The organism is Aeromonas sp. YN13HZO-058 (genome assembly GCF_001921245.1).
In the GTDB taxonomy this organism is placed as follows: Bacteria; Pseudomonadota; Gammaproteobacteria; order Enterobacterales; family Aeromonadaceae; genus Aeromonas; species Aeromonas allosaccharophila.
Window position 1 is genome coordinate 57672 of record NZ_MQSY01000052.1, and the last position, 56276, is coordinate 113947.

54 protein-coding genes, 2 pseudogenes and 1 riboswitch (2 of these 57 cut by a window edge) are annotated in these 56276 nt (G+C 59.9%); of the genes and pseudogenes, 22 read left to right on the forward strand and 34 right to left on the reverse strand.

The genetic code is table 11. The features are described 5' to 3' along the window. Together BSP75_RS12395 and BSP75_RS12400 are read right to left on the reverse strand one after the other, a co-directional pair. Positions 1-698 carry the beginning of an efflux RND transporter permease subunit gene (locus BSP75_RS12395; protein ID WP_075113393.1) on the reverse strand. The gene continues 2419 nt to the left of window position 1, outside the view, so only the first 698 of its 3117 coding nucleotides appear in the window; it begins with the start codon at positions 696-698; its stop codon lies beyond the left edge, outside the window. Beyond that, the gene (locus tag BSP75_RS12400; protein ID WP_075113394.1) at positions 698-1747 is read right to left on the reverse strand and encodes an efflux RND transporter periplasmic adaptor subunit; all 1050 of its coding nucleotides are present in this window, start codon (positions 1745-1747) and stop codon (positions 698-700) included. Before BSP75_RS12400 ends, BSP75_RS12395 begins: the two co-directional genes overlap by 1 nt. Positions 1748-1944: 197 nt before the next feature. Here BSP75_RS12400 and BSP75_RS12405 point away from each other — a divergent pair, with 197 nt between their 5' ends. Together BSP75_RS12405 and BSP75_RS12410 are read left to right on the forward strand one after the other, a co-directional pair. Next, entirely contained in the window at positions 1945-3495 is a 1551-nt protein-coding gene (locus BSP75_RS12405; RefSeq protein WP_075113395.1) for a sensor domain-containing diguanylate cyclase, read from the forward strand. Between the two features lie 34 nt (positions 3496-3529). After that, on the forward strand, positions 3530-4399 hold the full coding sequence (locus BSP75_RS12410) for a patatin-like phospholipase family protein (RefSeq protein WP_075113396.1): 870 nt from the start codon (positions 3530-3532) through the stop codon (positions 4397-4399). A 72-nt stretch (positions 4400-4471) separates the two neighbouring features. On the opposite strand, the gene BSP75_RS12415 is transcribed toward BSP75_RS12410, so the two are convergent. Beyond that, complete coding sequence (locus BSP75_RS12415) at positions 4472-5833, reverse strand: sodium-dependent transporter (RefSeq protein WP_042656137.1); 1362 nt, start codon at positions 5831-5833, stop codon at positions 4472-4474. Between the two features lie 200 nt (positions 5834-6033). Continuing rightward, positions 6034-6300 (reverse strand): helix-turn-helix transcriptional regulator, encoded by a 267-nt coding sequence (locus BSP75_RS12420; protein WP_040094449.1) that lies wholly within the window; start codon positions 6298-6300, stop codon positions 6034-6036. A gap of 257 nt (positions 6301-6557) precedes the next feature. On the opposite strand from BSP75_RS12420, the gene BSP75_RS12425 reads away from it, so the two are divergent. The 4 genes from BSP75_RS12425 (at position 6558) to BSP75_RS12440 (ending at position 11057) form a co-directional block, all read left to right on the forward strand. Next, positions 6558-7154 (forward strand): hypothetical protein, encoded by a 597-nt coding sequence (locus tag BSP75_RS12425; protein ID WP_075113397.1) that lies wholly within the window; start codon positions 6558-6560, stop codon positions 7152-7154. A 308-nt stretch (positions 7155-7462) separates the two neighbouring features. Beyond that, positions 7463-8485: a porin OmpA gene (locus BSP75_RS12430; protein WP_042656135.1), complete on the forward strand. Its 1023-nt coding sequence runs from the start codon at positions 7463-7465 to the stop codon at positions 8483-8485. A 307-nt stretch (positions 8486-8792) separates the two neighbouring features. After that, entirely contained in the window at positions 8793-9791 is a 999-nt protein-coding gene (gene ompA / locus BSP75_RS12435) for a porin OmpA (RefSeq protein ID WP_075113398.1), read from the forward strand. Positions 9792-10019: 228 nt separating this feature from the next. Next, a complete protein-coding gene (locus tag BSP75_RS12440; protein ID WP_075113399.1) occupies positions 10020-11057 on the forward strand; it encodes an OmpA family protein in 1038 nt (345 codons plus the stop codon). Between the two features lie 93 nt (positions 11058-11150). Here the strand turns inward: BSP75_RS12440 and BSP75_RS12445 are convergent, their stop codons facing one another. Both BSP75_RS12445 and BSP75_RS12450 read right to left on the reverse strand, forming a co-directional pair. Next, positions 11151-12845 carry an NAD-dependent malic enzyme gene (locus tag BSP75_RS12445; protein WP_075113400.1) on the reverse strand — a complete coding sequence of 565 codons (1695 nt, stop codon included), beginning with the start codon at positions 12843-12845 and terminating at the stop codon, positions 11151-11153. A gap of 69 nt (positions 12846-12914) precedes the next feature. After that, entirely contained in the window at positions 12915-13772 is an 858-nt protein-coding gene (locus BSP75_RS12450) for an AraC family transcriptional regulator (RefSeq protein ID WP_075113401.1), read from the reverse strand. Positions 13773-13892: 120 nt separating this feature from the next. Here BSP75_RS12450 and BSP75_RS12455 point away from each other — a divergent pair, with 120 nt between their 5' ends. Both BSP75_RS12455 and BSP75_RS12460 read left to right on the forward strand, forming a co-directional pair. Further along, a complete protein-coding gene (locus tag BSP75_RS12455) occupies positions 13893-15272 on the forward strand; it encodes an MATE family efflux transporter (RefSeq protein WP_075113402.1) in 1380 nt (459 codons plus the stop codon). A gap of 123 nt (positions 15273-15395) precedes the next feature. Continuing rightward, positions 15396-15644 carry a YciN family protein gene (locus BSP75_RS12460; RefSeq protein ID WP_075113403.1) on the forward strand — a complete coding sequence of 83 codons (249 nt, stop codon included), beginning with the start codon at positions 15396-15398 and terminating at the stop codon, positions 15642-15644. 33 nt (positions 15645-15677) lie between these two features. On the opposite strand, the gene BSP75_RS12465 is transcribed toward BSP75_RS12460, so the two are convergent. Then, complete coding sequence (locus BSP75_RS12465) at positions 15678-16799, reverse strand: diguanylate cyclase (RefSeq protein ID WP_083617164.1); 1122 nt, start codon at positions 16797-16799, stop codon at positions 15678-15680. A 235-nt stretch (positions 16800-17034) separates the two neighbouring features. On the opposite strand from BSP75_RS12465, the gene BSP75_RS12470 reads away from it, so the two are divergent. Both BSP75_RS12470 and BSP75_RS12475 read left to right on the forward strand, forming a co-directional pair. Further along, positions 17035-18432 (forward strand): nucleobase:cation symporter-2 family protein, encoded by a 1398-nt coding sequence (locus tag BSP75_RS12470; protein WP_075113404.1) that lies wholly within the window; start codon positions 17035-17037, stop codon positions 18430-18432. A gap of 102 nt (positions 18433-18534) precedes the next feature. After that, positions 18535-19251, forward strand: coding sequence for a protein ligase (locus tag BSP75_RS12475; RefSeq protein ID WP_075113405.1), 717 nt, complete (start codon positions 18535-18537; stop codon positions 19249-19251). Between the two features lie 119 nt (positions 19252-19370). Here the strand turns inward: BSP75_RS12475 and BSP75_RS12480 are convergent, their stop codons facing one another. Further along, entirely contained in the window at positions 19371-20747 is a 1377-nt protein-coding gene (locus BSP75_RS12480) for a sodium:alanine symporter family protein (protein ID WP_075113406.1), read from the reverse strand. A gap of 250 nt (positions 20748-20997) precedes the next feature. Then, a riboswitch (glycine riboswitch) is annotated at positions 20998-21113 on the reverse strand. 506 nt (positions 21114-21619) lie between these two features. Between BSP75_RS12480 and BSP75_RS12485 the strand changes: the two genes are divergently transcribed. Continuing rightward, positions 21620-22786 carry a type III PLP-dependent enzyme gene (locus tag BSP75_RS12485; protein ID WP_058052784.1) on the forward strand — a complete coding sequence of 389 codons (1167 nt, stop codon included), beginning with the start codon at positions 21620-21622 and terminating at the stop codon, positions 22784-22786. Positions 22787-22861: 75 nt separating this feature from the next. Here the strand turns inward: BSP75_RS12485 and BSP75_RS12490 are convergent, their stop codons facing one another. Then, positions 22862-23830: a calcium/sodium antiporter gene (locus BSP75_RS12490; protein ID WP_075113407.1), complete on the reverse strand. Its 969-nt coding sequence runs from the start codon at positions 23828-23830 to the stop codon at positions 22862-22864. Between the two features lie 126 nt (positions 23831-23956). Next, on the reverse strand, positions 23957-24430 hold the full coding sequence (locus tag BSP75_RS12495; RefSeq protein WP_075113408.1) for a peroxiredoxin: 474 nt from the start codon (positions 24428-24430) through the stop codon (positions 23957-23959). A 156-nt stretch (positions 24431-24586) separates the two neighbouring features. Between BSP75_RS12495 and BSP75_RS12500 the strand changes: the two genes are divergently transcribed. Next, a complete protein-coding gene (locus BSP75_RS12500) occupies positions 24587-25513 on the forward strand; it encodes a phenylacetate--CoA ligase (RefSeq protein WP_075113409.1) in 927 nt (308 codons plus the stop codon). A gap of 91 nt (positions 25514-25604) precedes the next feature. On the opposite strand, the gene yfcD is transcribed toward BSP75_RS12500, so the two are convergent. Then, positions 25605-26087 (reverse strand): NUDIX hydrolase YfcD, encoded by a 483-nt coding sequence (gene yfcD / locus BSP75_RS12505; RefSeq protein ID WP_075113410.1) that lies wholly within the window; start codon positions 26085-26087, stop codon positions 25605-25607. A gap of 204 nt (positions 26088-26291) precedes the next feature. Here yfcD and BSP75_RS12510 point away from each other — a divergent pair, with 204 nt between their 5' ends. Then, positions 26292-26510 (forward strand): DUF1107 family protein, encoded by a 219-nt coding sequence (locus BSP75_RS12510; RefSeq protein ID WP_075113411.1) that lies wholly within the window; start codon positions 26292-26294, stop codon positions 26508-26510. A 52-nt stretch (positions 26511-26562) separates the two neighbouring features. On the opposite strand, the gene BSP75_RS12515 is transcribed toward BSP75_RS12510, so the two are convergent. The 12 genes and pseudogenes from BSP75_RS12515 to BSP75_RS12570 form a co-directional block, all read right to left on the reverse strand. Then, complete coding sequence (locus BSP75_RS12515; protein ID WP_005343911.1) at positions 26563-26877, reverse strand: DUF2845 domain-containing protein; 315 nt, start codon at positions 26875-26877, stop codon at positions 26563-26565. A 189-nt stretch (positions 26878-27066) separates the two neighbouring features. Then, positions 27067-27678: an FKBP-type peptidyl-prolyl cis-trans isomerase gene (locus BSP75_RS12520; protein ID WP_042058897.1), complete on the reverse strand. Its 612-nt coding sequence runs from the start codon at positions 27676-27678 to the stop codon at positions 27067-27069. 150 nt (positions 27679-27828) lie between these two features. Continuing rightward, positions 27829-27936, reverse strand: a pseudogene (locus BSP75_RS12525) (copper homeostasis protein CutC); the annotation flags it as partial. Positions 27937-27956: 20 nt separating this feature from the next. Then, a complete protein-coding gene (locus BSP75_RS12530; RefSeq protein WP_075113412.1) occupies positions 27957-28682 on the reverse strand; it encodes a copper homeostasis protein CutC in 726 nt (241 codons plus the stop codon). A 41-nt stretch (positions 28683-28723) separates the two neighbouring features. Continuing rightward, the gene (locus tag BSP75_RS12535) at positions 28724-29626 is read right to left on the reverse strand and encodes an ROK family protein (protein WP_058052778.1); all 903 of its coding nucleotides are present in this window, start codon (positions 29624-29626) and stop codon (positions 28724-28726) included. Between the two features lie 107 nt (positions 29627-29733). Then, complete coding sequence (locus tag BSP75_RS12540) at positions 29734-30240, reverse strand: GNAT family N-acetyltransferase (protein WP_042658014.1); 507 nt, start codon at positions 30238-30240, stop codon at positions 29734-29736. Further along, positions 30228-31034 (reverse strand): M48 family metallopeptidase, encoded by an 807-nt coding sequence (locus tag BSP75_RS12545; protein WP_075113413.1) that lies wholly within the window; start codon positions 31032-31034, stop codon positions 30228-30230. The genes BSP75_RS12540 and BSP75_RS12545 overlap by 13 nt, the downstream gene beginning before the upstream one ends. Positions 31035-31214: 180 nt before the next feature. Then, the gene (locus BSP75_RS12550) at positions 31215-32189 is read right to left on the reverse strand and encodes a phosphate ABC transporter substrate-binding protein PstS family protein (RefSeq protein ID WP_075113414.1); all 975 of its coding nucleotides are present in this window, start codon (positions 32187-32189) and stop codon (positions 31215-31217) included. A 342-nt stretch (positions 32190-32531) separates the two neighbouring features. Beyond that, positions 32532-33827, reverse strand: coding sequence for a phosphate regulon sensor histidine kinase PhoR (gene phoR / locus BSP75_RS12555; protein WP_075113415.1), 1296 nt, complete (start codon positions 33825-33827; stop codon positions 32532-32534). Positions 33828-33835: 8 nt separating this feature from the next. Then, positions 33836-34525: a phosphate regulon transcriptional regulator PhoB gene (gene phoB, locus BSP75_RS12560; RefSeq protein ID WP_005338414.1), complete on the reverse strand. Its 690-nt coding sequence runs from the start codon at positions 34523-34525 to the stop codon at positions 33836-33838. Positions 34526-34626: 101 nt separating this feature from the next. After that, complete coding sequence (locus BSP75_RS12565; protein ID WP_042058514.1) at positions 34627-35037, reverse strand: VOC family protein; 411 nt, start codon at positions 35035-35037, stop codon at positions 34627-34629. Positions 35038-35099: 62 nt separating this feature from the next. Then, on the reverse strand, positions 35100-35897 hold the full coding sequence (locus BSP75_RS12570; RefSeq protein WP_075113416.1) for a helix-turn-helix transcriptional regulator: 798 nt from the start codon (positions 35895-35897) through the stop codon (positions 35100-35102). Positions 35898-35996: 99 nt separating this feature from the next. Between BSP75_RS12570 and BSP75_RS12575 the strand changes: the two genes are divergently transcribed. Then, positions 35997-36896 carry a DMT family transporter gene (locus tag BSP75_RS12575; RefSeq protein ID WP_075113417.1) on the forward strand — a complete coding sequence of 300 codons (900 nt, stop codon included), beginning with the start codon at positions 35997-35999 and terminating at the stop codon, positions 36894-36896. 81 nt (positions 36897-36977) lie between these two features. On the opposite strand, the gene BSP75_RS12580 is transcribed toward BSP75_RS12575, so the two are convergent. The 5 genes from BSP75_RS12580 to BSP75_RS21825 all read right to left on the reverse strand — a co-directional run bounded on the left by BSP75_RS12580 (position 36978) and on the right by BSP75_RS21825 (position 42841). After that, the gene (locus BSP75_RS12580; RefSeq protein ID WP_075113418.1) at positions 36978-37673 is read right to left on the reverse strand and encodes a response regulator; all 696 of its coding nucleotides are present in this window, start codon (positions 37671-37673) and stop codon (positions 36978-36980) included. A 3-nt stretch (positions 37674-37676) separates the two neighbouring features. After that, complete coding sequence (locus BSP75_RS12585) at positions 37677-39245, reverse strand: sensor histidine kinase (RefSeq protein WP_075113419.1); 1569 nt, start codon at positions 39243-39245, stop codon at positions 37677-37679. Positions 39246-39262: 17 nt separating this feature from the next. Further along, positions 39263-40813: an NAD-dependent malic enzyme gene (locus BSP75_RS12590; protein WP_075113420.1), complete on the reverse strand. Its 1551-nt coding sequence runs from the start codon at positions 40811-40813 to the stop codon at positions 39263-39265. 24 nt (positions 40814-40837) lie between these two features. Beyond that, a complete protein-coding gene (locus BSP75_RS12595) occupies positions 40838-42154 on the reverse strand; it encodes a 2-hydroxycarboxylate transporter family protein (RefSeq protein WP_075113421.1) in 1317 nt (438 codons plus the stop codon). 516 nt (positions 42155-42670) lie between these two features. Next, a complete protein-coding gene (locus tag BSP75_RS21825; RefSeq protein ID WP_171971593.1) occupies positions 42671-42841 on the reverse strand; it encodes a hypothetical protein in 171 nt (56 codons plus the stop codon). A gap of 299 nt (positions 42842-43140) precedes the next feature. Here BSP75_RS21825 and BSP75_RS12600 point away from each other — a divergent pair, with 299 nt between their 5' ends. The 5 genes from BSP75_RS12600 to BSP75_RS12620 all read left to right on the forward strand — a co-directional run bounded on the left by BSP75_RS12600 (position 43141) and on the right by BSP75_RS12620 (position 47226). Next, positions 43141-43653: a MarR family transcriptional regulator gene (locus BSP75_RS12600; RefSeq protein ID WP_042058528.1), complete on the forward strand. Its 513-nt coding sequence runs from the start codon at positions 43141-43143 to the stop codon at positions 43651-43653. Between the two features lies 1 nt (position 43654). Further along, on the forward strand, positions 43655-44710 hold the full coding sequence (locus BSP75_RS12605) for an HlyD family secretion protein (RefSeq protein WP_042058530.1): 1056 nt from the start codon (positions 43655-43657) through the stop codon (positions 44708-44710). Next, complete coding sequence (locus tag BSP75_RS12610) at positions 44700-45803, forward strand: DUF2955 domain-containing protein (protein ID WP_232100245.1); 1104 nt, start codon at positions 44700-44702, stop codon at positions 45801-45803. The genes BSP75_RS12605 and BSP75_RS12610 overlap by 11 nt, the downstream gene beginning before the upstream one ends. A 163-nt stretch (positions 45804-45966) precedes the next feature. Further along, positions 45967-46725 (forward strand): transporter substrate-binding domain-containing protein, encoded by a 759-nt coding sequence (locus BSP75_RS12615; RefSeq protein ID WP_075113422.1) that lies wholly within the window; start codon positions 45967-45969, stop codon positions 46723-46725. 144 nt (positions 46726-46869) lie between these two features. Further along, positions 46870-47226, forward strand: coding sequence for an MliC family protein (locus tag BSP75_RS12620; protein ID WP_058052764.1), 357 nt, complete (start codon positions 46870-46872; stop codon positions 47224-47226). A gap of 56 nt (positions 47227-47282) precedes the next feature. On the opposite strand, the gene BSP75_RS12625 is transcribed toward BSP75_RS12620, so the two are convergent. Then, positions 47283-47675, reverse strand: coding sequence for a TonB family protein (locus BSP75_RS12625; protein ID WP_005358848.1), 393 nt, complete (start codon positions 47673-47675; stop codon positions 47283-47285). Positions 47676-47915: 240 nt separating this feature from the next. Between BSP75_RS12625 and BSP75_RS21290 the strand changes: the two are divergent. Next, positions 47916-48560 (forward strand): annotated as a pseudogene (locus BSP75_RS21290) (transposase); the annotation flags it as partial. Between the two features lie 304 nt (positions 48561-48864). Here the strand turns inward: BSP75_RS21290 and BSP75_RS12640 are convergent. Further along, positions 48865-50490 carry a HAMP domain-containing methyl-accepting chemotaxis protein gene (locus BSP75_RS12640; RefSeq protein WP_075113424.1) on the reverse strand — a complete coding sequence of 542 codons (1626 nt, stop codon included), beginning with the start codon at positions 50488-50490 and terminating at the stop codon, positions 48865-48867. A 128-nt stretch (positions 50491-50618) separates the two neighbouring features. Between BSP75_RS12640 and BSP75_RS12645 the strand changes: the two genes are divergently transcribed. After that, positions 50619-51173 (forward strand): YqgE/AlgH family protein, encoded by a 555-nt coding sequence (locus BSP75_RS12645; RefSeq protein WP_042058476.1) that lies wholly within the window; start codon positions 50619-50621, stop codon positions 51171-51173. A gap of 41 nt (positions 51174-51214) precedes the next feature. Then, positions 51215-51637 carry a Holliday junction resolvase RuvX gene (gene ruvX, locus BSP75_RS12650; protein WP_005343821.1) on the forward strand — a complete coding sequence of 141 codons (423 nt, stop codon included), beginning with the start codon at positions 51215-51217 and terminating at the stop codon, positions 51635-51637. A 57-nt stretch (positions 51638-51694) separates the two neighbouring features. Here ruvX and dtpB read toward each other — a convergent pair whose 3' ends face one another. The 4 genes from dtpB to BSP75_RS12670 all read right to left on the reverse strand — a co-directional run. Continuing rightward, positions 51695-53200 carry a dipeptide/tripeptide permease DtpB gene (gene dtpB, locus BSP75_RS12655; protein WP_075113425.1) on the reverse strand — a complete coding sequence of 502 codons (1506 nt, stop codon included), beginning with the start codon at positions 53198-53200 and terminating at the stop codon, positions 51695-51697. A 679-nt stretch (positions 53201-53879) separates the two neighbouring features. Continuing rightward, the gene (yidZ, locus tag BSP75_RS12660) at positions 53880-54854 is read right to left on the reverse strand and encodes an HTH-type transcriptional regulator YidZ (RefSeq protein WP_075113426.1); all 975 of its coding nucleotides are present in this window, start codon (positions 54852-54854) and stop codon (positions 53880-53882) included. Between the two features lie 350 nt (positions 54855-55204). After that, positions 55205-56233 (reverse strand): hypothetical protein, encoded by a 1029-nt coding sequence (locus BSP75_RS12665; RefSeq protein WP_148140709.1) that lies wholly within the window; start codon positions 56231-56233, stop codon positions 55205-55207. A gap of 17 nt (positions 56234-56250) precedes the next feature. After that, positions 56251-56276, reverse strand: partial view of a Bor family protein gene (locus BSP75_RS12670; protein ID WP_075113428.1) — the end only. It continues 301 nt past the right edge of the window; 26 of the gene's 327 nt are visible here — the last part of the coding sequence; its start codon lies off the right edge, out of view; the stop codon is at positions 56251-56253.

The following is a 56276-nucleotide window of genomic DNA, read 5'->3' on the forward strand; positions in this document are numbered from 1 at the left end:
AGCCGGGCGATCTGCACCGCCATGGTCATGGAGTTGTTGCGGATCTCCCCCCCCGGCAGCTCGATGTTCTCCCGCTTGAGGGCATCTTCCACATCGCTCACCGTGATGCCACGGGCCGCCATGTCGGCGGGGCGCAGCCGCACATACATCACCTGGGTCAGATCGCCGGAGAGCGCCACTTCGCTCACCCCGTCCACCAGACTCAGGGGGTCGACCAGCACACGGTTGGCGTAGTCGGTCATGGCGGTGCGATCCATCTGGCTGCTGCTGAAGTTGAGCCAGATCGCCACATCGCCGTTGCCGCTGTCCTTGGTCACCAGCGGCTCGTCCACATCATCGGGCAGCCGTGGCCGCGCGCGCGAGATAGCATCGCGCACATCGGAGATCCCCTCCACCATGTTCCAGCCGAGCTTGAACTCGACGGTGATCATCGAGCGTCCCTTGCGGGTCATGGAGTTGATGTTCTTGATGCCGCTGATGCCGGATAGCTGATCCTCGATGGGCTTGGTGACCTGACTCTCCATCACCGAAGGAGCCGCCCCCTCATAGGTGGTGCTGATGGAGACCGAGGGGATCTGCACATCGGGCATCTCCCGCACCGTCAATTTGCTGAAGGCGACCAGACCAAACACGGTGAGCAGGGCGCTGAGCACCACTGCCACCAGCGGGCGGCGTACTGAGATATCGGAGAGCCACATCAGCCATTCACCTCGGCCAGATCGCGCACCTGCACCCCATCACGCAGATTGACCAGCCCCTCGACCACGATGCGATCGCCGACTTTGAGCCCCTCGGTGACCCAGACGGTCTCCCCTTCGGTCTCGCCGAGCACCACAGGCACCCGCTTGACCCGGCCATCGGCCTCGAGGCGATAGACGAAGCGCTGCTCACCGGCATACTCCACCGACTGGGCGGGGATCAGGGTGAGCTGCTGGGCGGGCAGCGCCAACTCCACATTGAGCAACATGCCCGGGCGCAACTGGCCGTTGCCATTGGGGATTATCACCCGCGCCTTGATGTTCTGGGTATCGTTGGAGACGCGGCTATCGAGGGTGGTCAGGGTGCCGTTGAATTGCTGATCCGGCCAGGCAGTACTGGTAGCGGTGACCGCCATGCCCGGTCGCAGCAGGGAGAGGTAACGCTCGGGCACCGCCAGATCGAGGCGCAGCTTGTCGAGTTCATCGAGATGCAGCAAGGTATCGCCGCTGTTGACCAGCGCCCCTTCGCTCAAGTCAATCAGGCTCACGGTACCGGCAAAGGGTGCCTGCAAGGTGCGTAGGGAGAGCTCGTAACGGGCCGCATCGAGGCGCGCCTGCACCTGGGCCACGGTGGCCTCCTGCCCTTCCAGCTCGGATTGGGTCACAGCGCCACGGGCCACCAGCTTGCGCATATCCCCCAGCTTGCGGTTCTCGTCGCGCAGACTGGCGCTCTGCTCGGCCAGCTCCGCCTGTTGTTTGCCCGCATCCAGCGCGATCAGGGTCTCCCCCTTCGTCACGCTCTGACCCGACTGCACCGCAATCTTGACGATGCGACCGGTCACTTCGGGGCTGATGATGACGGAGCGATTGGCTGCCAGCTTGCCCACCAGCTTGAGGGTCGGCTCGGCCAGACTCTGCTTGACGGTTTGAGTGCGGATATTGACCTGTCTGGTCGGTGCTTTGGCGGCGGGTTCGCTGTGACGCAGCGCCCAGACGCCGGCAACCACGATTAGAAGAAGGCCCAAGCCGAGCCAGATACGCATTTTCATCGAACGATCCATGAAGAGTGAGGAAGAAAAACCTGATTGGGGCCATTTTAGCCCCAGACTATGCCGTGACTATGTATAAATGTGACAAAACGTAACAGGAAGGGGGCAAGATCACTCCATTGGGCACGGTTCGATTCTTTTCCCACCCTCTTCGCTTACACTCACGACACTCTCTTTTCCATGTCCGATCGTTGCCTATGCCCAATGTGTCAGCCACCCCTTTTCTCACCCGCCTGACCTGGCTGCTGTTTGCTCTGGTCATCCTGCTGGTTGGTCTGACCCTGCGGCAAAGCCTGAAACAGATAGAACGCCTCTACCAAAGCGATACCCTCAACAGCGCCATCTACCTGCGGGATCAGTTCAAGCAGATTGAGGTCTTTCTGGAGGCGATGCGCGGTCAGGCCGAGGAGCGACTGCGCAGCGACCCCCAGTCGGTGCTGACCCGCCAACTCTATGGCCACATCGAGGCTCTGCCGGATGGACTGGCGCTGGACACGCTCCCCGCAAACCTGCCCGCAGGGCTGGCAGGCAACCTCACCGGTACGGGGCCACTGCCGCCACCGGGCAGCGAGCGGGAGGCGCGCATGCATCTGGCCCTGAGCCTATCCCCCCTGCTGGCCACCGCCAGCGAACACCTGGCCAAGGAGATCGCCTGGGTCTACTTCATCGGGGTGGACAACTTTATCTACCTCTACCCCTGGCAGCCCTCCAGCCGGTTTCGCTTCTACCCCGCCCTTTACCAGAAGTACTTCTGGCAAGATGCGCTGACGACCCGCACGCCGGACAAGGGAACGGTTCTCTCCCGCCCTTACGAAGACTTTCTCGGACTCGGCACCATGATCACCATGTCGCAACCCCTCTACAAGGACGGCACCCTGGTGGGGATGATCAGCATGGATGTGCTGCTCGCCCGCCTGCAACAGCAGCTCAATCAGCTGACGCCGGCGTTGGGGGAGTATCTGCTGCTCAATCAGTATCATCAGGTGCTGGCCAGCAGTGCGCGCCAACCGGTGATCCCGCAGGACCCCGCGCCCACCGGTGAGTACCGCTGGCGACAGGGGCGATTGCAACTGACGATGGCGATCCCCGATACCCCCTTGCGACTGGTACACAGCGTCACCCTGCTACCGCTGGCGTGGGCCATGCTCTGCCAATCCGCACCGACCCTGCTCGCCATCCTCTTTATGCTGCTGGCGGCCCTCTCCAACCTGAGGTCCCACCGTCTCAACCTGCGACTCAACTACCTCTCCTGTCACGATGCCCTCACCGGTGCCTTCAATCGCCACTATCTGGAGCGCCTGGAGCAGGGGGGCGAGCTGGCGCGACTGCAAGCCGGGATCCTGATGTTCGATGCGGATCACTTCAAACGGGTCAACGACACCTTCGGCCATGCCGTTGGCGATATGGTGCTGATCCGGCTGGTGCAGCTCTGCCAGCAGCAGATCGGTCCGTCGGACAAATTGATCCGCTGGGGTGGCGAGGAGTTTCTGCTGCTGATTGGCCACAGTGATGCCTCCCGACTCGGCGAGCTGGCAGAGCAAATCCGACTCGCCGTAGCCGATCATCACTGGGCCGCCATCGAGCCCGGGCTGGTGGTCACCATCAGCCTCGGCTACCACCCCCACGAGGCGGGCATCCCGCTCCATGAGGCTGTGCGCCGTGCCGATGTGGCGCTCTATCAGGCCAAAGCCAACGGGCGCAACCGCAGCGAAAGATGGCAGGGTGACGCATCCGGACTTGCGGAGTAAGCTGGTCGCTCCAACCCCTTTTTGGAGGAACGTCGTGCCACGTAAACCCCGCGTAGGGCTCGCTCTCGGGAGCGGTGCCGCCAGAGGATGGGCCCATATCGGCGTCATCCGCGCCCTTGAACGACTGGGCATCAAGCCCGACCTCATCGCCGGCTGCTCCATCGGCAGCTTTGTTGGCGCCGCCTATGCCGCCGGTGAGCTGGACCGCCTGGAGTCATGGGTGCGCGGCTTTACCCGCCTGCAGGTGGTCAGCCTGCTCGACCCGGCCCTCTCCGGCGGTCTGTTTCGTGGCGAGAAGGTGTTTGGCCTCGCCGCCAACCACCTGGGCAATCCTGAGCTGGAGAGCCTGCCCATCCCCTTCGCCTGTGTCGCCACCGAACTCGATACCGGCCGCGAAATCTGGCTGCAACAGGGGCCGCTGCGCCAGTCGGTACGCGCCTCCTGTGGCATGCCGGGGATCCTCACGCCGACCCGGGTCAACGACCGCTGGCTGGTCGATGGCGCCGTGGTCAATCCGGTGCCCATCTCGCTGGCCCGCGCCATGGGGGCAGAGGTGGTGATCGCCGTCAACCTCAACACCGACTTGCACCAACCCTGGACCGACGAGCCGGATCAACCTGGCAGCATGGGCCTGCTCAGCCAGTGGCTCAATCGCGGTGAATCCGCGCCAGCCACCCCGGGTCTGTGGAGCGTGATGAGTGGCTCCATCAACATCATGCAGGAGCGCATTACCCGCGCCCGGATGGCGGGCGATCCGCCGGAAATCCAGCTCTGCCCGCGCCTTGGCAGCTTCTCCATCATGGATTTTCATCGCGCCAGCGACGCCATCAACGAGGGGGAAGCCTGCGTCGAGCGCAACCTCGATCAACTCAAGGATGAACTGTCTCGTCTTGGCTTGTTGTAACTCCGCCATCTTTGCCGACACCAACAAAAAGAGCGCTTTGCGGCGCTCTTTTGCTATGACAAAACCCTCGGCTTAGAACAGCCCCAGCCCCTTGAGCATCACGATCAGGATCAGCAGCGGTGAGACATAGCGGATGATGAAGAACAGTGGCTTGAGAATGGGCAGAACCAGCTCGCCGCCATTGGTCAGGGCATCGCGCATCTTCTCCTCGCCCCATACCCAGCCCACAAACAGGCAGAGGAAGATACCGCCGAGCGGCATCAGGATGTTGGAGGAGAGGTAGTCGAACAGATCGAAGAAGGTCTTGCCCGCAATCTGCACATCCGCCATGGCGCTGTTGGAGAGCGCGCAGGTGGAACCGACCGCACCCAGCACCAGCAGGTTGATCAGGGTCGCCTTGGGGCGGCTCATCTTGAAGCGCTCGGAGAGCACCGAGACCGGCACTTCCAGAATGGAGAGCATGGCGCCGGTGGCCGCGATGGCCGACAGCACGAAGAAGAGCACCATGAAAACATGGCCAAACGGGATGCTGGCAAACACCGCCGGAATGGTGATGAACAGCAGCGACGGGCCGGCTGTCGGCTCGAACCCGAAGGCAAACACCGCCGGGAAGATGGCGATACCGGCCAGCATGGAGACGAACAGGTCGGCGCACATCACCCGAAACGCGGTGAGCGGAATGTTCTGGTCATCACGGAAGTAGCTGCCGTAGGTCATCATGCAACCCATGCCGATGGAGAGCTTGAAGAAGGCCAGCCCCATGGCGGTCAGCACCACGGCGCCGGTGATCTTGGAGAAATCTGGCGAGAAGAGGAAGGAGAGACCTTCGCTCGCCCCCGGCAACGTCAGACTGCGGATACCGATCACCAGCAGCAGGATAAAGAGCACCGGCATCAGCTTCTTGGTGACCGCTTCGATCCCCTTGGAAACCCCCATCAGCAGGATGCCGCCCATCAGGGCCAGCACCAGCCACTGCCACAGCAGGCTCTGCAGCGGGTTGCTGATCAGCGCGCCAAACGCAGCGCCGGTGACCTCGGGATCGGTGGAGAGAATGGAGCCATCGATCGCCTTGAAGATATAGGCAAACACCCAGGCCGCGACTTCCGAGTAGAAAGACATGATCAGGAAGGCCGCCAGCACCCCCATCACCGCAATCAGCCACCAGGGTTGCCCTTTCGGAGCGAGATTGCTCAGGGTGGTCACCGCATCGGTTTTGCTTTTGCGGCCCAGCATGATCTCGGAAATCATAACCGGCAAACCGACCAGCAGGGTGGCGATCACATAGACCAGCAGAAAGCCGGCACCACCGTTTTCACCGGTCAGGTAGGGGAATTTCCAGATATTGCCGAGGCCGACGGCTGAACCAAGGGTGGCGGCAAGGACGCCGAACTTACTGGTAAAGCCGTCGCGGGCCTTGGGGGGTGTTTGACTCATGCTTGTCTCACTTATTTCGCATCATGCGAGATGAACCGGATTTTGAGGGTCGGAATTTTCTGAGGTTTATGGTGGTTTGCCAAGATGTTTTGAGCAAAAGCCCTATATAGAGCACAGATAAGAAAAAAGCGGCAACCAGGGCTCTGATTTGCAGGCAAAAAAATACCGCCCGAAGGCGGCATTTCTATTCATATCGATGATCACACCTTGGCGAGATCATCCGGTCCAATCTGGCCGATTTCAGCGACTTTTTTGTCTGCCAGCAGCCAGAGGGTGAACTTGTGCAGATCCGGGTGGTGCGCCAGGGCAACCAAGAAGGCGCCCCCAACTTCACGATAGCCCAGCTCGTAGTTTTTCAGTGTGGTGGGAGGAACACCGAGCAAATCTGCAAACTTCGGACGGCTTAAACCGACCGCTTCACGGATCTGACGGATCTTCTTGCCAACAGTGACGATATTTGAATTCATAATGTTCCATACTCCGTTCGGCGGATTTACTCCGCCTTTATTTTTCGCGACGACTCGTAGTCAAGTGTATCAGTTTTGTACGGACTCGTTATGGTCGAGCCTCTATCTTTATGAGCGCCTTTCGGCGACAACCCTTACTTTCATCGGGGATGGTAATCGCTCAGCCGTCTCAGGTAAACAGTCTCGAAAAGAAACCTTTATTGTTGCCGCCAGAATAACTCGTATAATTCGCCCGCTACCCAATAAGAGGAATAAGTATGGCGTTTCCCGGCATTATCTCTCGCCTGCACCCCGTTTCCAGCCCTGCAGAACTGGCGCAACAGCGCCTGCAAGGTGAACAATATCGCGCCGAAGCATTCTGGCTTCCGGCATCGATGCACAGCCATGCCAGCGAGATCCTGGCCGCCCTGCCGGACAGCTGCAGCCTGTTTCTTGAACAGGAAGCTGCGGGCCTGGCCCTGCGCAGCCACGACGGCACCCTGCATAACAATGAACAGCTTATCACGGTAAATGGTCAGGCTATTGCTCTGGCAACTACCCCGGGTGATGGTGGTCTGGTACCCGAATCCGGCTTGTGCAAGATGGCTGACTGGCTGGACGCCGGACACCGCCATTTCATCTGTTCAGCTGCGGTTCAGCCTGTGGCGCGGGCCATCCTCAATATCTGGCCACTTGACCCCTATTTGGCCCGACATTTCTTGATGACATTTACCCCCCTGTTGGAGCATGCAACCGAGGCAGATTACCTCGCGGTCTTTGCTGCCAGAGCAAATCCTGCCAACCCGCATTCCGACTGGGTTCAGGCCTATATGAAACTTGAAAAGAAACTGCACAGGGCCTATCTGGATCACTAATTAATCTGGATAAACAGCCATTTAACGACACGACACAATTTGCCATAAGGCTCATTTGTGAGCTTGATCATGTTTTAAAATCGGCATAGAGTGCGCCTCGTCATCGGAATGACATCAGTTGCCTGGCAGTGGTTTCTCACGCATTGCGTGCCATGCCAGCGCACTCGACACACCAGGAGAGTGTGCAACCCGGTTTTGCCGGGTCATCTGCCAGACTCGACGCCAGCCGTACGGCGGAGCCTGCAGCTTACATAAATTAAAAAGTGTGAAGCACGTGAATAACGTGCGATCTCAACGAGGATTTTTTTATGATGAAAATGGCTCCTTCCATGATCGCCATCGCCATGGCTGCTCTGGGTGCTACCGCTGCTCACGCCGCTGACGACATCTACTTCGGTGCCGGTGTCGGTGCTGCTCACTTCAACGGTCTGAACAAGATAGAAAGCACCAACGTAGGTCAAGAAGATGCAGCTGCAGCCAACGCCTTCGTTGGTTACAACTTCACCGAAAACTTCGGTACCGAATTCGGTTACCAGTATGCCGGTCGTGGTAACACCGACGGCAACCGTTACGAAAACCAGGGTGCCACCCTGTCCGGTATCGCTCGTCTGCCGGTTGGCAACGACTTCTCCCTGTTCGCTGAAGGCGGCGCCTACTGGGCTCACACCGACGGTCTGGGTGTAAGCGACACTAAAGTTTCCCCGCTGGCCGGTGCCGGTGTGACTTACAAAGTAAGTGACGCGCTGGATCTGCAAGCTCGCTACCGCTACATGTGGGACGTGGCTGACCTGCACGCCGACAACGGTGACCGTTACAAGTCCAACCAGAGCGTTGCTACTCTGGAAGCGGTATACCACCCGTTCCGTACTTCCTACGTAGCTCCGGTAGCTGCTCCGGTTGTTGAAGAAGCCCCTGCTCCTGCTCCGCAAGTGGTAGAGAAGAACTTCGCCCTGAACTCAGATGTGCTGTTTGCCTTCGGCAAAGACACCCTGAAGCCGGAAGGCGTTGCAGCCCTGAACGGTCTGTATCAGCAAATCGTTGAATTCCAGCCGAAAGATGGCAACGCTGTTGTTGTTGGTTACACCGACCGTATCGGTTCCGACGCTTACAACCAGAAGCTGTCTGAAGCCCGTGCCCGTACCGTTGCCAACTTCCTGGTGAGCAAAGGTATGGCTGCCAGCAAGGTTGCCATCGAAGGTCGTGGCGAAGCCAACCCGGTTACCGGCACCAAGTGCAACGGCGTAACCGCTAAAGCTCAACTGATCTCCTGCCTGGCTCCGGATCGTCGCGTAGAAGTTCGCGTATCTGGCGTACAAGAAGTTCAGCAATAATCTGACCTCGTTCAGATAGTGCGAAAAAAAGGGATGCTGCGGCATCCCTTTTTGTTTGTTTCATTCTCGCTTGCATCCCTCAGTTCCCCCTCCCTGCGCTTGCCTGCCCCGCCCCGAAAGCATAAAGTAGTTGCGCCTGTAAGGTATTGGATAAGCACTAAAAAGCGCTTCTTGTCCGGTCTGTTGTCCATGACGCCACTGCATCATGAGAGTCCAAAGCCTTCGCTATCCACTTTGCTGGCGATTTTTCGCAGCAATAAAAACAAGTGCATTGCCCGACCCGGGCTAATACAACGAGGATAAACCGATGAAACTCAAAATGGCTCCTACCCTGATTGCACTGGCGCTGGCCGCCGCTGGCACCACAGCACAAGCCGCCGATGACTGGTACACCGGTATCGGTGCTGGCTGGGCCTATGCCCACAATCTGGATGATTTTGGCAAAGACACTGACAAAGACGCCACCGCACTGAGTCTGTTCGGCGGTTACAACTTCAACGACTACTACTCAGCCGAACTGGGCTACCTCTACGCCGGTAAAGCGGGCGTTGACGGCAGCGATTTCAAGACCCAGGGTGCAACCCTCTCCGGTATCGCCCGTCTGCCGCTGGGCGACATCTTCTCGGTGTTTGCTGAAGGTGGTGCCTACTTCAATCACGTCAACGGCAATGGCAACAGCGACAACGGCACCGCGCCGCTGGCCGGTCTGGGCCTGACCGCCAAGATCTCCGACCTGATCGATGTGCAAGCCCGCTACCGCTATCTCTGGAATCTGGGTGACGAGCAGAAAACCTGGGAGAGCGACATGAGCGTCGCGACCCTGGAGCTGGTGATGCACCCGAACCGCACCTCTTATGTTGCCCCGGTTGCCGCCCCTGCCCCTGAGCCGGTTCCCGAGCCGGTACTGGTCGACAAGAACTTCGCCCTGAGCTCTGACGTGCTGTTTGCCTTTGGCAAATCCACCCTCAAGCCAGAAGGTGTCGCAGCGCTCAACACCCTGTATCAGCAGATCGTTGATGTTCAGCCGAAAGATGGCAGCGCCGTGGTCGTCGGTTACACCGACCGTATCGGTTCTGATGCCTACAACCAGAAACTCTCCGAAGCACGCGCTCGTACCGTGGCGGACTTCCTGGTTGGCAAAGGTCTGCCGGCAGGAAAAGTTGCCATCGAAGGTCGCGGTGAAGCCAATCCGGTCACCGGTACCCAGTGCAACAGCGTCAAGGGCAAGGCTCAGCTGATCTCCTGCCTGGCCCCGGATCGTCGCGTCGAAGTACGTGTCATCGGCGTGCAGCAAGTCACACAGTAATCCTGCAGTCCGACATAACAAGGAGGCCACCTGGCCTCCTTTTTTTGGCTCTTTTGTCACTCACCGCAAACCACCTTCCTCCTTCCCGCATCGTTTCAGTGACATGGGTTCACTTATTGCCACTATCCATACCTCCCGGGTGGTTAAAAACAGCCCGTCACCTATAAATAAGTGTGGGGTTTTACTAACAAAAATCCCCACTACACCAAACATCGACGAGGATACGCGATGAACATAAGAGTAAAACCTGTGTGGATTGCACTGGCATTGGCGAGCACAGGCGCACAAGCGGTACCGGTTCACGACTGGTATGCCGGGGTCGGCGGTGGCTGGGCCATTGCGCACGATTTGAATGACTTCAGTCAGGATGTCAGCAAGGATGCGACTGCGCTCTCCCTGTTTGGCGGCTACAACTTCACAGAAAATCTGGGAGCCGAGATTGGCTATCTCTCCACCGGAGACTGGGATATCAGCGGCCATGACTTCAACAGCAAGGGGGCAACCCTGTCAGTGATTGGCCGCTTGCCGCTCAGCGAGATGTTCTCGGTCTTTGCCGAGGGCGGTGGCTATATCTATCACGTCGAATCAGTCAACGGCGGGGACGACAACCTGGCACCGCTGGCAGGCCTGGGCCTGACGGCGCGGCTCCATGACTGGGTCGATCTGCAGGCGCGCTACCGCTACATAGTGCGCGTTGGCGATGATCCGGATAACGGCAAAGCCAACAGCGGTACCCAGCGCTGGGTCAGCGACGTCAGCACCGCCACCCTGGAGCTGGTGATCCACCCCAATCGCAGCCAACCCGCAGCAGCGGCCCCCACCCCGGCACCGGTCGTGGTCCCCCCGCCACCCGTTGAACCGGAAGTGGTCGATCAGACCTTCAACCTCAGTTCCGATGTGTTGTTCGCCTTTGGCAAAGCAGATCTCAAGCAGGAGGGGATGAGCGCGCTGGACGATCTCTACCAGCAGATCGTCGACGTGCAACCCAAGGATGGCAGTGCCGTCGTGATGGGTTATACCGACCGTATCGGCTCGGATGCCAACAACCAGACGCTGTCCGAGGCGCGGGCAAAAACAGTCGCCGACTTCCTGATCGGCAAGGGGCTGCCTGCCGACAAGGTGAGCATTCAGGGCAATGGCGAGAGCAACCCGGTCACCGGCAACCAGTGTGATGCCATCAAGGCCAAAGCCGCACTGATCGACTGCCTTGGACCTGATCGCCGGGTAGAAGTGCGCGTCACCGGCGTACAGGGCGCCAGCGAGTAGTTCATCTTGAGGCGATAACCATGTCAGACGTGCAGTAAAAAGGGATGCTTGCGCATCCCTTTTGCTTTGCTGTGGTATTCACGCCCCGTCCAATCAGAACGAGGTACGGCGGTAGCGGCGATATTCCGGATGCCAGAAGTTGGCCTCGATCGCCTGCTCAATCACCTCGTCCGGGGTCTGTACCGCCTTGCCCTGCAGCATGGCGGTCTTGGCCACCATCTTGGCGATGTAGCGGGAAACCTGATGGATATCCGCCAGATCCGGCAGCAATGAGCCCTCTTCCCCTTTCACCAGCGGTGAACATTCCGCCAGCGCGCGGCTGGCTGACATCAGCATGGCGTCGGTCACCCGGGTGGCGCCGGAGGCGATAACGCCAAGGCCAATCCCCGGGAAGATGAAGGAGTTGTTGCACTGGGCGATGACATAACGCTTGCCCTTGTGCTCCACCGGCGCAAACGGACTGCCAGTGGCCACCAGCGCCTGACCGTCGGTCCAGCGGATGAGGTCAGCCGGCGTCGCCTCGACCCGGGAGGTGGGGTTGGAGAGCGGGAAGATGATAGGGCGGGCACAGTGCTTGTGCATGGTCTTGACCACCTCTTCGGTGAACAGACCCGGCTGGCCGGAGACCCCGATCAGGATGTCCGGACGACCGTGCTCCATCACCTCCAGCAGGGATATATTGTCCCCCACCGGCCAGTCTTTGATCCGCTCCACCGGCTGGGAGAGACGGCGCTGGAAGTCGAGCTGGTTGGGGATCTTGTCGGTGATAAGACCGAAACGGTCCACCATAAAGACCCGGCCACGAGCCTGTGCATCGGTCAGCCCTTCGGCCTTCATCTGCGCCACGATCTGCTCGGCAATGCCGCAGCCCGCGCTGCCCGCGCCGAGGAAGGCGACTCGCTTCTCGGAAAGTTTGGCGCCGGAGGCCTTGCAGGCGGCGATCAGGCTGCCCAGGGTCACCGCCGCAGTGCCCTGAATATCGTCGTTGAAGCAGCAGAGCTCATTCTTGTAGCGGTTAAGCAGCGGCATGGCGTTGTTCTGGGCGAAATCTTCGAACTGCAGCAGGATGTCTGGCCAGCGGCGCTTGACCGCCTGAATGAAGGCATCGACGAACTCCGCATACTCTTCACCGGAGATACGCGGATTGCGCCAGCCCATGTAGAAGGGGTCATTCAGCAGTTGCTGGTTGTTGGTGCCGACATCCAGTACCACCGGCAGGCAGTAAGCCGGCGAGATGCCGCCACAGGCGGTATAGAGCGACAGCTTGCCGATGGGAATGCCCATGCCGCCGATCCCCTGATCGCCCAGACCCAGGATCCGCTCGCCATCGGTCACCACGATCACCTTGACGTTCTGCTTGGTGGCGTTTTGCAGCATGTCATCGATCCTGTCCTTGTCCGGATAGGAGATAAACAGGCCACGAGCGCGGCGATAGATGTTGGAAAACTCTTCACACGCCTTGCCCACGGTCGGGGTATAGATGACCGGCAGCATCTCGGTCAGGTGGTTGTGCAGCAGACGGTAGAACAGTGTCTCGTTGGTATCCTGGATGTTGCGCAGATAGATGTGCTTGTCCATGTCGTTGCCAAACGCCATGAACTGGCGATAGGCGCGCTCGGCCTGCTCTTCGATGGTCTCGATATTCTGGGGCAGCAAGCCTTCGAGGTTGAAGTTGCTGCGCTCTTCGCTGGTGAAGGCGCTGCCCTTGTTGAGCAAGGGGGTCTCCAGCAGGGCGGGACCGGCGTAGGGAATGTAGAGGGGACGTTTCGGGTTATTATCTTCAAACATGGATCTTGGTACCTAAACGGTTAGCTAGACGCAGGAACCCGCCGATCCTAGGGGCTTGTGTCATTAATTTCAAAGAGTTTGCATATCCGTTGCAAAAGGTTTGCGACCGAGTCGACGAAATGCCCCCGGGGTCTGACCAGTCAGACGACGAAAGCGGTTGGCAAAGTTGGCGCCATCGCTGTAACCGACCCGGGCCGCCAGCTCGCCAAGTGGCCAGTTGGTATAGAGCAGCAGCTGGCGCGCCTTGTTCATTCTGAGCTCGGTTACCTTGGCCATGGGCCCCATGCCAAACGCCTGCTGACAGAGCCGGTGCAGATGGGGCACGGAGCAGGCCATCTGTTCGGCCAGCAGGGCGACACTCCAGGGTTCGTCCAGGCGCGCCTCCACCCGGCGAAACAGCGCCTGCAATCTGAGTTCAGGGGTGCCGCGCACCTCCCCTTGCAGGGTGCGCTCCAGCAGCGCCAGCAACAGGCTGAGCAGTTGGGGCTGCAGCGGGGAGCGAACCCCCTCCCCCTGCATCAGGCTGAGCAGGTGGTAGAGCTGATCGCCACCATCCCCTTGCCAGATACGGTGACCGAGGCGGTGCAGATGCTGCCAGCGCGGCACATCATCGAGCAAAATCCAGCTGATCTGCCAGCGCTCACCAATCAGCTTGAGACCGCCGGGCACGGCGGCGGGCAGGAAAATCAGCGACCCGGCCGGAATGGCTTGCTCCCCCTCGTCGGTGAGCAGCGCTCCCCCTTCGTCATGACTCACCATCAGGATGTGAAACTCGGGGCGATTGCGGCGGATCAGGTAGTGATCGCGGATCTTGGAAAGCCCGCTAAGGAAGATCCCCGCCTCACCGAGCAGGGGCAGCCCTTCACGTCCCAGCATCTGCTCTTCACAGGCTGGTGCTATCTCCAGACACTCGCTGGCAAATGGCATAACACCTCAACAGGATAGTTTTGCACAAGAAAACCGAGAGGCACTCACAGTGATGACGCCCCGACATGCCCCTATCATACCCATGACAAACCTTGCTTTTCTCAAACCCGGTTAACACTAATGAATTATTGGCAAGCGATTTTAAAACAAACCACCGATCGCGAGTTCATGACCCGACTGTGGCGGCTGGCCCTGCCTGTCTCGCTGCAGTCCATGATGTTCTCCCTGCTCGGCCTCATCGATATCATGATGGTGAGCCAGCTTGGCACCACGGCAGTGGCGGCGGTCGGCTTGGGTAACCGGGTCTTCTTTTTCAATCTGCTGGTGATAGCGGGCCTCGCGGGCGGGGTCTCGGTATTGGCAGCACAGTACTTCGGGCGCGGCGAGATGGCCGGGGTTCGCCGCTCCCTGGCACTGGCAATAGTGGGCGCCCTGCTGGTCACCCTGCCCTTTGCCTTCATCTATGTGTTATCACCGGGTAGCGTGCTGGGTTTTGCCAGCGAGGATCCGGCACTGCGCGCCCTCGCCGACCAGTTTTTGATGATCACCGGCGCCACCATCCTCTGCACCGCCATCGTGGTGCCGCTGGAGTCAGCCCTGCGCTCGGTCGGCAATGCCGCCGCACCAACCCGCATCGGCATTATCGCCATCATCGCCAACGTCATCCTCAACTACGCCCTCATCTTCGGTCACTTCGGCTGCGAGGCGATGGGCGTAGCCGGCTCGGCCTGGGGCACCACCATTTCACGGCTGTTGCAAACGACCCTGCTGCTGATCTACGTGAGACGCTACGAGGCGCGCCTGATCCCGCGAAAAAATGACTGGCTGGCCGCCTTCAAACGCAAGGAGGTGGTGCGCTTTACCCTGATCGCCCTGCCACTGCTGTTCCATGACGGGCTCTGGGCCTTCGGCATGCTGATTTACGGCTTTCTCTACGCCCATCTGGGCACCGATTCGCTGGCCATCATGACCACCCTCGGCACCCTGGAGAGCATCCTCATCTCCCTCTTCTTCGGGCTGGCGGTGGCCTGCTCGACCCTGCTCGGTCACCGACTCGGGGCCGAGGAGTACGAGGTAGCCTGGCAACACTCCCAGCTGTTTCTGCTGCTGGCACCGATTGGCGCACTGCTGGTGGGGATTGCGGTCTGGCTGCTGCAAGCCAACCTGCTGCAATGGGTCGGCAACCTGCCCCCCGAGCTGATGACAGAGGCGGGACAGGTGCTCGGCATCATGTGTCTGGGGATGCTGCTCAAGGTGTTCAACATGGTGGGGATCATCGGGGTGCTGCGCTCCGGCGGCGATGTGAACTACAGCATCTTCATCGATATCGTCGGCATGTGGTGCATCGGCATCCCGCTCGCCTGGGTGGCCGTTACTGTGCTCGGCTGGCCCCTCTCCTGGGTGGTGGCGGTGGTGCTGCTGGAGGAGTTCAGCAAGATGCTGCTGGTGCAGCGCCGCATTCGCCAGCGCCGCTGGCTGAAGAATCTGGTGATCGGATAAACAGCCACAAATCGGGGTCATATCAATGACAGAAAAACCCTGTTTGCAGTATGCTGGGCGCCTCTTCAATCAGAGGCAGGGATCCACGGTTTCCCTGTCCAGTAGTCGTTTAAGGAGACGAGCATGCAACCACAAAAAGAGCTGATCACCGAGACTGCCCTGCTTGAGATGGCCAACAAGATCATCAAGAGCCACGAAGACTTCATCCACGGTATGCGCGCCGATTCGGTGGAGCAGAAGGGGGATATTCTGGTGTTCAAGGGGGAGTTTTTCCTGGCCGAAGATGGCACCCCGACCGGCAAGACCATGGCGGTCTTCAACATGTTCAAGTTGCTGGCCCAGCAGCTCTCCGGCAAGTACAAGCTGGCCTGATTTCACCAGCACCTTGCCAACACGATGCCGCCCTCAGGCGGCATCTGTTTTTGCGCTGTTCTGCCCCTCGACCACCACGCAGTTGCGTCCCGCCATCTTGGCCTGATAGAGACACTCGTCGGCGCGGTTGATCAGAATATCGATGGTGTCTCCGGCACGGGCCATGGCAATGCCGATACTCACCGTCACCTCCAGCAGTTCATCCGAGGTGGGGCTCTTCACCAGCCGCGCCTCGACCGCAATGCGCAGCCGTTCCGCCACCCGGCTCACCTGCACCGGATCACCGCAGTTGTGCATCAGGATGGCAAACTCTTCGCCGCCATAACGCCCCAGCACCATGTCAGGCTCCAGCTGCTCGCCCAGGGTGGTAGCCACCTCCTTGAGCACCGCATCCCCCGCCAGATGGCCGTAAATATCGTTGATCCGCTTGAAGCGATCGAGATCCAGCAACATCACCGCAAAGGGCTTCTTTTTGGCTTTCAGCTTCTCTCTGGCCTGCTCCAGCTGCTTCATCAGCAAGCGGCGGTTCATCATGCCGGTCAGCTCGTCGGTAGTGGATTCCCGATAGAGCCGCAGCAGCATGTTGAGCTGGCCGCACTGCACCCAGCAGCTGGCCATGGTAAACATGCCGAGCACCCACACCTGATTCAGGGTGGCCTGACTCCAGATGGTCTGGCCCACCAACAGCCAGTGGCCCAGCAGCATGGTCACCAGCACCACACCCGCCAGTTGCAAACCGAGGGAGAGGGGGATGGGGAAGATGGCAAACAGGGTGATCAGCAGATAGGGAAAGGCCACGTAACCCGCCTGCAGCTCCTGCTCTGCGCCAAAGCTGTGCAGGCAGAAGAGGGAGAAGAGCATCATCACGGCCATCAGGTAGCCAAGGGCCAGCTTCATCCGTTCCCGTTTGAAATGAATAAGATAAGAGAGCGGAATGAGCGGCGACAACGCCAGGGTGCAGAAGATCCTGGCCAGGAACAGCTGCTCGAAATGGATGGCGGGCAAGGTGACCCAATCCACCACCGCCCAGGCCGGCAAACCGATCATCAACAGACAGGTAAGCAGGCGCAAACGCACCGTCATAAATCCCATGCGGGTACGAGTAAAGTCTTCGGAGTGAACCTTGGCACTCCAGAACTCCGCCAATTTCAGCACCAGAATCTCCACACAACTACAGAGGGCTCATTCTACACCGAGGCGGGGGGGGGCAAGGGGAAATTAAACCGTGAGACAGGTCACACAAACCGACAGATGATAATCGCCGCGCGCAAACGTTTCAACCCATCAAAAAATAAACCTTTTTTCGCATAATTAGCGCTGGTCAGCGCCATTTCAATCACTACAATAGCGCCCAATTTTCTCCCCCCTCCCCACACAATTCGAGGTACTTATGGAACAGGCTGCTGCCACACGCATCACCCCGGAGGCACATCCCCCCAGGCGAGCCCATAGCGAACTGGTCTACGGCATAGACGATGTACCGCCCCTGCCCCAGACCCTGTTCGCCGCCTTGCAGCATATGCTCGCCATGTTTGTCGCCATCATTACCCCGCCCCTGATTATCGCCAATGCCCTCGGCCTCCCTGCCGCCGACACCCGTTATATCGTATCCATGTCGCTGGTCATGTCCGGCATCGCCTCCTTCATCCAGACCCGCCGCTTCGGCCCCATCGGCTCCGGCCTGCTCTCGGTACAGGGCACCAGCTTCAACTTCCTCGGCCCCATCATCGCCTCCGGTCTCGCCCTCAAACAGGCGGCCATGCCCACCGAGGATCTGCTGGGCACCCTGTTCGGCACCATGCTGGCCGCCGCTCTGACCATAGTTGTGATGAGCCGCTTCCTCCATCTGGTGAAACGGATCATCACCCCGCTGGTGACCGGTATCGTGGTACTGCTGATCGGCCTGACCCTGATCAAGGTGGGGCTGATCAGCATGGGCGGCGGCTATGCGGCCCTCTCTGATGGCAGCTTCGCCAGCCACACCAACCTCTTCCTCTCACTGCTGGTGCTCGGCCTTATCGTGTTGCTGCAGCGCAGTCGTAACCCCTGGCTGCGCCTCTCCGCCATCATGATCGCCATGCTGGCGGGCTATGCCGTGGCGCTGCTGCTGGGCAAAGTAAGCGCCCCCACCTTCGATGGCCCGCTGCTGATGGTGCCCATTCCGCTCCACTACGGGCTCGGCTTTGACTGGCAGCTGTTCGTGCCGCTCGCCATCATCTTCGTGGTGACGGCGCTCGAAGCGATCGGCGACATGACCGCCACCTCTGATATCTCCGGCGAGCCGCTGGAAGGGTCTGTCTATATGGCGCGGATCAAGGGCGGCGTGCTGGCCGATGGCGCCAACTCCATGCTGGCGGCGGTCTTCTCCACCTTCCCCATGTCCACCTTCGCCCAGAATAACGGCGTTATTCAGCTGACCGGAGTGGCCAGCCGCCATGTCGGCCTCTTTATCGCCGCCATGCTGGCGCTGCTCGGCCTGTTCCCGGCGGTCGCCAGTCTGGTACAGCAGATCCCCGAACCCGTGCTGGGCGGCGCCACCATCGTGATGTTCGGCACCATCGCCGCCGCCGGGGTGCGCATCATCGCCCGCGAGGAGCTGGATCGCCGCGCCCTGATGATCCTGGCGGTATCGCTCGCCATGGGACTGGGGGTCGCACAGGTGCCGGAGGTACTGCAACACCTGCCGGAGCTGGCCAGAAGCGTGCTCTCCTACGGCGTCGCCACCGGTGGCATCACCGCCATCGTGATGAACCTGCTGCTACCAAAGCGCGAAGTGCATCACTCCTGAGACATCGCCCACCGCTAGCAAACCCAAGCCCCGCACTGCGGGGCTTTACCTTGCCAGTCGCCACAGGTAGTGTGCTGGGCAGCCTTTTTTGAGGATGCCGCCATGCCCTACCGCCTGCTCTCCCCCCTCCCCGATACCGCTTCACCCGCACAGATCCTGGCACAAGAGCAGCACTGGCTGCGCGACTGTGCCCATGACGGCCAGCCCCGCGCTCACCTCTGGCAGGCGCCCCAATGCCTGATTGTCACCCGCAAGGATACCCGCCTCCCCCATTACGAAGCCGCCTGCCAGCAACTTGCCGCTGAAGGTTGGCCGGTGCATGTGCGCGACAGCGGCGGCACCGCCGTGCCCCACGGTGCGGGCATTCTCAACCTCTCCTTGCTATTGCCCCGCACCACCACAGATCTGGCCCACTACTACCGGCTGCTGGGCGAGCCGCTGCTGAGCCTGTTGGCGGAATACGGTCTTGAGGGAAGCTATGACTTCGTGCCCGGCTCTTTTTGCGATGGTCAGTACAATCTGGTGATTGGGGGACGCAAGATCACCGGCACCGCCCAGCGCTGGCTGGCGCCGGGGCAGGATCACCAGGGCGCGGTGCTGGCGCAAGCCATGCTGCTGGTAGCGGGTGATGTGGATGAGGGAACCAGGATGGCGAGCCGCTTCTACGAACTGGCGGGCGGCGAACTGCGCTTTATGACGGGAACCTCCACCACACTGGCAAGCTGCATCGATTGGCGCGGTGGCGACGAGGCGTTGGTGGACAAGGTGCGAGCACGTCTGGAGAGCCTGCTGAGCGAGGGGCAGTCCCCCTCACCCTGACCCTCTCCCGGAGGGAGAGGGAACACGCCCGCCCATGGAAATAGCGCCGCGCACAAAAAAGCCACGACCCGAGTCGTGGCTTGTTCTTTTCAAGTGGAGCGTGAAACGGGCGGAGGCGTTCAGGCCGTCTGCGGCTCGGGCTCTGACTCCGTATCGCAGTCGCGGCCAAAGTAGGCGCGGGTCTCGGCGATCACCACATGGCGCAGGCCAATCAGGCCGATGAGGTTGGGCACCGCCATCAGACCGTTGACGATATCCGCCAGCAACCAAATCATATCCAGATGGAGGAAGGCGCCGCTCGCCACCAGAGCCAGATAGATGAGGCGGTAGGGCTTGATCGCCTTCACCCCGAACAGGTACTCGGTGCAGCGCTCGCCATAGTAGTTCCAGCCAAGGATGGTGGTAAAGGCGAAGAACAGCAGGCCAATGCTCACCAGATACTGGCCAATATGGGCATCCAGTCCTTGCGCAAAGGCGGCACTGGTCATGGCTGCACCGCTCAAGTCGCCACCCCACACCCCGGTCACCACCAGGGTCAGGCCGGTCATGGTGCAGATGATGATGGTGTCGATGAAGGTGCCGGTCATGGAGACCAGCCCCTGCTCCACGCAGGAATCGGTCTTGGCCGCCGCCGCCGCGATGGGCGCAGAGCCCAGCCCCGACTCGTTGGAGAAGACCCCGCGTGCCACCCCGGACTGAATGGCCAGCATGATGCTGGCGCCGACAAAGCCGCCGGTCGCCGCATGGCCGCTAAAGGCACTCTCGATCACCAGCATGACGGCATCGGGCAGAGCGCTGGCGTTGTTCACCAGCACGCCGAGACAGGCGACGATGTAGAAGATGGCCATGAAGGGCACTACCTTGCTCGACACGCTGGAGATGGACTGGATCCCCCCCAGGGTCACCAGCGCCACGATCAGGGTCAGCACCACGGCGGTCGCTTCACGGGGCACCGAGAAGGAGAGGCTCATGGCGTCAGAGATGGCATTGACCTGCGGGAAGGTACCGATGCCGAAGAAGGCCACGCCGATACCAAACAGGGCAAACAGCTTGGCGAGCGGTTTGGAACCGAGCCCCTTCTCCAGATAGTACATGGGGCCACCAGCCATCTGGCCGTTGGCATCCTGCTCGCGGTATTTGACCGCCAGCAGGCACTCGGCGTACTTGGTGGCCATGCCGAACAGCGCCGCCATCCACATCCAGAACAGGGCACCGGGACCGCCCAGCTTGATGGCAGTGGCAACCCCGACGATGTTGCCGGTACCAATGGTGGCAGAGAGGGCGGTGCAGAGGGCACCGAAGCTGGAGACATCCCCCTGCTTGCCATGGCCCTGATCGCGACCAAAGACCAGACGCAGAGCGAGCGGCAAGCGCACGACCTGAAGCAGACCCAGACGCAGGGTGAGATAGATACCGGTCCCGACCAGCAGGATCAGCAGGGGCGGACCCCAGATAAAACTATCGATGGCGGTTAACGCCGATTGAATTGATGACATGCATCCTCCTTAAAAAACAAAGATTAAGGAGGAGAAGGATGATCTTCCCATAGGTGTCGCGATCGGCCAGAGGCGATCGGATGCAGGCCAAGAACGTGTTCACACTCTTACTGCGAGGCCGTGATCAAGGCTCATGCGCTGCTCGGAAGCCTCATGTATTTACATACACTCCGGTTCCTGCGCTGCACTTTACCTTGCTGACGACCTCTCGTTACAGATCGTGAACAGTTCCAAGCTCAGGTACAACCATCCCATCCCCTCTGTCCTTTTGCCTGAGAGTTTCCGGCGCCAGCCTGCCCTTACGGGTAGTCATGGTGCCTTGCTCCTTCGGCGCCCGATTTAACGGGTCTCTCCAGAGTATCGTCCAGTAGCAGTCCACACCGGTTGCCCGGTACCTGAAAGATTCACTTCTTCGGTGGATGGTCCCCCATCGCTCTCCTGCTACCTTCATCCGAACTAGTTTGGATTAGGAAGCTGGCATGTTAATCCAAAAAATGTGAGCTGTCTCGCACTTGGCCATCCCTGTTTGTACTTTTTTTGTTGCCACCGGAACATTGGCAAGGATGTTAAATGTTAGTTAACTATCAACAAGTTAGGCGCTCGTAGATGACATGCGGCCCAAACGGAAAAGTGCCGGATAGAGAACAGTGCTCCCTCTCGTTTCGCCAAGAAAATCTTGCCAACATATTCAATCAAAATGCTTGCACACAGAATCAATAAGCCGATAATCCGGCGCATAACCAAGCACTTTGCCATCAATTTATGCACTGTGTTCGGTTGGTCCCACCGGACCGCTCGCCTGACCCGGCCGTCGCCGGTTCAATCGCATATGGCTTGGGCATATCACGCCCCCTAAGGATGACCAAAAGAGAATGAACGAGACCCTGGTTGCAAAAGATGTGGTCGCACAAGATTACCGTCAGCTGGTTGAACAATTCGGCTCCCCCCTGCTGCTGCTCGACAAGGCAGCCGTCCGCAAACAGTATCGGGCGCTGGCCGCCGCCCTGCCCGATGTACGATTGCACTATGCACTCAAGCCCCTGCCCCACGAGGCAGTGGTCTCTGTCTTGAAGGAAGAGGGGGCCTGTTTCGATCTGGCCACCAATGGCGAAGTGGATCTGGTGCGCAGTCAGGGGGTTCGCCCGGGACGTTGCATTCATACCCATCCCATCAAGCGCGACAGCGATATCCGTTATGCGCTGGAGTTCGGATGCACCGTGTTTGTCTACGACAACCCGCTGGAGCTTGAGAAGTTCATTCCCTACAAGGACGAAGTGAAACTGCTGCTGCGGGTCAGCTTCCCGAACCCCGAGACCAAGGTCGATCTCTCCAAGAAGTTCGGCTGCACTCCGGAGCAGGCGCTGCCGCTGCTGCAACTGGCCCACGCCAAGGGGATCAAGGTGATGGGGCTGTCGTTCCACGTCGGCTCCCAGGTGCCCCACGCCCGTCGCCATGTGCAGGCCATCGACGCCTGCCGCGAGATCATGGAGCAGGCCTGGGCGCTTGGGCTCAAGCCCTGGGTGCTGGATATCGGCGGCGGTTTCCCGGTCGACTATGAGGGGGGCGAGTTCGACATCGACGGCTTCTGCGCGCCGATCCGCGAGGCGCTGGCCAAGCTGCCCGCCACCGTGCAGAAGATTGCCGAACCGGGCCGCTTTATCAGCGCACCGGCCATGACCTCGGTCGCCAGCGTGATGGGCAAGGCCCACCGTGGCGACAAGATCTGGTACTACCTGGATGACGGCCTCTACGGCAGCTACAACGGCCAGCTCTATGACCACGTCACCTATCCGGTGAGCACGCCCTATGCCAGCGGCGAGCAGCATAACTCGGTGCTCTCCGGCCCGACCTGCGACAGCGTGGACGTGATCCGCGAAGGGATCATGCTGCCGGATCTGGCTATCGGCGAGCTGGTGGTAGGCAAGGTGATGGGTGCCTACACCTGGGCCTCGGCCTCCACCTTCAACTTCTTCCCCAAGGCGAGCATCCTCATTCTGGACAGCAGCCAGAAGGGGCAAAAGCTGGTGGCAGTAGCCTGACGGCCAACAGGCTCACCGAGCAAAAACAAGAGGGGGAAGCTTAAGCTTCCCCCTCTCTCATTTCACCAACGCCAATCAGATAAACTGGCTGGTCAGCAACCAACCGGTATAGGCGACGAAGCAGGCCAGCAGCACGCCCCCTTCCAGCCGGTTGATCCGCCCCTGCCCCTTGCGACCCAGACACATCACCAGCAGCAACAGGGTGAGCCCCATCATGATGCTCCAGTCACGGGTAAGTACCTCGGACGCCACGTCAAGCGGGTGAATGGCTGCCGCAATCCCCACCACCGCCAGAGTATTGAACAGGTTGGAGCCGATCACGTTGCCGAGCGCCAGATCATGCTCGTTCTTGCGAATGGCGATCAGCGATGACGCCAGCTCAGGCAGCGAGGTCCCGACCGCCACTATGGTGAGGCCAATCACCAGATCGCTGATGCCGAGCGCCTGAGCGATAGTCACCGCCCCCCACACCAGCAAGCGGGATGCACCGATCAGCAACACCAGCCCGACAACCAACCAGATAATGGCGCTCTTGAGGGACATCCCCTCGCTTTCGATATCCTCGGCGGTCTCGCTATCCAGCGCATCTCCCTTGCCATTCATGCCAGCCCAGATGGACCAGCCCATCAGGGCAACGAAAACGACGCCGAGAATAGCCGCATCCATCCGGCCCAGATGACCATCCATCAGCAGGGCGCCGGAGAGCAGGGTAATGCCGAGCAGTATCGGGATCTCCTTGCGCACCACCTGAGAGGCCACCGCGATAGGGCTGATAAGAGCCGTCAGACCCAGGATCAGCGCAATGTTGGTGATGTTGGAGCCATAGGCATTGCCGAGCGCCAAGCCGGGATTGCCCTGGGAGGCCGCCAGCGCCGAGACCACCATCTCCGGGGCAGAGGTGCCAAACCCGATGATCACCATGCCGATCAGCAGCGGCGGCATCCCCGCATAACGGGCGGTGGCAGCGGCACCATCGACAAACTTGTCAGCACTCCAGACCAGCAGCGCCAGTCCGGCAATCAGGGCAACAAAAGCCAGGGTCATAGGATCTTCATCTCTTCGTCAGCAAACAGGAGCGCCAGCAAACCCTGCCGGCACCATGGGAAAGTGGCGCCCAGTGTAGCGATGCCATTTCCCAATTCAAGGGGAAATCAAACCGTGATTAACATTTCACAACGCGGCCAGCAGGCTCGCCGCATCGGAGACCTCGAACTTGCCGGGGGCCTCCACAAACAGCTGCTCTACCACACCATCGTTGGCGATCAAGGCAAAGCGCTGGGCACGGATGCCGCCAAAGGCGCCGGTATCCTTGGCAAGACCCAACGCCTGGCTCCAGCTGCCATCACCATCCGCCAGCATGGTGATGGCCTCGGCATTCTGGGCCGTCTGCCAGGCCCGCATCACAAAGGCGTCGTTGACCGACAGACAACAGATAGCATCCACCCCTTTGGCCATGAACTGATCGGCCAGCACCACGTAACCGGGCAGATGGGCATTGGAGCAGGTGGGAGTAAAAGCGCCAGGCACCGCAAACAGCACCACTTTTTTACCGGCGAACAGCGTGTGGCTATCCCGCTGCTGCTTGCCCTCCGGGGTAATAAAGGTAAATTCGCCCGCAGGCAGGGGGTGTCCGACAGCAATCATGGCTTCTAATCCTGAGTCGTGGTGGAAAGTCGCCAGTTTAACCCGATGTGATGAGCCATCCCAACCGGAACCGTGAGCCGGATCACCGATGGCGGACGGGCATTTTCCGCTCGGGCAGACTACTCTTGAGCAGGTTTCACGGCGCCAGGAGGCCCCATGCAACACTACTACGATGGTCTGGAAATTCGTCCCCCCGCCCTGCGCGAACAGCAGCAACTGGACCAGCTCAATCATCAGCTTACCCATGTCAGTCAATACTGCGCCGGTTACTCCAGCGCCTATCGCCAATGTCACCTCGAGGATCTGGCAGAGCTGGCCACCCTGCCGCTGCTCGACACCACAGAGCTGTTTGCTGCCCAGCAGGCTCACCCCCCCTTTGCCGGTCTCACCGGCCGTCCGGCCAGTCAGGCGCTGCGGGTCTTCTCCTGTCCGGGCCAGCTGGCCATCCCCGAGTATGCCGGGGCAGACTGGTGGGGCGCCGCTCGGGCCCTGTTTGCCGCCGGTTTCAAGGCGGGGGAAGTGATGCTCAACGGCCACGACTACCACACCGGCCCCACCGCCTTTATCTTTGATAACGGCGCCCGCCAGCTGGGCGCCCCCGTGGTGCCCTGCGGGCCACACGATACCCAGCGCCAGCTGGAGGCGCTGCTGCGCTATCAACCTACCGGCTACGTCGGTCCGCTGGTAACCCTGCTCGACCTGCTGGAAGCGGCCGAGGCGGCGGAGATCCCCACCGACTCGCTGCGCCGCGCCCTGCTGTGCGAAGCCACCCATCCCGAAACCGCACCACTGCGCGCCGTTCACGGCATTGCGGCCCTCAACTGTCTGGTGTGGCAGGATGTGGGGGTGGTGGCCTACGAGAGTCAGCCCGGTCAGGGTTTTATCGTCAACGAGAGCTGCATCGTCGAAATCATCGATCCCGCCAGCGGCAACCCAGTGAGCGGCGATGAAACGGGCCAGCTAGTGGTGACCCGGCTCGATCTGGAGTATCCATTGTTGCGGCTGGTCACCGACTGGCAAGGTCACTGGCTCGCCAAGCACAGCGCGTGCGGACGCACCAACCGGCGCCTCAAGCTGGTGTAGCCACCTAGACAGATGCACAAATGTACAAATGCAAACGGGCAGCCATCAGGCTGCCCGTTTTGTCTCTGGCGAGAAAAATGTCTGACGCTTGTCAGCGCCTCGCCTGCCAGGTGGCGATGGCGAGCAGGGAGTCGGGGGTAAATTCGCTGGCGCGCTCGGCAATCTCGGCAAGGCTCATCCAGTGTACCGCGCTCACCTCTTCGGCCTGCAGCTGCAGCGGCCCCTGATAGCGGCAACTGAAGAGACCGCCCCAGACCCGATAGCCCTCCCCTTCGGCATAAAAACTGCCAAAGCCCTGCAGGGGGACATCGGCAATACCCAGCTCCTCGGCCAGCTCGCGGCGGGCGGAGGGCTCCATCTCCTCACCGGTCGTGACCACACCACCGGCGCAGGCATCCAGCATGCCGGGGCAGAAATCCTTGCTGAGGGTGCGCCGCTGCACCAGGATCCGATCCGCGTCGTCGAGCACCAGAATATAGCTGGCGCGATGGCAGAGATTCTCCCGCCGCACCTTGGCTCGCTCGGCCACGCCAATCACCCGGTTATTCCCGTCCACCACATCAACCCATTCCACGCACAGGCCCTTTCGTTTGTTCCATTCAAGCCCGCAGTATATCGGTGCTGTTCGTTGTCATGGCACTACTTTTTCTGCCGGGGCGGCCCTTTTTATGGTGCCCTTCACCAGAATGAGGATTCATGCAAATCTTTATAAACCGTCATCTCGGTGTCATCGACCGACACCATAGTGTGCCCTGTCCCGGCAATCAGGAAACTTGTGATGAAGGTGTTCAAGCAGTTATCCCCACGACAGATCGCTCGCTACATCAAGAGCTTTCACCGAGGCTATTTTGCCATCGAGTCGCTGGGGACATTTGAATTCAACGCAGGCAGGATCAGCCTCCATGGCCTGACCTGCCGCCAGCGGCTGAGGCTGGCCCGCCAGATCAATCAGGCCGTCAGCCAGCTTCGTCACAGCGACCCCCTGCCGGACATGTGAGCCAAAGGGTCTTGCCCTACTGTCTGTTGTGCATCCATGCTTTGCCCGCCGGTTAGTCGCCGCGCGGGCCGTTTTCGATGTCGGTAATGATGCCGTTGCGCACCGTCACGAAGCGCATGAACTCGTTCTTGCCAAAGTTGTAGGTCCAGCGTTCGCCATATTTGACCTGCACCAGGTTGCCAAACTGGTTCTCCTCGTTGCGGTTGAGCTCTTCGCGCAGCATGGGCTCACCGCACTTGAGCAGCATCTCGGCGGTGGTGTCGCCCTCGGTAATAAGCGCATTCTTGCAGCGCATGGCATCGGCACTGGCCGGAATGCTCAGCAGCAACAGGGCCAGCCCCGCTACCTTATTCATCTTCTTGCTCATCGGGTTCTCCTTCTCCGGTCGCATGAGTCGCAGTATGCCTGTTCCCGTTGCTGAAAAAACCAGTCAATGGCGCAAAAGAGTCGCCATTTTCTGCTCCACAGCCCGCTGGCTGCGACACATGCTGGCTATCGCATCGCACCAAAAACAAACGGCGACCCGAGGGTCGCCGTTTGCATCAAGCCAGCAGGATCACAGGATGTCCAGCAGCTCGACTTCAAATACCAGTGCAGAGTAAGGCGGGATAGAGCCCGCGCCACGGGCACCGTAGGCCAGATCGTGGGGGATGTAGAGCTTCCACTTGGAACCAACCGGCATCATCTGCAGTGCTTCAACCCAACCAGCGATCACGCCGGTCACCGGGAACTCGGCCGGCTGGCCGCGAGCGACTGAGCTGTCGAATACACCACCGTGGGTGAAGGTACCGTGGTAGTGCACGCGAACGGACTGACCGGCTACCGGAACGGCACCGTTGCCTTCGACCAGCACTTCGTACTGCAGACCGGAATCAGTCACCTTCACGTCGTCGCGCTTGGCATTGTCAGCCAGGAAGGCTTCGCCGTCAGCAGCTGCGGCTTTGGCAACGGCTTCTTGCTCTTCTTGCATACGTGCAGTGATCACCTGGAAGGCATCATTGATATCGTCACGGCTGACCGCGAACTCCAGACCATTCAGGGCATCTGCCAGGCCTTGTTGCAGGGCCGGGATATCCAGACCGGCGAAAGCTTGCTGCGCCAGCTGATCACCCATGTTGCGGCCGATGCCATAGCTGGCCTTCTGTTCGATAGAGTCGTATTGGGACATTGAGATGTTGCTCCAGATCCATGTAGTAAAGAGGCGGGATAATATCAGACTTTTGGCCGGGGTGCTGCCGGAGGCCCCCCTGATTTCCCCGTCAGTGGGAGGAACTTCACACAAGAAGCGGATGAACGCCGCCCAACGGCGGCGAACTGCTTAACCGCGATCCAGCAAGGCTCTGACAGCTGCGACCTTGGCGCCATCGGTGATATTGACCCGGCCATCGTCCGAGGTGCCCATGTTGACGCCATACGGAGGGACACCATGCCACCGAGCTGCGTTCCTCACGCCTTGTCGAGCAAAGCACGCACCGCGGCCACCTTGGCACCCTCGGTGATATTGACCCGACCGTCGTCCGAGGTGCCCATATTGACGCCATGCGGCACCATGCCACCGCGCCAGCCCATGCCGGACATATGCACTTCGCTCACTCCGGTGAACTCGATGATGGTGCGCACGTTGTCGGCATTGACCCCGGCGCCCGGCATCAGGCTGGCACGGCCCGCCAACACCTGATGCATCTCCTGCAGGGTTTCGAGCCCGGCCAGCGCAGTGGCCGCATGACCGGAACTCAGAATGCGCTCGCAACCGGCAGCGACTATGGTCTCCAGATCGAGGCGCCAGTCGGAGGAGAGATCGATTGCGCGATGGAAGGTGACCCCCAACGGGCCAGCAGCATCCACCAGCTGTTTGAGCTTGGCGGCAGGCACCCGCCCCTCCTCATCCAGCAAACCGACCACCACCCCTTGCAGGCCCGCAGCGCGCGCCGCGGCGATATCCAGCAGCATCATCTCGAACTCGCCGTCGTTGAAGCAAAAATCTCCGGCGCGCGGGCGGATCATGGCGTACACCGGCACAGTGGCGTGGCGGGCAGCCAGTTGCATAAAGCCATAGGAGGGGGTCAGGCCACCCAGACCCAATGCAGAGCAGAGCTCGATGCGATCCGCCCCGGATTGCTGGGCGGTGAAGAGGGATTCCAGGTTGTCGATACAGATTTCAAGACGGGTCATGAGGACTCCTTTATCGGGGAGATCAGACCCCACATCTGATCTCATAGATTGAGCAAGGCTGCGCCGCGCACACCACCGGCGCCGCCGAAGCGGGCCTGACGGATCTCGGGCAGGGCGACCCCGGGCAGCAAGTGACCGGGCAGACGCAGCGGCAACTGTTCATAGAGGGCGGGCAATTCACTCAGGCCGCCCCCCAACACCACCACCTCGGGATCAATCACCGAAATGGCGGTAGCAAGCCCGGCGGCCATGATCTCCAGCCAGCAGTCGACGGTCTCGACTGCGTGGGGCTCATGGGCCTCGAAGCGTCCCACAATCTGGTGACCCGTGGCGCGCTGGCCATGGAAATGGTGATAGAGACGCTCCAGACCGGTGCCGGAGGCATAGGTTTCAAAACAGACCAGACGGCCGCAGCCGCAACGGGGACGGGGCAACTCGGGGTACTTCATCAGCATGGTCGCGGGCAAGGGGTAGTGACCAATCTCGCCAGCCAGCCAGTTACGCCCCTGAATAAGCTTGCCCGCCAGATAGACGGCGCCGCCGATACCGGTGCCGATGGTGACACCGAGCGCACTGCCTGCGCCGTCGGCGGCGCCCTGATGCACTTCGGACCAGAGGAAGCAGTTGGCGTCGTTATCCACCTTAACCGGCCGTTCCAGCAGCTCGGCCAGATCGGCGCCCAGATGGCGACCATTGATGGAGGGCAGGTTGGCCGCCACTATGCTGTGATCGTGGCTGTTGATGACGCCGGGAAAACCGATACCGACCGAGCCCCGTGCGCCGAAGCGGGCATCTGCCTGTTCGACCCGGGCGCGGATCAACTGCTGCAACCCCTCGTAATCGTTGCCGGGGGTGCTCATGCGCTCCTCATGGCAGAGGTTCAATGCACCGTCATAGACCGCGAAGGCGATCTTGGTACCACCGATATCAAAGCCGTAATACATGCCCGCACTCCCTTGTCAGCCCGTGTTTATTCCACTCTGTTCTGGGAGGACATTGTATTAATTCGCAAAAAAAATAAAGTGACCGGAGGCGAAAAACGGGAGAGTGATCAGAGCAAACGGCTCATTTGTCGCTGCAGGCAGGGCTGCCCGAGGCTAATCAGGGTGCGCTCCTCGCCGTCAAAGACGAAGCCGCGGCGCAGGTAAAACCCCTCGCCAATGTGGTTGCCATCGAGCAGCCACAATTTGACGCTATGGCAACCGGCGCGGCGCATCTGCATCGCCACCGCCTGCCACAGCCGTTTGCCATAGCCTTGTCGCCAGTGATCAGGATGGAGATAAAACGCGCGGATCAGGGCGCTGCTCTGCCCCGCTTCCTGCTGGGGTTGCCAGTAGAGCAGGCCAATTACTACCTCGTCGAGACAGAGCAGCATGGGCCTTGGGCCTGGCTCGGCCAGACGGCTCTGCCAGATCTGCAGATGGGCGGTGACATCGAGCTGCTCCAGCATGTCGGCGCCGAGCACCTGGCCATAGGCAGCGAGCCAGCTGGCTCGCTGCATCACCGTCATGGCGGCGGCATCGTCGCTGCGCGCCATGCGCAGGCTTATGCCTTGCATTGGGGCACCAGACCGTTGGCGCGGGCCTTCTCATAGAGCGGCAGCACTTGCGCCTGCTGCGCCTGCAACTCGGCGATCCGGTTCTCGTTGCTCGGGTGGGTGGAGAGCAGTTGCGGCGGGGTGTTGCCACCGGCGGCGGCACTCATGTTCTGCCACAGGGGAACGGCTTCGGCCGGATTGAAACCGGCGCGCGCCATCAGCTCAAGTCCGAGCCGATCCGCTTCGCTCTCCTGAGTACGGCCGTAGGGCAACATCACCCCCACCTCAACCCCGAGGCCAAGGGCGGCCATGGTGGCGCCGCGATACTCGCTGGTGCCCATGGCGATGTCGGCGGCCGCCAGACCGATACCTGCCAGCTGACTGCGAGAGAGTCGCTCGTTGGAGTGCTGGGCCAGCACGTGGGTCAGCTCGTGGCCGATGACGGTCGCCAGCTGATCCTGATTCTTGGCCACCTTGAGCAGACCGCTGTAGACCCCGATCTTGCCACCGGGCAGGGCGAAGGCGTTGACCTGTTTGGAGTCAAACACCACCACTTCCCAACTGGTGATGCCATAGCTGGTCGGCACCTGGGCGGTTACCGCCTTGGCGACACAAGAGACATAGCCGTTGAGTTTGGCATCCTTGCTCACCTTCTCCTGCTTCTTCATCTGCTCGAAGGAGTCGGCGCCCAGCTGGCTCATCTGCTGGGGAGAGTAGAGCAGCATCTGGCTGCGGCCGGTCGGTGACTGGGCGCAGGCGACCAGCAGGGAACTGCAGAGGGCTACCAGGCCAAACTTGGTGAGAGACGCAATCATGAAGGGATCCTTTGCCGTGACGTTGCCCTATTCTCGGAAATGCCGCCCTGCGACGCAAGGGAGCCAGCGCCCGGCTGGCGGAAAAATATCCATCCTGCGCTATTAACAAAACGGACAGCCGCCAAAAACAAAACGAGCCCGCTTGGGCTCGTTTTATCAGGGCATACTGACTGCAGGCAGTTATATGATTCCCAGCTTTTTCAGGTCAGCCTGTACTACCTTGGCCGGCACCGGCACGTAGCCATCTTTGGCAACGATGCTTTGACCCGCTTTGGAGAGCATCATCTTGACGAACTCTTGCTCCATCGGGGAGAGCGGCTTGTTCGGATGCTTGTTCACGTAAACGTACAGGAAGCGCGACAGCGGATACTTGCCGGTGATGGCGTTGTCGGCATTGGCTTCGATGAAGGTCTTGCCATCCTTGGAGAGCGGAACGGCACGCACGCCGGAGGTGACATAACCGATACCGGAGTAGCCGATGCCGTTCAGGGAGGCAGAGACCGACTGCACCACGGAGGCAGAGCCCGGCTGCTCGTTCACGCCGCTCTTGAAGTCGCCGTTACACAGGGCGTGTTCCTTGAAGTAACCGTAAGTACCGGATACGGAGTTGCGACCGAACAGTTGCAGATCCTTAGCGGACCAGTTGCCGTCCAGACCCAGATCAGACCACTTGGTGGCCGCCTTGGCTTCGCCGCACTTGAGGGTGCTGGAGAAGATGGCATCGATCTGCGGCATGGTCAGCCCCTTGATGGGGTTGTCCTTGTTGACGAACACCGCCAGCGCATCGACTGCAACGCGAATGGCAGTCGGCTTGTAGCCGTAACGCTTCTCGAATGCTTCCTCTTCACCGGCCTTCATGGCGCGGCTCATCGGACCAAACTGGGCAACACCTTCGGTCAGGGCTGTCGGCGCGGTAGAAGAACCGGCGGCCTGGATCTGCACGTTGACGTTGGGGTACATGCGCTTAAATTCTTCGGCCCACAGGGTCATCATGTTGGCCAGAGTGTCCGAGCCGACAGAGGACAGGTTGCCCGAAATGCCGCTGGTCGGGGTGTAATCTGGCAGATTCTTGTCAAGGCCATAAGCCAGGGTGCTGGCGGAAAACAGAGTCGCTGCGGTAAATCCGATTACACCAGCCAGTTTGTTGAGTTTCATCCAATCTCTCCAAGGTTGCAGAACGCAGTCCATAAACACGGTGTTAACTTTGCTCAACGCCGATCTCGCCGACCAGTTTGTTGAGTTACATTCCATGCCCTCACCACTGTGGCAAAAGGTCATCGTCAATTGGCAGTCCGTTACTTTGGCCGTCGCTCGGTGGCGTTATCTGGTCAAAGTTACCGAAGGTCCGTTCTTAAGACGGCGCCAGTATCTGACCTGGCAGTGACAAATTTATGGATTTAATGTGACACTTTAATGACATGGCGAGGCGATGGACCAAATGAAAAGAGGGCCGCTGTCGCCGCCCTCTCTCCTTCGCTAACCCATTGCCATAAAAGACTATTTAATCACCACCATGCGGGCTGGAATGAGAAAGCTGAAACGGCTGCCAAGGCCAACCCGGCTCTCGATATCGAGCTGGCAGTCGTGATGACTGAGAGCGTGCTTGACGATGGCAAGGCCGAGTCCTGAACCGCCGGTATGGCGGGAACGGGCCTTGTCGACCCGATAGAACCGCTCGGTGAGCCGCGCCAGATGCTCGGGGGCAATCCCCTCACCCTCGTCGCTCACGGCAAACAGCGCCATCGCCCCCTGCTTGCGCCACTCCACGCTGATCTTGCGCCCCGCCGGGGTGTAGTGGATGGCGTTGTAGACCAGATTGGAAACCGCACTGCGCAGCTGCTCCTGATCCCCGCGCACCAGAAGATTGGGCTGTACCATGAATTCGATCTGGTGGGCCCGCTCGCCCGAGAGTGCCCGCGCCTCCTGCTCCAGCAGCCCCAGCATGGCGGGCATGTCCACCAGATGGGAGAGATCCACCGAGGGGGCCGCCTCGATACGGGACAGGGTGAGCAGCTGATTGACCAGATTATCCATGCGGATGGTCTGCTCCATCATCACCCGATGCGCCTTGGCCCACATGGCAGGCGGTGGCGGCTCTTCGGTCATCTCCAGATAGCCCTTGAGCACGGTCAGCGGGGTGCGCAGCTCGTGGGAAACGTTGGAGACAAAGTGTTTGCGGGTCTTCTCGAGACTGCGCAGGCGGGTGACATCCCGCACCACCAGCATCGCCTGATCCGAGGCGTAGGGCATGATGCGAAACTCGAGAAACTTCTCCTCGTTGACCGGGGAGCTCATCTCCAGCGGCTCGTCATACGCCCCCTTGCCCAGATAGGCGTTAAAGGCCGGATTGCGAATGAGGTTGCCGATATGCTGACCGGCATCTTCCGGCCAGCGAAAACCAAGCAACTGCTCCGCCAACCGGTTGCACCAGAGGATGCTGCCATCGGTGCGAAACACCACGGCGGCATCGGGCAGCGCCTCGGCCCCCTCCCGAAAGCGGCGGATCAGCCCCGCCAGCTCGCGGCGGCGGGCCCGGTGACGCTGCTGCAACTTGTAGATACCGTTGAAGATGTACTCCCAGCTGCCACTGCCGCTGGGGGGCACCAGGCTGCGATCGTGCCACAGCCAGTCCGACAGCCGCTTCTGGAAGCGATAGTGCCAGCCCAGATGACACACGGCAGCCACCAACAGGCAGAGGGGGAGATGATCAATCAGCCAACCGAACAGAGCGAAAGGCAAATAGAAAAACGCCATCCGCCACAACTGTCGCCGCCAGGCGTAAGGTTGCAACATAACTGCCTCTAGAGACGGGTTGAGAAGCGGTATCCGGCTCCACGCACCGTCTGGATCAATCTGTCGTGCCCTGTCTCTTCGATCGCCTTGCGCAGGCGACGAATATGCACATCCACGGTTCTGTCCTCGACGTACACATTGGTACCCCAGACATTGTTGAGCAACTGTTCACGGCTGTAGACCCGCTCGGGGTGGGTCATGAAGAAGTGCAGCAGCTTGAATTCGGTCGGCCCCATGTCGAGCGCCTTCTCTTCGGCACTGACCCGGTGGGAGACAGGATCGAGTTTCAGCCCCTGCACCTCGATCACCTCGTCCACCGAGGTGGGCGACACGCGGCGCATCACCGCATGGAGGCGAGCGGTCAGCTCCTTGGGCGAGAACGGCTTGGTGATGTAGTCGTCGGCACCGGCCTCCAGACCACGCACCTTGTCCTCCTCTTCACCGCGGGCGGTGAGCATCACCACCGGGATCTGGCGCGTTACCTCATCCTGCTTGAGCTGCTTGATAAACTGGATGCCACTGCCGCCCGGCATCATCCAGTCCAGCACGATGAGTTCGGGGTAGGGTTCGCGCACCTTCGCCAGTCCATCGGCGTAATCTTCCGCTTCAATCGTCTCATATCCCTTCTGCTCCAGCACGAAGCAGAGCATTTCGCGGATCGGTGCTTCGTCCTCGACCACCAGAATTCGCTTAGCCATTCCCTTCTCTCTCCTCTGTGAAGATGGGTGCGCCAATTATTAGAACTTTCTGTGACACTTTTATGACTTTATGACAGGCGGGATGATAAACGTTTTCAGATTCAGTTGGCAGCAGCGCGTTGCAGCAAGTCCCAGCGGTTGCCACTGATATCCTCGAACACCACAACGGTGCCGTAAGGCTCGTCGCGGGGCTGTTCACAAAAATGGACGCCGTACGCCTGCATGCGCTGGTAATCCCCCCAGAAGTCATCGGTCTCGAGAAACAGGAACACCCGACCGCCGCCCTGCTGGCCGATGGCGGCCTGCTGCTGCGCATTGGCCGCTTGTGCCAGCAGCAGCGCGGAACCGGGGGCACCTTTGGGGGCAACCCGCACCCAGCGCTTGCCCGGTTTGCCCGGTTCATCGAGCCGGGTATCTTCCAAGAGCGCGAAGCCAAGTCCCTCGGTAAAAAAGCGAATGGCCTGATCGTAATCGGCGACCAGCAGGGTCAATGCACCTATGTGTTGTGACATGGCAGAAAACTCCTCAATAGTTGGATCAACAGGGCGCCTGCAGGCGCCCTCATCATTTTGAATCACAGCTCCCTTTTGCTCCCGAGCTGCTGGCGGTAACGCTGGGGGGAACAACCCAGCTCCCGGTTGAACATGGCGATAAAGGCCGAGGTGGAGCCATAACCGAGCCGCCAGCTGATCTCCTGAATGGGCAGGTCGCCCTTGAGCCAGGCCAGCGCCTTGAGCAGCCGCAACCGCGCCCGCCACTGACCAAAGTTCATCCCCAGCTCCCGCAGGCAGCGGCGTGCCAGGGTGCGCTCGGTGGTATGAAGTTGCCCGGCCCACTGGGCCAGGGTGCGGGGATCAGCCGGGTCATGATGCAGCACCGCCAGCATGGGGGCCAGCAGCTTGTCCTGACTCATCGGCAGGTAGCTCTCCTGACAGCGGGTACGTGCCAGTCGCGCCACCAGTAGTTCGGCCTGCCGTTGATCCCACTCATCCATCATATGGCCTACCCGCCGTTCGCAAAAATCGCTCAGCAGGGCGCGGATCAGCGGGGTCATCAGCAGCAATCTCGGCTCTGGCGGCAATCTGGCCGACCACTCGTGGCTGACGTAGATCGAGGTGTAGTCGAGGGCCTGTTCGTTGTAGGCGGTGTGGTCGAGATCCGCTGGCACCCAGATCAGGTAGTCGGCGGGCGCCACCAGCCGCTGCGCCCCCAGCTCCACCTCCATTACCCCCAGGCTGATCATGCTGAGCTGCCCCCAGGGATGGGAGTGAAGCGAGGTGATGCTGTCGGCTCGCAACTGCTGATAACGAAAATAGAGCGGATTGGGGGCTGGCAGCTCGCTATCGGTGGAATGGTAGTGGTGAGCCACCATGACAGGTTGTCCTTTCTGCGGGATTATCTGTCTTTTTTACGCTACTTGCCAATAGAAAGACAAGGGTAGACTTGCCAGCCTGACAATAAGGAGCCTCTGATGCGAATCTTTTCCCCCCTGCTCTTTCCGCTGATGGCGGTGCTGATCTGGGCCACCAATACCGTGGTCTCCAAGGCAGCGGCCAGCGTACTCGACCCGGCGGCCATCTCCTTCTATCGCTGGGTCATTGCCGCGCTGGCACTGACTCCCTTCTGCCTGCCCCAGTTGTGGCGCCGCCGCAGCGAGATCCGCCCCTGGTTTGGCAAGCTGCTGGTGCTGGCGGCACTGGGCATGGTGCTGTTCCAGTGTCTGGCCTATTACGCCGCCCACAGTACCTCGGCCACCAACATGGGGGTGATCGGCTCGCTGATCCCGATGCTGACCCTGCTGCTCGGCGCCATCTTCTTCGCTCAGCGTCCCGGCAAACAGGCGCTGGCGGGCATGAGCATCTCGCTGTTCGGAGTGTTCTGGCTGCTGAGCAAGGGCCAACCGCTGGCGCTGCTGCAGAACGGCATCAACCCCGGTGATGGCATGATGCTGCTGGGCTCTGTCAGCTATGCCCTCTACGGGCTGCTGATCCGCCGCTGGCAACTGCCGTTCGGCCCCTGGCTCAACCTCTACATGCAGATCCTGCTGGCAGTCTTGCTGCTGGTGCCAGTTGCGCTGAGTGCCGATTCGCTGGCGGTACCCGCCGAAGGGTGGGGGCTGGTGCTGTTTGCCGGGCTGGCGTCGTCCCTGCTGGCAGCCTACTGCTGGATGCGCGGCCTCGCCTGCATGGGGGCCGAGCGCACCTCGGTCTTTATGAACCTGCTGCCACTCTGTACGGCGCTGATCGCCGTCATCAGTCTGGGGGAGCCGATCCACGGCTATCACCTGCTGGGCGGGGGTCTCATCCTGGGCGGGGTGATGGCCTCCCAACTGAAGAGGCGTGCGCCGGTGGCCGAACGGGAAGCCGCGTGAGAACGGACAACGTCCAGAAACAACAAGGGAGCCGCTGGCTCCCTTGTTGTTTTCACGTGCATGTAGGCATCAACCTGAGGCTCACCCCACCCGGCGCCAGCGATAGCGCCGCTCCGGTCGCCCCCGCTGACCGTAGTTGAGATCCACATCCACCCGGTCTTCCGACTCCAGATACTCCAGATAGCGGCGCGCCGTGGTACGACTGAGCGACAACCGCAGCGCCACCGTGTCGGTGGAGAAGACGTTCTCCGGTTCGCCCGCCAGCAGATCCAGCACCTGACGCAGGGTAATGCTGTCGATCCCCTTGGGGGTGACGCGCATCTCCTTGATCTGGGACCGCCCCCCCTTGCCCAGCAGCTTGTCGAGATCGTCCTGCTCCAGCCGTCCCCGCTCGCACAGCCGGCTGTGCAGTTGCAGGATCTCGTCCAGACTCTGCTGGATGCGAAACAACCGCAATGGCTTGATGACATAGTCATGGACCCCCAGATTGAGGGCCTGCTGGATGGTCTCCACATCGCGCGAGGCGGTCACCATGATGACGTAGGCCTCGCGATTGTGACTGCGCAGGCGGCTCACCCACTCGAGGCCCGAGCCATCGGGCAAAGAGACATCCACCAGCAGCAGTTGGGGCACCACACCGGCCATCATGGCATCGGCCTGGGCCAGGGTGCCGGCCCGCCCCAGCAGGGAGAAACCGGATGTTGCCGCCACCAGCTCAGACAAGATGGCACCGATCCGATCGTCATCTTCAATAACAAGCGTGATTATTGGGTCCATGGCTCACATTAATTGGTTTTTATTCAAGTAGATACCAAACAGTGTGGTCTGCTCGGCAGTTCGCCGCCATTCTATCACACCCTCGCGCCGCGCCACGGTCTCCTTGACCAGGAACAGGCCGACCCCGTGATCGCCGCTCTGGCGACTCACCCCGTAATCGAACAGGTGATCGGCAAGCGCTTCGTCGACCCCCTCGCCACTATCCTCCACCTCGATCACCAGTCGCCGCCCCACATCACACAGAGAGAGCAGCACCCGCGGCGGCCGCTGCTGGCGGTTGCGCCAGGCCGCCTGCAAACCGTTATCCAGCAGGTTGCCAATCAGCGTGATGAGATCGGCAGAGACCGGGGCCGGATACTCCGCCAGCGCCGAGTCGGGATCGAGCTCCAGGGTCACCCCCAGCTCGCGGGCCCGGCTGAACTTGCCGAGGATCAGCCCCGCCACCGGCTTGTTGTCGATCAGCCGCAGCAGCTCCTGCAACATGGTCTGGCACGCTTCGTTCTCCTGCTGGATCAGCTCCACCGCCTGATCCACATGACCCAGTTGCAACAGGCCGGAGAGGCTGCTCAGCTTGTTGGCAAACTCGTGGCTCTGCATCCGCAGCATCTCGGCGTACTGGCGCAGATGAGTCACCTGTACTCCCAGACTGGCGGCCACCTCCGGTCGACTGAAGATCAGCAGCCGCCCCGGCGCCTTGCCCTGCACCGCCTGCCAGCGGCCGACGAAGGACTCCCCCTGAATGGTGAAGCTCACCTCCCCCGCCTCCTGCTCCAGACAGGGGCGCAGCGGCGGCACCAGCTCCGCCAACGACTGCCCCAGCAGGGCGTGACGCCCGGTACCTGGCAGCCGCAACTGATAACTGGCGGTGCTGTTGATCATGTTGATGTTGCCGCTGCTATCGAGCGCGATCACCCCCTCGGTGATGTGCTCCAGCACCAGATCCTGCAGGGTGAAGCGGCGCACGATCGCCTCCGGCTCCAGATCGAGCAGGGTCTTGCGCAGCAGATATTGCACCCAGAGCGCCAGCAGCAGGCCGCATCCCAGCACCGCCACAATGGCGCAGACGAGCAGGGCCACCCGCTCCATGTAGATGCCCTCCACCTGCTGCATCAGGTAGCCCACCACCACGGCCCCCATGACGCGCCCGTCACCGCCCACCACCGGGGAGAAGCAGCGGATCGCCGGCCCCATGGTGCCCCGATCCTTGGAGCAGTAGCTGCGCCGCTCCTGCAGCGCGGGCCAGATATCCTCACCACGGAACTTCTGTCCCACCAGCTCGGGGTTGGGGTGGCTGAGACGACGACCATGTTCGTCGGTCACCACCATATAGGTGGCATCGGTGCGATTGCAGACCGCCTCCATGTAGTCGCGCAGGGTAGGATCACTGCCCTGCCGCAGGGCCTCGACCACCCGGGTATCGGCCGCCATGACCCGAGCCAGATCGCTCCCCTTATCCTGCAGATTGCTCTCCAGTAGATGCCGGATAAAGAGGGCCAGCAGACTGCCCAGAATGAGGATCAGCAGCAGGGAGAGCCCGAGAGAGAGGGTGACCAGCTGATGGCGAAGTTTCATGCACATACCTTAAATCGTCAGGACGCAGCCCAATAGTGCGGATGCCACCAGGTCTGGTCAATCAAAGGTGCCGGATCACCGGCAAAATCGGCCAGGCCCTCCTCGCGGGCACAGAGCGCCACCGCTCTGGCCACGGCGCGGGCCACCTCTCCCACCTGTTCAATCGGGGGCAGCAGTCGGCCCGCCACCAGCGGATAGGCGCCGACCGCCCGCACCGCGGCCAGCAACATGCCGTCGCTGATGCGGCGCGCCTTGACCGCGCAGGCCCCCAGGCCAATGCCCGGGAAGACATAGACGTTGTTGCACTGGGAGACCACCCGCCGCTCACCGGCCACCGTCACCGGCGCAAACGGGCTGCCGGTCGCCAGCAGGGCGCGGCCACCCGTGGCCGCCCACACCTGCTCGGGCGTCGCTTCGGCGCTGCGAGTCGGGTTGGAGAGCGGCAGGATCACCGGCTGCTCGCACACCTCCCCCATCGCCTGCAGCACCTCGCCAGTAAAGAGGCCACCCTGACCGCTCACCCCGATCAGCACAGCTGGGCGCACCTGGCGGATGGTCTCCAGCAGCGAACTGTTGCCCTCGTTCACCGCGCGGGCAAACGGCTGCTGGGCACGAGTCAGCGTGGAGCGATCGCTACAGACCACCCCGTCCTGATCAAACAACCAGACCCTCTCACTGCCGCCCGCCAGCTGGGCCAGCATGGCGGCGATACCGCAACCGGCAGAACCGGCGCCGACGATCAGCACGGGAGCATCGCACAGGGCGGTGCCCGCCTGCTGCAGACCGGCCAGCACACAAGCAGAGGCGACCGCCGCCGTCCCCTGAATATCGTCGTTGAACATGCAGAGCTCGTCCCGATAGCGGGTCAGCAGGTTGGCCGCATGCTTGCCGGCAAAGTCTTCAAACTGCAGCACCACCTGCGGCCAGCGCTTGCGAATGGCGGCCACCACCTTGTCCATGAAGTGGTAGTAGCTCTCGCCATCGATCCGCTGGGCCTGCCAGCCGAGGTAGGAGTCATCCTCCAGCAGTTCGGGGTTGTTGGTGCCCACATCGACACAGAGCGGCAGGGTGCGCGCCGGGTTGATGCCGCCAGCGGCTGAATAGAGCGCCAGCTTGCCGATGCAGATCCCCATGCCGCCGATGCCGAGATCGCCAAGCCCCAGCACCCGCTCGCCATCGGAGATGACGATCACGTCCACCTCCTGCTCCACCGACTCGAGGATATCGTCGAGATCGTCCCGGTCGTGCCAGGAGAGATAAAGCCCGTGGCTGCGCAGATAGAGATCGCTGTGGCGCTGGCATGCCTCCCCCACCACCGGGGTATAGATGATCGGCAGCAGCTCCGGCAGGTGGTGGCGCACCAGATCGTAGAACAGCACCGGGTTGTCCTCCTGCAACTGGCGCAGCAGCAGATGCTGATCAAACGGGCTCTGCATGGCACTGACCAACCGGTAGATCCGGCGCCGCTGCTGGGAGAGGGACTCCTCCTTGTGGGGCATGCGACCACGCACGCCCTGACGCTTGCGTTCTGCATAGGGCAGGCTGGTGCCCATCATGATGTCGTTCATTTTATGTGTTCCTCAATCCGGTATTCAGGCAAGCAGGGAAATAAGGGCAGTGGCCAGGATCAGCATCACGGCGCCACCGAGGCGAGAGGAGATCTGGGCAAAGGGCATCAGCTTCATCCGCTGGGCCGCCGAGAGCACGGCTACGTCGCCGGTGCCGCCCATGTTGGCCATGCAGAGTCCGCCGGTGATGGCCGCCTCGATGGGATAGAAACCGATCATCCGGCCTACCAGCGCCGCGCCGAGGGCGCCACCGATCACGGTGACCATGACCAGCACGAAGTAGCTGATCGAGAAGGCGCTGATCAGCTCAGGAATACTGGTGTAGGCGACACCGATCCCCACCAGCAGGGAGGGGGTCAGGTTGCTCACCACAAACTGATACCAGTCAGCAGCCGCCTGCTCATAACGGCGCGGCAGCACGCCGCTCACCTTGATAAAGGCGACCGCCAGAATCATCAGGGCAAAGGGGTGCATGGGGATAAAGTTGCCGAGCAGGGAGCCCAGCACAAACATGCTGGAGCTGATAAAGAGCCCCATGCCCAGACTCTGCAGGGTCGGTGCTTCAACCTGCTCCTCGGCGATGCTCTGGCTACTTTCCTTGACCATCAGCTTGCCGTTGCCAGTCAGGGAGGGGTAACGGCGACCGAGGCGCGCCAGCAGGGAGCCCACCAGAATGGCCAGGGTGTTGGCGATCACTACCGCCGGCACCATGCGCGACAGCAGGTCGGCGCTGGACATCTGCATCGGGCCGGAGAGGATCTCCACCAGTGGCACGGCACCTGCCCCCATGCCACCGCCCATAATCGGCAGGCCAATCAGCAGCACCGCATTCTTGAAGCCGTAACCCATCAGGGAGCCGACGAAGCCGACGCTCAGCAGTGCCAGCGCCACGCCGCCGAGGATCACCGGCAGATAGCGCATGGCGGCATTTTTCAGCAACGCACTGCTCATGCCAAACACCGAACCGGTCACCAGACTGGCGATAAAGAAGTTGAGAAAGCCCCCCTCCTTCATGAAGTTGGTGATGACCTGTCCCGCCTGCACCGGCAGCAGCTGGTATTCGAACAGGGCGGCGCCGCCAAAGATGGCGAGGATGGTGCCGCCCCCCAGATATTCACGGATCGGCATGATCCGCTCCCCCAACTCGGTCAGCAGGGTGCCCAGCACGAACATCAGCGCCAGCGCACCGACCATGCCCAGTGGCAGCGAACCGTTCCAGCCGGAAAAGAGAACACAGGTCGCCAGCCCCAGAAATATAAAGAGCGGCATACCGGCAATTTGTTGGCCGCCCATAAAGGCGGCCTTTTCTTGTGTGGTTTGTAGGGTAGAGAGGTTTTTCATTGTTATGTACTCTGCGTGTGATTGTGGCCGCTACTTTATTGATCCCCCTCGCCCCTGTCGGTTAGCCAGACTGCAAAGCCATATAAAAACATTAAAAACTTAAACATCATGGTGTCGCCAAACTGCGTGACTCAATAGATCACCACGCCATCGATACCCGGCCAGACAAGGAAGCAAGAAGATAAAACGAGCGACACGTATGGCGGTTATTTGGGTGATCAGCAGTAATAGCAATCTGATGATCGCTCCCCTTTGGGGAAATAACAGAGCCAGATGACAAACCCTGCGACCATTTATCCTCACAGATCCTGTGAGTGATAATCAGCGGGCAATGTCATCCCGATGGCGCGGTCGTCACGGCAGGTGGTATCAGGGATTGCGCGCACATTCGTGCTGCCAGCGAGATGCAAAATGGCGAGAGAGGCGGCGCAAGGAAGAGCGTTGATATTGTGATGAGTCAAGCCAGCGAATACCAGGGCACTGGCTTGAACTCGCAAGGATCACACACGGTCAGGTCTATTCTGCCAACAATAATGGAATATTGGCGGGGTCAAAATCATGGCTGATATCGGCACTTCTGACAGCACCATCCCGATTCATGCCATGATGTGACTCTGCACCATATTCCCCGTCACTCAACAGAGCTTCAATTGCCAGATACACACATCCACTGTCATATCCATCCACAACCCGTTTCCCCCTTGTTTTATAACCCCATCAATATTAGCGGATAAAAAAAGCGCCGCTCGCCGGACCTGAAAATTTCATGAAAATATCCGCCTAATATCCTCCCTTCACGGCCTCCTATCCGGAGCGGTAAAAGAGCCCCGAGTGGATCAGTGCTGCAAACAATATCAGGGGCCCGAATGCTACTCATCCAACCCCGACGAAAGATCCGACCAGAAACACGATCGCCATCACACTATTTACTTAGCCTGCTAAATAAGTAAAATGCTTAGCAGGCTAAGTACATTGAGGATGAGAAGATGACGGATCTGGAAAGGTTGCGCGAGCTGTCGCTCGCCGAGCAGATAGCGCGGATGCACCGGCTATGGCGTACTGCCGCCGATCTGGAGTTGGCTCCCCTTGGCCTCACCCATCCCCGCTGGACCGCACTGTGGAAACTCTCCCGCATGGGGAACCATGTCAGCCAGAAGACCCTGGCCGAAGCCCTCGAGATAGAGCTCCCCTCCCTGATGCGCACTCTGGGCCAGCTGGAAGAGCAGGGGCTGATTGAGCGTCACTGCTGCAGTCAGGACAAGCGGGCCCGTATCGTCTGCGTGACCCCGGCTGGCCAGACCCTGCTCGATCAGATTGCCGACCGCATCATGAATATCCGCCGCGAGCTGCTGGGGGGCATCGACGAACAGACCCTGCAACTGTTTGAAGCCACGGTGCAGCGGATCTCGGCCAACGCCCTCAGCAAGATTGAACAGCACCACGACCGACAGGCAGGAGGCGATACAAGCCCTCCCGATGCCAGCACAGAGAGAGAATAAGATGACACCGGATCAACAATTTACCCGCTGGATCAAATGGTCCATGGCAGGCTTTGCCGCCCTCTTCGCCTATTTTCTGGTAGCCGATCTGCTGATGCCCCTCACGCCGCAGGCGATGGCGACCCGGGTGGTCACCAAGCTTGCCCCGCAAGTGAGCGGCAAGGTGGTCGAGGTTGCCGTTCACAACAACCAGCAAGTCAAGAAAGGGGACTTGCTGTTTACCCTGGATCCCGAGCCCTTCGCTCTGGCAGTAGAGCAGGCCCGCCTGGCCTTGGCTCAGGCCGAACAACAGAACCGTGAACTGGATGCCGAACTGACCGCTGCCGCCGCCGATATCAGTGCCAAAGAGACGCTGGCCAGCCAGAAATGGCGGGACGCGGAGCGGACCGATGCGCTGTTCCAGCGCCACATGGTCTCAGTGCAACAAAAAGATGAGGCGGACAGCGCCCTGCGCAGCGCTCAGGCCAACCTGCGCGCCAGTCAGGCCAAACTGGCCCAGATCAAGGCCAGCCGTGGCGTGACCGGTGAGGACAATCTGTTGCTGCGCCAGGCCCGCAACAAGCTGGCGCAAGCGGAGCTGGCGCTCGCCTATAGCCGGGTGCACGCGGATCAGGATGGCACCATCACCAATCTGCAGCTCAAACCGGGCAGTATCGCCAGCGCGGGCAGCCCGCTGCTGGCGCTGGTGTCGGAGCAGGTCGATGTGATCGCCGATTTTCGCGAGAAGAGCCTGCGCCATGTCGGCGAGCAAACCCGCGCACTGGTCGCCTTTGATGGCGAACCGGGCCAACTCTATCCTGCCCGGGTGAGCAGTCTGGATGCCGGGGTGAGTGCCGGTCAGTTTGATGCCAACGGCCGGCTGGCGGCACCAGTGGAGTCGGATCGCTGGGTTCGGGATGCCCAGCGGATGCGGCTGCACCTCGAGCTGGAGCAGTTACCCGACCATCTGCCAGCCGGTGCGCGGGCCACGGTGCAACTGCTGCCGGACAATGCCCTGACCGCCATGCTGGCACGGGGCCAGATCCACCTGCTCAGCCTGCTGCATTATGTCTATTAATCAGGTATCTACTAATCCCGTAGCGACCTCCGTAGCTACCAATACCGTGCCTGCTCATCACGCCGCGCACCTCTGGCATCGGCCCCTTACCGGCAACGAGCTGCGTCAGTGTTTGCGTATCGCCTTTGGCTGCACCACGGGCTTTCTGCTCTGCAAGCTGTTTGGCTGGGGTTACGGGGTCTTCTACACGGTCACCCCGGTGCTGCTGCTGGGGATGGTGCCGGTGATGAATGGCCATGCCGCCCGCCAGCTTATCGCGTCGGCAGTGGTCTGTGGTGTGGAGGTCGGGTTGCTGGGGGGGCTGTTTGGCAGCCATCCGGTGCTGATGACCCCCATCGCCTTTCTGCTGTTTCTCTACCGCTTCGCTGCCATGTCGCGCGGCAGTCTGTTTCTGTTCGGGGCCAACGGGGTGCTGAGCCTCAGCATCATGCTGCACTTTGCCAGCTATCCGCAGACCGACCTTAACGATCTGATTTTCAATAATATCTGGGCGAACATCCTGTCGGTGCTGATCGCCTATCTGATGACGGCGCTGATCCCCGACCTGGAGGCACGACCGAAACCGGCACCCGCCCCCAAGGCGCCGCACCGGATGCGCCACGAGGCGCTGCTGGGGGCCACTGTGGCCACCCTGTCGTTCCTGACCTTTCAGCTGTTTGATCTGCGTGACTCCATGTCGGCCCAGGCCACCACCCTGCTGGTGCTGTTCCCCATGCACTGGAACGGCGCCCTCAGTTATGCCCGCAAACGGGCGATGGGCACCTTGCTGGGGGTCACCTTTGGCCTGCTCGGCCAGCTGGTGCTCTATGACTGGTCAGGGCAACTGCTGCTGGTCGCCCCGCTGCTGTGGCTCGGCGCCATGCTGTTCAGTCATGCCCACGTCAAGGAGGCTGGCGGCTCGGGGGTCGGCTTCGGCGCCCTCACAACCCTCGGTATCCTGTTTGGCCAATACCTCACCCCGGGCAACGATCTGGTGTTCAGCGCCCTCTACCGGGTCAGCAGCATCCTGTTTGCCATCGTGGTCACCCTGCTGGCCTGCTACCTCATCCACCGGTTGCTCAACCGCTTCGAGGCAACCCGCTTCGGTTATTGATTTCCTGTTGTAAACACTGTTGTCAGCCCATGGATGGGCTCTCTTTCGCCCCGTCGCCTGCCGGGGCGTTTTTTTGTCTCCCTTATTTGCCTCCCTCCTGCCGCCACGGATCAGCGCAGAAGTGTGGCTATGCTTGTAAGGCTGCTGTCGATGAGGTGTACCTATGGTTCCGTGGTTAAAAAAATGGCTGGTTTGTCTGGTGCTGCTGGCCACCAGTTCGCTCGGGGCCGCCCCGCTGATCATTGGCGCCGAGGATGACTGGGCTCCCTACTGCGAGCGCGACAAGGAGGATGGCCAGCCTCGCGGGCTGGCGCCGGAGCTGGTCAAGGCAGTGTTCGCCGCCGAAGGGATCGAGATTGTGTTTCGCACCCTCCCCTTTGCCCGCTGCATGCACGATGCGAAAAGCGGCAAACTTGCGGGGTGCTTCAACGCCACCATCACCGAAGAGAACCGCTACCAGTACCACTGGCACGATACCCCCATGTTCGAGGAGGATCTTGCCATCTTCGCCCTCGCCAGCGAACCACAACGGGATCTCAAGCTCACCTCGCTGGAGGGAAAACGGGTTGGGATCACGCTCGGTTACACCTATCCCACCGATTTTATGGAGAACCCCAGGATCACCCGCTTTCAGGCCAAATCCGATGCCCAGATCCTCGAGATGCTGGTACGTGGCCGGGTCGACTACATCCTGATGAACGGCATGCCGGGCTATCTCAAGATCCAGCAGAAGCAGCTGACCGGCAAGGTGGTCAAGGTTGGCAAACTCTCCACCGACGGCTTCTGGCTCGCCTTCTCCCGTCACCACCCGCAAGGGGAAGCACTGGCCAAGCGGTTAGAGCAAGGATTGCAAAAGATCAAGAACAACGGCACCTACGAGACCCTGCTCCGCCAGTTTGAAACCCGACTCGGTTTGCACTGATGGCGGATGCCTTGCTAACACCGAACCCCTCACCCCCGCGACGGTATGCCGGACAGCCAGCGACGCACCGAATGGCCGCGATGATTGCACAATAACGGCAACCTGTTAGGCTCACGCCCGTATGACACCAATGGAGCTGTAATCATGAATAAAGTACATATGATGGCCGCTGGTGCGCTGGCCCTCGGCCTGCTCGCCGGCTGCAATCAGGGCAATACCCTCTCCGTCACCGGTGGCGAGCCGGTCAGTTACCAGTGCGAGCAGGGCAAGAAGGTGCAGGTGCGCTACTTCTCTCTCTCCGACGAGAGCCTCAGCTTTATCAAGCTGTCGCTGCCGGACGGCAAGGATTACACCCTGCCACAGGCCATTTCGGCCTCCGGTGCCCGCTATACGGACGAGCACGAGGCTGTCTGGTGGAACAAGGGGAACGAGGGTTTTGTCGAGCTGCGGGATCAGGATGGCGAGTGGCAGACCGCCTACAACGACTGCAAACAGCAATAAACGTGACCCCGGCTAGGCCGGGGTCTCTGTTTCTCTGGCATCGAAGTGGTGGGGGATCAGTTGATCTCGATCTCGAAGCGGTTGGTCACCTCGACCGGAATGGCATCCGGGTTGCCCTCTGCCGGGCTGTAGCGGATCCGCGAGAGGGTCGCCAGCGCGCTCTGCTCCAGCTCGCCGGGGGGCTCGGCCGCTACCACTTCCGGTTTGACCGGCGTGCCGCTGGCGTCGATTTGATAGCGTACTTCCACATACCCCTTGACCGGTTTGGCTGGCAGGGCGGGCTCGTCATTGCCAAGCCATGACCACTGCTTCTCCTGAACCCAGTAGCTTGAAAGCTGCTCGAGAGGGATAGCGATCGGAGCGCGCTCGTGCGCCACCTCCTGACGAGATGAGCACCCCAACAACAGTGTCACTGCCAGACCTGACCATACTGCGACTTTCCACTTCATGTAACGCTCCTTGTTCTCTGCCGGTGCTTGTTGCCGGACTGCGGGGCACTCAACACGCGCCCCCTTGGTCAGTCACCCATCCTAACGAAAAAGTATTCGTATGAACATGAACAAAAGGGCCAACCCCGAGAGGTTGGCCCTTTTATCGTCAATGAGCTCACTAACCAGCCGAAGGTATGAATCGCCCCCAGTTCCCTAGACACCTCACAGCCTTAAAATGAGGCAACTATTGGAGATGTTATGACCCGTCAGCGTTATCCAGAAACATTCAAAATCGAAGCGGTTAAACAAATCACCGAGCGCGGACGGCCGGTGGCTGACGTTGCACGAGTCCTTGGGGTATCCAGCCACAGTCTGTATGCCTGGCTCAGGCAGTACGGTAAGCCCGCTGACCAGCAGCTCGAAGAGTCTGCCTTGCAAGCCGAGATACGCCGCCTGAAAGCCGAACTGCGCCAGGTCACCGANCGAGATACGCCGCCTGAAAGCCGAACTGCGCCAGGTCACCGAGGAGCGCAATATCCTAAAGGAGGCCGCCGCGTACTTTGCCAGCGAGTCAAGGAAAGGTACGCGTTCATAACCTCCCGACTCGACCGGTACAGTGTCGTTACCCTGTGCCAGACCCTGGGGGTTCACCGAAGTGGCTTCTACGCGTGGCTGAAACAGCCCGCATCGCCAGGACAGCAGGAGGACGAACGGCTGATAGGATTGGTCAAGCAATCCTGGCTGGAAAGTGGTGCAGTCTACGGTTATCGCAAGAACCATCGCGACCTTCGTGACGCAGGGGAAGCCTGCGGCAAGCACCGAGTGGCCAAATTAATGAGGCGGGAAGGGCTGCGTTCGCAAACGGGCTATCAACGCCGCAAGGGGCATTATGGAGGCAAGAGCNATCGCGACCTTCGTGACGCAGGGGAAGCCTGCGGCAAGCACCGAGTGGCCAAATTAATGAGGCGGGAAGGGCTGCGTTCGCAAACGGGCTATCAACGTCGCAAGGGGCATTATGAGCAGCATTGCTGGCGTGGAGGAAGTCGAGTGCCTAGTTAATACTATAAAAAATCCGAAACCAAATCAACAGGTTTCGGATTTTTACACTTTACACATCAGGAGGATCGGTCACTGGATCCTTAACTGATCGGCATTAGCTCCCGGGGCCGCCTCTTCTGTTTCCTGCTGCATGCGTTGGAATGAAAGCTTAACAGCGGAACTGTCCCACCTTCTGCTTGAGATCGCTCGATAGCTGCTCCAGCTCGTGGCAACTCTGGTTCAGCTCGGAGGCCGCCGCCGTCGATTCGGTAGCAATATGGGCGATATTGACCACGTTGCGGGTGATCTCCTCCGCCACATTGCTCTGCTCCTCCGCGGCGGTGGCGATATGAGTGTTCATCTCGTTGATCACCTCCACCGAACTGACAATCTCGCCAAGGGCCTTGCCGCAGGCGAGCACGGTGCGGTTGGACTCCTCCACCTGATCCAGCCCGCGCACCATGCTGCTGGCCGCATCATTGGCTCCCTGCTGCAACTTGACGATGGTCTTGCCAATCTCTTCGGTCGAGCGCTGGGTTCGCTGGGAGAGGGTACGCACCTCATCGGCCACCACCGCAAACCCGCGCCCCTGATCCCCTGCCCGCGCGGCCTCTATCGCCGCATTGAGCGCCAGCAGGTTGGTCTGCTCGGCGATGCCGCGAATGGCATCCATTACGCTGCTGATATCTCGGCTGTCGTCGGCCAGCTGGGTGATCATCGCCGCCGTGTCCTGAATATGGGATGACAGCGCCGACATCCGGGCGATGGCATCCTCCACCACCAGATGGCCGTGGCGGGCACTCTCGTCCGCCACACGGGCCGCATCCGCTGCGCCGGAGGAGCTGTTGGCCACCTCGGCCACCGTTGCGCTCATCTGGTTCATGGCGGTGGCGGTCTGATCGGTCTCCCCCTGTTGCCGGGCAAAGCGCTGGCGACTCTCGACCCCGATATGGGCCAGGCGTGCGGACTCCTTGGCAAGGTGCTCCGCCATCTCGTTGATCTGGTTAATCAAGCCGCGAAAGTGGCTGATCACCAGATTAAGCGATTGGGCCAGCGCCCCCATCTCGTCCTTGCGCAAGACCGGCGCCTGCTGGCTCAGGTCGAGATCCCGCTGCATTCCGCGCAGCACCTGCCCCATGGCTGCCAGCGGCTGGCTGACGCTGCGTCCGGCCCAGACGCCGAAGAAGAGTACGCAGGCGGCCCCCACCAGAAACAGCACGATAAAGAGCCGAAACAGCTGCAGCCTGAGATCGTTGAGCTCGCCGATGTTCTGCTCCGCCTCTTTGAGCTGGAACTCCACCAGCGAGCTAACTCCGTCACTGACCGGATCGATCACCCCGTAGAGGGGCATGATGCGGGCCGAAAGCTGATCCCGCGCCGCCCCCTGCATCTGATCCAGCACCGCCACCACGGCAGCAATCTGCTGATCCGCGGCGCCGAACAGTGCCTGCACCCGCGCAGCCTCCTGCTGTTCGGACGGGCTCCGCTCCTGTCCGCTGTATTGCTGCCAGATGCGGGCGATCTCCTGCTGCGCCTGCAGCATGTCGGCCTTGGCCTGAGCGGGCGCAATCCCCCCCACATTGGCCTTGTTGGCCGCATCGATCACCTTGACCGCGTAGAGATCGGCAATCTGTTTGAGCTCCTTGAGCTGTACTACCTCCCCCTGATACATGGCGTTCATCCCCGTCATCAGTTGGGACATCGCCTGACTCGCGCCCACCAGCAGCGCCAGCAGTGCCAACAGTGGCACCACACAACCCAGGATCAACTTCTGCCTGATTGAAATACCTTCCATGGTCTTCTCTCCCACACCTTTTGGTGAGTGGGCAAGACGCGCCCGATAAAAAGCGGTTTTGCCCAAAGTGATGAACTGCCATAATTGCCCTATTCACTTCCCAACGACCTTTGCACTATTTGGCCTCTATGCAAACACTGCAAAATCACTTCCTGCTTGCCATGCCAAGCCTGACGGATCCCTACTTCGAGCGTTCGCTGGTCTATCTGTGCGAGCACAACGAAGAGGGCGCCATGGGGCTGGTGGTCAACATTCCGGTCGAGATGTCGCTGGAAACCATGCTGACCCAGCTCAAACTCAACCCGCCCGCCAGTCCGGAGCTCAAGCAACCGGTATTGCAGGGGGGGCCGGTTCACGCCGATCGCGGCTTCGTGCTGCACAGCTTCCGCCCCGGTTTCAACTCCACCCTGCAGGTGGGGGATGAAATGATGGTGACTACATCCAAGGATATACTGGAAACTCTGGGCACGAGCGAAGCACCCGCCCATTGGCTGGTAGCTCTTGGCTATGCGGGCTGGAGCGCCGGTCAGCTGGAACAGGAGCTGGTCGATGGCGCCTGGCTGGTGATCCCCCCCAATCCGGATCTGGTGTTCAAGACCCCCATTCACAAACGTTGGCAGCAGGCCGCCGCCAGCATAGGGGTGAACCCGGTTCACCTCTCCAGCGACATCGGTCACAGCTAACCCCAGCAACGCATCTGGCGTTGCATTTCGAGGATTTTTTCATGTCATCACGCAGCATCATGGGCTTTGACTATGGCACCAAGAGCATTGGCGTCGCCATCGGTCAGGAGCTGACTGGCACTGCCCAGCCTCTGCGCGCGCTCAAGGCCAACGACGGCATCCCCAACTGGGACGAGATTGAGAAGCTGCTCAAGGAGTGGCAGCCGGACCTGCTGGTGGTCGGCCTGCCGCTGAACATGGATGGCACCGATCAGGAGATCACGGTACGGGCCCGCAAATTCGGCAACCGGCTGCATGGCCGCTTCGGCAAGCCGGTGGAGTTCAAGGATGAGCGACTCACCACCACGGATGCCCGCGCCCGACTGTTTGAGCGGGGCGGCTATCGCGCGCTGGAAAAGGGCAGTGTGGACGGGGTATCGGCACAACTGATCGTCGAAGCCTGGATGGAAGAGCAATACAACTAAGCCATCAACAACAAGGCAAGGGTCAATGCCCTTGCCTTGTCTCGCACTATCCTCCTATCACGCCTGTGACTGACCTGGCACCAGCCCTTCAGCCTCTGTCGGCGTCGCATTCATCATCCGGTTAAGCCAGGGCACCATCAGCCCCATCACGACCGCAATCAGCAGGGTCGCCATCCCGATCTTGCCAAACACACCGGTGTAAATTGGCAGGGTCTGCAGCGGATCCGTCATCCCTTCCGGCATGGCGGTAAAGGTCGCTACATAGCCCCCCAGCAGGGATGCCATCGCCTGGGTCAGGAACCACATCCCGAGAATGAAACCCATCAACCGTTGCGGCACCAGCGCAGCCACCATGGCCAGCCCCAGCGCGCTGATCATCAGCTCACCGATACTCTGGAACAGATAGATAAGCACCATAAACCAGGGGGAAGTGAGCCCCTGTTCATCAGCAAACCACCAGCCGGACGCGGCCGCAGTCAGGAAACCCAGCGAGCAGAAGAACATCCCGAGGGTGAACTTGAGCGGCATGGTGAGATCCCGCCCCTTGCTGCCCATCCGGGTATAGATCAGCGCCAGCACCGGGCTGCCCACCACCACCCAGAAGGGGTTGAGCGCCTGGAAGCTGATGGGATTGACGCTCATGCCCAGCATCTCGTGATGCATGTTGTTGATGGCAAAGAAGTTGAGAGACGTCGGCATCTGGGCGTACAGCACGTAGAAGAGCACTGCCTCCAGCATCAGTACAAAGGCCACATACATCTTGTTGCGGCCGACGCTGTCGAGCTTGAACGCCTCGCGAAAGAAGACGATCACCACGGCGACGGTCACGGTCATCAGCACCATGTTGGCGATCACCACGTGGTGCATCAGCCAGGCACAGAAAAACACCATGGCCACCGAGCCCGCTATCACCAGCAGCAACTTGCTGTAATTGAGCGGCAGGTGATCCGGCTCGGAGCCGATATCCTTGACCATATTGCGGCAGGCAAAGAAGGTGAGCAGCGCAATAATCAGCCCCACCCCGCACAGGTTATAAGTCACGGTATAGCCGTAGTGATCGGCAATCACCGGCGCCAGCGACAGGGAAATAAGGGAGCCGATATTGATCGACATATAGAACAGGGTAAAAGCCCCATCCAGCCGCGGATCTTTTGGCTGGTAGCATTTTGACAGCAGGCTGGCCGGATTGGCCTTGAACAGGCAGTTACCGACCGCGATAGTGCCCAACGCGTAGAAGATCAGGTCGGGATTATAGATAGAAAGACCGGTCATGAAGTAACCGATCACCAACACGATAGCCCCGAGCACCATGGTGCGCTTGGTGCCGAGCACATGGTCGCCGACATAGCCACCGACCGAGATCAGGCCATATACCAGCGCCGAGAAAGCACCGAAGGTAATAAAGGATTGCTCTTGGGAAAATCCCAGTTGCTGTACGAAGAAGACCGCCAGGATCCCCTGCACGCCGTAATAACCGAATCGCTCCCAGAGTTCGACGAAAAAGATCATGAAGAAGGGTTTGGGTTGTTGTAACAACCCCGTGGGTGCTGTTGCTGGACGCATATTAACCTGCCTTTATTAAGATTTATTTTTTATTAATTGGTGGCGGCTGCTTCACTATTTTCTGATCCCTCATTGCTATAAAGGGGACAATGTCAGCCTGCCAATCTGGATATTTTCGGGTGCACGCGCCCCGTTCGATGAATGATATTTTTCATCTAACCGGTGCAATCACGGGTTATCGGGGGATGGGTGAATGGCGTCGCACTGTGCCATTACGGGCTCCGGGCTTCACCTTTGCTGCATCCTTTCACTCAAGCCGGTTCATCAACCTTGATGCTTACTCTCCTCTGGTCCGGCGCACACGACGGGTAGCCGGATAGCCGGGGCATGGCACAACCGCAACCACTGGCGACCGTTGAGGCTGGCTCACCCGCTCCGCGGAGGATCACCTCATGCGGGTTATGTTTAACCCCGCCATATCGAAGGTTGCCATGCTATATCACTGGAAATACAGGAACTTAATGGTTGATCACACTTTAAAATCATCCATTAGTGAAGTTTTCTAATGAAACTACATGAATTTTTTTCGTGCAAAGAGCTTCACACGAGACGTGCAGTCAGTGTCCATTTGTGTATATGCGGCGCTGAATGGAACGCTTTCTGGATCAATGAGGTTAACGCTCGACCAATCACGCCACTACGCAACAAAAAAAGCCGGAGCATCTTGCTCCGGCTCCCATTATTGGCTGCCCACGGGCATCGACTCCCGGTGATAGAGCCGTCGTATCTCATTGAGCAACCACAACACCTTGGCGTCCTGATTGTGACGCTTATGCCACAGCAGGATAAAGGTGAGCTCCAGTTGCTGATAGAGCGCTTCAGACAGGGGCAGTGGTCTGGTGATCAGATTGGGATGATATTTCGCTGCATGTCCGGCGCAATAAGAGGGGGCGACCGCGATCAGATTGTTGTCGGGCTGGGATGCGATGTGCAATGACTGCTCAAAGCTGGAGACCATGACCGGGACTTTACGGATCAGTCCCTCATCCTCCAGCAGCAGATCCAGCCCCCAGGTCTCCTTGACCTCAAGCACCACGCTGCTATGAGGGCAATTGAGAAAATTCTCCATTGACCACTCCTGCTGAAGCAGGGGGTGATCCTTGCGCAGGAAGACCACAGGCCGATCGCAAAACAGCACTTCATGATCGATGTAATAGGGCAGATTGCTGAGCTTGAGCTGAGAACGGCTATAACTCTCGCGGACACAGACCCCCAGATCCGCATCACCGTTGACAACGTCATTGAGGGAGTTGCGGTTCCATCCCAGCATTTTGACCACAGAGTTGGGATACTTCTCATGGATGGCCATCGGCAAATCACTGAGCAAGCTGTTGTAGAACGGGGATTGCATCACCAGACTGAAACGGGCGCCATCGGGGATCGCCTCGCTATTGAGTGACGCGATCCGTTCGGTAAGGGGAAACCAGAGTTTCAGCTCTTCTTCCAGGGCAAAGGCCAGATTGGTGGGCTGCAACTCTTTGCGTCCCCGCACAAACAGCGGATCGCCAAACCAGAGCCGTAATTTGGCAAGCGACTTGCTCACAGTGGAAGGCGTGACACCGAGCAGCGTAGCCGCACCTGTGGCGCTGCGTTCGGCCATCAAATATTTGAACACCACCAGCAGGTTCAAATCGAGTTCACTCAGTGCTCGCATACAACCTCTTGCGACATGATTGCTCCGGGCGGCCCATTCGCCATGCAGTCAGTGGCACGGTAAATGGCCACTCTCGCCCCATTCAACAACAGATACGACCTCTCCGATAGTGAAAGCGTCACATCTTTCTTGGCAGGATAAACGATATGGGTAATCACTTCCGATGATCCGTCAACCATTCTGACCAACAAGATTGTTCACAGAAAGTGCCCCTGGCAACGGATCTGACGACTCGCTGATGTGCCGATAGCCTGATGCCCGACAGAAACACCGTTATCAATCGGCAAGAGAACGGATAAAAAATCCCATGAGGCGCTATTGCCCCCCATGGAATATGACTGACGGGATGTTTATCCCTTATTCAGAGTAAATATGACCCCATCCAGCTCGGGGAATCCAATAACTACTGTGTTCTTATTATTCGCATCGTTAAACTCGGCAATATATGCGGTAGCCGTGTCTTTCACCTGTGCCAAACCCGCCGTGTTTTTATAATCACTCTGGCTCCAGTTGGCATCATTAAATTCAATAAATTTGCATTTCTCGAATCCGGTAAAAGTAAGTTTGCTCAATACGTGAGCGATATCTTCCTTTCCCTCACCTAATAATGTGCAACCTGCTGAAGGCAGTTCCATAACGACGCTCAACTGACTACCTTTGTTAGTCACCGTGGTGTTGCCTAACATATCGGTTATATAGCCATTTCCACTCGGCCATATCACTGATTTATCTGATTTATCTGATTTACCTGGATTGTCTGGATTAATATCTGTTGTTTTGACTTCTGTAATACCAACCTGGCCATTCCAATTGTGATATACCGTGGTTCCGGTACTCGAAAGATCAAACGCAGAATATCTGACCCGCTCACCCTCTGCATTGATGACGGGCATGGTTTTGATAATGACCTGACTGGGGACACTGCTTTGTCTCTGGTAATTCGATGGCACGAGCTGCGCACCTGAATTATCCCGCGTCAAAACAGCACTGTCTGCCACTTTATTTCTGCTAATGCGCGTCAACGTCAGCGTCGATGGCTCTGTGCTATCGGACTGCATTCCGGCCTGACCAAGCCACCAGGTAGCCACGGCGCCATCATCGGCCCAGATATCCCAACGCAGCTGCGCATCACGTTGTGGGTAAACGATTGCCAAGCCGGCGAAATTAACCAATGTCTGATGCGGATCATCGCGCGTAAGAAGCGTCGTCTGGTAAACCCCTGGCTGCGGTAGGGCAATGCCTGCTTTAAGTGTTGTTGCAACATGGGAAACAGGAGCAACGCTGGTCGCTGTGGTTGATTTGTTATCATCTGAGCCACCACAGCCAGACAGGGTGGCCATACAAGCCCCCAACAATACCCATTTATGACTGTTCATCATCAGAAAATTTCTCGCTATTATTTTTTGGAACAATAAACTCTGG

What these genes read in the sequence shown, in the direction of transcription:
- BSP75_RS12400 (WP_075113394.1), bottom strand. Translation starts at nt 1,747, where the DNA reads ATGAAAATGCGTATCTGGCTCGGCTTGGGCCTTCTTCTAATCGTGGTT.
- BSP75_RS12405 (WP_075113395.1), top strand. Translation starts at nt 1,945, where the DNA reads ATGCCCAATGTGTCAGCCACCCCTTTTCTCACCCGCCTGACCTGGCTG.
- BSP75_RS12415 (WP_042656137.1), bottom strand. Translation starts at nt 5,833, where the DNA reads ATGAGTCAAACACCCCCCAAGGCCCGCGACGGCTTTACCAGTAAGTTC.
- BSP75_RS12420 (WP_040094449.1), bottom strand. Translation starts at nt 6,300, where the DNA reads ATGAATTCAAATATCGTCACTGTTGGCAAGAAGATCCGTCAGATCCGT.
- BSP75_RS12425 (WP_075113397.1), top strand. Translation starts at nt 6,558, where the DNA reads ATGGCGTTTCCCGGCATTATCTCTCGCCTGCACCCCGTTTCCAGCCCT.
- BSP75_RS12430 (WP_042656135.1), top strand. Translation starts at nt 7,463, where the DNA reads ATGATGAAAATGGCTCCTTCCATGATCGCCATCGCCATGGCTGCTCTG.
- ompA (WP_075113398.1), top strand. Translation starts at nt 8,793, where the DNA reads ATGAAACTCAAAATGGCTCCTACCCTGATTGCACTGGCGCTGGCCGCC.
- BSP75_RS12440 (WP_075113399.1), top strand. Translation starts at nt 10,020, where the DNA reads ATGAACATAAGAGTAAAACCTGTGTGGATTGCACTGGCATTGGCGAGC.
- BSP75_RS12445 (WP_075113400.1), bottom strand. Translation starts at nt 12,845, where the DNA reads ATGTTTGAAGATAATAACCCGAAACGTCCCCTCTACATTCCCTACGCC.
- BSP75_RS12450 (WP_075113401.1), bottom strand. Translation starts at nt 13,772, where the DNA reads ATGCCATTTGCCAGCGAGTGTCTGGAGATAGCACCAGCCTGTGAAGAG.
- BSP75_RS12455 (WP_075113402.1), top strand. Translation starts at nt 13,893, where the DNA reads ATGAATTATTGGCAAGCGATTTTAAAACAAACCACCGATCGCGAGTTC.
- BSP75_RS12460 (WP_075113403.1), top strand. Translation starts at nt 15,396, where the DNA reads ATGCAACCACAAAAAGAGCTGATCACCGAGACTGCCCTGCTTGAGATG.
- BSP75_RS12470 (WP_075113404.1), top strand. Translation starts at nt 17,035, where the DNA reads ATGGAACAGGCTGCTGCCACACGCATCACCCCGGAGGCACATCCCCCC.
- BSP75_RS12475 (WP_075113405.1), top strand. Translation starts at nt 18,535, where the DNA reads ATGCCCTACCGCCTGCTCTCCCCCCTCCCCGATACCGCTTCACCCGCA.
- BSP75_RS12480 (WP_075113406.1), bottom strand. Translation starts at nt 20,747, where the DNA reads ATGTCATCAATTCAATCGGCGTTAACCGCCATCGATAGTTTTATCTGG.
- BSP75_RS12485 (WP_058052784.1), top strand. Translation starts at nt 21,620, where the DNA reads ATGAACGAGACCCTGGTTGCAAAAGATGTGGTCGCACAAGATTACCGT.
- BSP75_RS12490 (WP_075113407.1), bottom strand. Translation starts at nt 23,830, where the DNA reads ATGACCCTGGCTTTTGTTGCCCTGATTGCCGGACTGGCGCTGCTGGTC.
- BSP75_RS12495 (WP_075113408.1), bottom strand. Translation starts at nt 24,430, where the DNA reads ATGATTGCTGTCGGACACCCCCTGCCTGCGGGCGAATTTACCTTTATT.
- BSP75_RS12500 (WP_075113409.1), top strand. Translation starts at nt 24,587, where the DNA reads ATGCAACACTACTACGATGGTCTGGAAATTCGTCCCCCCGCCCTGCGC.
- BSP75_RS12510 (WP_075113411.1), top strand. Translation starts at nt 26,292, where the DNA reads ATGAAGGTGTTCAAGCAGTTATCCCCACGACAGATCGCTCGCTACATC.
- BSP75_RS12515 (WP_005343911.1), bottom strand. Translation starts at nt 26,877, where the DNA reads ATGAGCAAGAAGATGAATAAGGTAGCGGGGCTGGCCCTGTTGCTGCTG.
- BSP75_RS12520 (WP_042058897.1), bottom strand. Translation starts at nt 27,678, where the DNA reads ATGTCCCAATACGACTCTATCGAACAGAAGGCCAGCTATGGCATCGGC.
- BSP75_RS12530 (WP_075113412.1), bottom strand. Translation starts at nt 28,682, where the DNA reads ATGACCCGTCTTGAAATCTGTATCGACAACCTGGAATCCCTCTTCACC.
- BSP75_RS12535 (WP_058052778.1), bottom strand. Translation starts at nt 29,626, where the DNA reads ATGTATTACGGCTTTGATATCGGTGGTACCAAGATCGCCTTCGCGGTC.
- BSP75_RS12540 (WP_042658014.1), bottom strand. Translation starts at nt 30,240, where the DNA reads ATGCAAGGCATAAGCCTGCGCATGGCGCGCAGCGACGATGCCGCCGCC.
- BSP75_RS12545 (WP_075113413.1), bottom strand. Translation starts at nt 31,034, where the DNA reads ATGATTGCGTCTCTCACCAAGTTTGGCCTGGTAGCCCTCTGCAGTTCC.
- BSP75_RS12550 (WP_075113414.1), bottom strand. Translation starts at nt 32,189, where the DNA reads ATGAAACTCAACAAACTGGCTGGTGTAATCGGATTTACCGCAGCGACT.
- phoR (WP_075113415.1), bottom strand. Translation starts at nt 33,827, where the DNA reads ATGTTGCAACCTTACGCCTGGCGGCGACAGTTGTGGCGGATGGCGTTT.
- phoB (WP_005338414.1), bottom strand. Translation starts at nt 34,525, where the DNA reads ATGGCTAAGCGAATTCTGGTGGTCGAGGACGAAGCACCGATCCGCGAA.
- BSP75_RS12565 (WP_042058514.1), bottom strand. Translation starts at nt 35,037, where the DNA reads ATGTCACAACACATAGGTGCATTGACCCTGCTGGTCGCCGATTACGAT.
- BSP75_RS12570 (WP_075113416.1), bottom strand. Translation starts at nt 35,897, where the DNA reads ATGGTGGCTCACCACTACCATTCCACCGATAGCGAGCTGCCAGCCCCC.
- BSP75_RS12575 (WP_075113417.1), top strand. Translation starts at nt 35,997, where the DNA reads ATGCGAATCTTTTCCCCCCTGCTCTTTCCGCTGATGGCGGTGCTGATC.
- BSP75_RS12580 (WP_075113418.1), bottom strand. Translation starts at nt 37,673, where the DNA reads ATGGACCCAATAATCACGCTTGTTATTGAAGATGACGATCGGATCGGT.
- BSP75_RS12585 (WP_075113419.1), bottom strand. Translation starts at nt 39,245, where the DNA reads ATGAAACTTCGCCATCAGCTGGTCACCCTCTCTCTCGGGCTCTCCCTG.
- BSP75_RS12590 (WP_075113420.1), bottom strand. Translation starts at nt 40,813, where the DNA reads ATGAACGACATCATGATGGGCACCAGCCTGCCCTATGCAGAACGCAAG.
- BSP75_RS12595 (WP_075113421.1), bottom strand. Translation starts at nt 42,154, where the DNA reads ATGAAAAACCTCTCTACCCTACAAACCACACAAGAAAAGGCCGCCTTT.
- BSP75_RS12600 (WP_042058528.1), top strand. Translation starts at nt 43,141, where the DNA reads ATGACGGATCTGGAAAGGTTGCGCGAGCTGTCGCTCGCCGAGCAGATA.
- BSP75_RS12605 (WP_042058530.1), top strand. Translation starts at nt 43,655, where the DNA reads ATGACACCGGATCAACAATTTACCCGCTGGATCAAATGGTCCATGGCA.
- BSP75_RS12610 (WP_232100245.1), top strand. Translation starts at nt 44,700, where the DNA reads ATGTCTATTAATCAGGTATCTACTAATCCCGTAGCGACCTCCGTAGCT.
- BSP75_RS12615 (WP_075113422.1), top strand. Translation starts at nt 45,967, where the DNA reads ATGGTTCCGTGGTTAAAAAAATGGCTGGTTTGTCTGGTGCTGCTGGCC.
- BSP75_RS12620 (WP_058052764.1), top strand. Translation starts at nt 46,870, where the DNA reads ATGAATAAAGTACATATGATGGCCGCTGGTGCGCTGGCCCTCGGCCTG.
- BSP75_RS12625 (WP_005358848.1), bottom strand. Translation starts at nt 47,675, where the DNA reads ATGAAGTGGAAAGTCGCAGTATGGTCAGGTCTGGCAGTGACACTGTTG.
- BSP75_RS12640 (WP_075113424.1), bottom strand. Translation starts at nt 50,490, where the DNA reads ATGGAAGGTATTTCAATCAGGCAGAAGTTGATCCTGGGTTGTGTGGTG.
- BSP75_RS12645 (WP_042058476.1), top strand. Translation starts at nt 50,619, where the DNA reads ATGCAAACACTGCAAAATCACTTCCTGCTTGCCATGCCAAGCCTGACG.
- ruvX (WP_005343821.1), top strand. Translation starts at nt 51,215, where the DNA reads ATGTCATCACGCAGCATCATGGGCTTTGACTATGGCACCAAGAGCATT.
- dtpB (WP_075113425.1), bottom strand. Translation starts at nt 53,200, where the DNA reads ATGCGTCCAGCAACAGCACCCACGGGGTTGTTACAACAACCCAAACCC.
- yidZ (WP_075113426.1), bottom strand. Translation starts at nt 54,854, where the DNA reads ATGCGAGCACTGAGTGAACTCGATTTGAACCTGCTGGTGGTGTTCAAA.
- BSP75_RS12665 (WP_148140709.1), bottom strand. Translation starts at nt 56,233, where the DNA reads ATGATGAACAGTCATAAATGGGTATTGTTGGGGGCTTGTATGGCCACC.